The organism is Halovulum sp. GXIMD14794, assembly GCF_054457455.1.
In genome coordinates this window covers 335,784-391,106 of record NZ_JBTLNF010000005.1, presented here as the reverse complement: position 1 = coordinate 391,106, position 55,323 = coordinate 335,784, and the positions used below count along the sequence as shown (strand labels likewise).

Below are 55,323 nucleotides of genomic sequence, written 5' to 3'. Positions count from 1 at the left end.
GAGCACAAGGCCCGATCAGATGGGTTCCATCGCCTCCACTGCAGGCGTCTGCGCCCGATCTTCCGAGCGGGCACGCGCGGCTTCGACCAGTGCCCGAAAGATCCGCCGCTGCCGGCGCGCATAGACCAGATGCTCCGGGTGCCACTGGACGCCGAGATAGAAGACCTCGCCGGTGCACTCCACCGCCTGCACCACGCCCGAGGGCTCGCAGGCGGCGATCCGCAACCCGTCCCCAAGCCGGTCGACCGACTGCGTGTGCAGCGCGTTCACCCGCATGGTCTCGTGGCCCGATATGCGCGACAGCCGCGAGGCCTCGACGATACGGACGGTCTTGCGTGGCAGTACGGTCCAGTGACGCTGGGCGTCCGCGTAGACTTCGTAGATATCCTGGTGCAGCGAGCCGCCGAGCGCCACGTTCATCATCTGCGCGCCGCGGCAGATGCCCAGAACCGGGCGACGGTGTTCGCGGGCGTCCTCGACCAGGCGGCGTTCCAATGCGTCCCGCTCGGGATCTACCCGGGCCTCGGGCATCAGCCTGCCGCCGTAAAGGTCGGCGGAAATGTCGTCGCCGCCGCCGACGATCAGCCCGTCGACGTCGCGGATGTCGGCGGGGCGGCCCACGCGCCACCATACCGCGCGCCCGCCCGCCAGCAGAACCGACGTGGCGATGGCCGGGAAGATCCGCCAGCCACTACGGGCCGAGGTGGTCACGCCGATCAGCGGACGGTTTCGGCCGCGATCCGTCCCTCCGTTCACAGTCCGGCCTCCTCCAGGCGCTGCGCCACGCTTGGCGCCCAGTCGCCGCGCAGCGTGGTCCAGCTGTGACGGTGGTGGCGCCAGTCGGCGGCCAACTGCTCCAGAAGGGCCTCGTCCTCGGCGACGCGCTCGACCAGCACCCAGCGGTTCCAGTCCTGAGCCATTGTCCAGCCAGGCTCGTCCAGGCGGCAGTCAGGCAGACGGAAATGGAAGGTGGGGCGCGGGTTGACCTTCTGGTCCGGGCCAAGCGCGCGATCCAGCTGTCCGCGGTGCTCCATCGCAAGGATCACGGTCATGTCGAGCGCCCTGTTGCGCGTCGGGTTGTACGCCAGGTAGAGCCGGGCTAGCGCTGCGCCGTCCACGGGCACCTCTCCTTCGGCCAGCGCGTCGACGAAGGCGCGGGGGTAGGGGTCCACGAACGGCAGGGCGCGGCGGCTGAAGTCGATGCCGGAGCCCTCGCGGAGGTAGTCTTCCAGGTAGGCGAATGCGCTCATCACCCGCCACAGGTACTCCGGTTCCAGCGAGACGCAGGAGATGTTGTAGTGCATCCCGTAGGCGTAAAGCGCGGATGCCTTTGTACCCTCGGCACCCGCGTCGGCCAATGCCCGCGCGAGCGCGTCGATCCGGTGCAGGTCCTCGACTTCGACGGGCGGGCAGACCAGTTCCACAGGGATAACCGGGCGGGCCATGCTGCGGCCAAGTTTCTCCAGATCGCTGCCGTCGGCCTTGAGCGCGGTGTCGAGTTCGATCTTGAAGGTGCCCAGCCCGGTGTCCGTCACCTCGTACAGATCCGGTCCGTCCGGCATCGGCTGCCCCCCCAGCACCTCGGCCACCACTTGTGCCGCCTGGGCGGGCGGCAGCCCGCCGAACTCCAGTTCGGCGCCCACGGTTCTTGGCCGGCCCTTGTCGTCCAAGGGCCGGGGCAGAGGCGTGAAGGGTTCAAGTCCCGTCATATTTTCCGAACGCGCAACTGGGTCAGACGGTTCCGTTCCCGCGAGACGACCTGGAAGCGGAAACCGTGGAAGGTGAAGCTCTGGCCTTCGGTCGGGATCGTCTGCGCTTCGTGGATCACCAGCCCGGCGACGGTGTTGGCCTCCTCGTCGGGCAGCGACCAGTCGCAGGCGCGATTGAGATCGCGGATCGTCATCCCGCCGTCGATCAGCACCGAGCCGTCACTCTCGGGCGTCAGGGTCTGTTCTTCTTCGTCGTGCTCGTCCGAAATCTCGCCGACGATTTCCTCGAGAATGTCCTCGAGCGTGATCAGACCGCGCAGCGCGCCGTATTCGTCGACCACCAGCGCGAAGTGCGTCCGGCGGCGCAGAAACTCGCGCATCTGGTCGTCGAGCGTCGTCGTCTCGGGGACGAAATAGGGCTCCATCGCCACGTCCATGACGTCGAAGTTCTCGAGCATCTCCAGCCCGCCCTCGCCGGTGTTGAGGATCGCGTTGACCGCGCGCAGCAGGTCCTTGGCGTGTATCACCCCGACGATGTTCTCGGGCTCGTCCTTGTAGACGGGCAGGCGGGTGTAGGTGGACTCGAGGCATTTCGCCAGGATGTCCTTGGGTGGCGCATCGGCGTCGATCATCTCGATCGACTGGCGATGCAGCATGATCTCCTCGACCTCGCGCTGGCCGAGGTCGAGTGCGCCCAGCAGGCGGTCGCGATCCTCGCGCTCCACCGCGCCTTCCGAGTGGTGAAGGGCAATGGCACCGGCGATCTCCTCCTGCGCGGCAAGCACGCTGGCGCCGGGATCGGTCTTGACGCCCATCAGGCCGAGGATCGCGCGGACCAGCCAGCGGACCGCGTTCACGATCGGCGAGAACACCCGCACCACGACACTGATGATCGGGGCGACCCGCGTGGCGGCGGTTTCGGCGTTCGTGATCGCATAGGTCTTGGGCATGACTTCGGCAAAGATCAGCACTAGCGCGGTCATAACCAGTGTCGCCACCGCGACGCCACTTTCCCCGAACAGCACCGTCAGGGCCGAAGTCGCGAGCGAGGTCGCGAGGATGTTGACCATGTTGTTGCCCAGCAGGACCGAGCCGATCAGCCGCTCGTTATCCTCGGTCAGCTTCAGAGCCCGGATCGCGCCCCGGTGGCCCTTGTCCGCCATGCCGTGCAGCTTGCCGCGCGAGGCGGCGGTCAGCGCGGTCTCGGAGCCCGAGAAGAAGGCCGAGAGCATCAGCAGGGCCAGCACCGCCGCCACCGTCAGCCACAGCGCGGCATCCCAGCCCGCGGCAGCGGTTTCGGTCACGATCTCGGTATCCATCAGGGCAGCCCTTGCGAAGTTAATGTCTGACCGTAGTTATGGGGGCGCGTGGCTCACTTGCAAGAAGGCGCTTACGTGATGGACACCATCCGCGACATCGGTGCGCTATCCGGTGAGGTGCTGATCTTCGGCGGCCCCTACTCCAATCTGCAGGCGACTGAGGCGCTGATTGCGTGCGCAGATGCCCTTGGGATACCGCCCGAGCGGATGGTCTGCACTGGCGATGTCGTGGCTTATGCCGCCGATCCCGAAGCGGTGGTCGCGCGGATCCGGGCACTCGGCTGCCTGGTGGTCGCGGGCAATTGCGAGGTGCAGCTTGGTGCCGGGCAGAGCGATTGCGGCTGCGGTTTCGACGATGGCTCGGCCTGTGATCTGCTGTCGCGGGGCTGGTACGCGCATGCGGATGCCGCGCTCTCGGAGGAGAACCGCGACTGGATGCGCGGTTTGCCGGATGTGCTGGTCTTCCACCATGCCGGGCGTCGCTGCGCTGTGGTGCACGGCGGCGGGACCGCGAACAACCGGTTCCTGTGGCCCACGACCCCGGACGTCGAGCTTGCCGACGAATGGGCGGCGGTCGAGGCCATTGCCGGGCCGGTCGACCGGGTGATTTCCGGGCACAGCGGCGTGCCCTTCGTGCGGGAAGTCGGGGCGGGGGATCGGATCAACGCGGGGGTGATCGGGATGCCGCCGCATGATGGCGCGCCCGAGACGCGGTTCGCTTTGATCGACACCAAGGGCCGTGTAGAGGTGCGGAAGCTCTCCTACGATCATTCCGCTGCCCGCGCCGCGATGGAGGCGGCGGGCCTCATGCAGGGCTATCACGCCGCGCTGACAGAGGGCTGGTGGCCCTCCGAGGACGTCCTGCCGCCCGATCTGCGCCGCTAGGGTTTCGCCAGCGGGTGGGTCTCGAGCACGATCTGTTTCAGCCGCTCTTCGAGGACGTGGGTGTAGATCTCGGTCGTCGCGACGTCCGCATGACCCAGCAGCGCCTGGATCGACCGCAGGTCTGCGCCATTCGCAAGCAGGTGCGTTGCGAAGGCATGGCGCAGCGTGTGCGGCGAGACAGAGTCCTGTGCGATTCCCGCTGTCGCGGCAAACTGTTTGACCAGCAGAAAGAACTGGGTGCGGGTCATGTGCCCGGCCTTGGAGCGAGACGGGAACAGGAAGGCCGAGGCGGGGCGGCCCTTCTGTGCGGCCTCGTCCTCGGCGGCGTCGCGCGCCCTCAGCCAGTCCGCCAGTGCCTGCCGGGCCGGATCCGACAGCGGTACCATGCGCTCGCGCCCGCCTTTGCCGCGCACCAGCAGCATGCGCGGATCCCCCCGCGCGGCGGCAACCGGCAGCGAGACCAACTCGCTTACCCGCAGGCCGGTGGCGTAGAGTAGCTCCATCAGGCAGCGGTTGCGGATGCGGTCATCCTCGGTGCGCCCGGTTTGAGCGGCTGCGTCGAGCAGCGAGTCCACGTCATCTTCGGAGAGCGTGCCGGGCAGTTTCCTGCCCTGACGGGGACCGGGGATCAGCGCGGCGGGATCGTCGTTGCGAAAGCCCTCGGTGAAGGCAAACCGGTAGAAACCCTTGAGCGCCGAAAGCCTACGGGCGCGTGTGCTGGCGGCGCGGCCGTCGAGTTCCAGCGCGGTCAGATAGTCTTCGATCTGGCTGCGGCTGGCGCTGTCGACGGTGCCGCCGGCGCGCTCGATATGCCCGGCAAAGTCGTGCAGGTCGCGGGCATAGTTTTCGAGTGTCGCGCGCGCCGCGTTCCGCTCGACCTGAAGCGCCTCGAGGAATGGGCCGGTCCAGGGGTGCGTGCTCATGCCTGCGGCAGCAGCAGCAGCGTTTCGGCGGCGACCTGCCGGGCGACATCCTCCAGCCCCATCGCGCGCAGCAGGTAGAGCGCGGCGGTCAGGTCGCCCGGGTCAATCTCGGGGCCGGGCTCCAGCAGCGCGAGGGCGCGCAAGAGGCCCTCGCCGATGAATCCACGGTCGATCAGGCGGCTGATCTGGAGCGCATCTTCGGTCGGCGGCTCGGTCGCGGTCAGTCCGCTTGAGACCGCGGCCTTGAGCGGCGCCAGCGCCGGGGTGTCGGGCAGGTCGGTCACGCCGCTGGCCAGCGCAAGCAAGTAGCGGCTGGTGATATCGTTGCTGTCGGGGAACCAAGGCCCTGCCGCGGCGTGCTCGCCGGCCAGCATCAGCAATGCTCCGACCTCTACGCGCAGTGCCGCGCCGTAGTCGGCGGGCTGCTGCGCCTTCAACTGCCGCGCATAGGTTCTGGCAAGGGCCGGGCGCAGGCCCACGTCAGAGAGCATCAGGTCGGCCTCGGCCAGCGCGGGCGCGATTTCGGCCGGGTCGCCCAGTGCAAAGGCGCGGTCGAGCGTCTGGACGGCCTTGGCACGCTCCCAGACGCCGCCCGAGGCGGCGGGGGTTCCGGCGCGATAGGCCTCGAACAGCCGGGCAGGGGCCATGGCGCCCTCGCGGGTCAGGCGCTCACGGGCGGTGATCCGCATCTTCAGCGGGCTGTCGTCCGAGGCATCCGGCACGATGAACGCCAGCGGCAGCGCGTGGCTGGGGCGGGGCAGGGCGACCGCCTCCCGCACGACATAGTCGAGCGTCGTCAGCGGCTCGGGCGCTGCCGGGGGCGGGCTGCCCTCGAATGCAGGAGGGTCGAGGAACCAGGCCAGGGCCATTTCCTGCTCCGGCGAGATCCCGCCGACTTCGCGCGCAAGGCTCAGTGTCAGCGCGGCTGCGGACCAGTCACCCAGCCGCGCGAGGCAGTAGACGCGCGCCGGAAGCGTCGGCGACAGCGCCGGCGAGTCGCGAAGCCGTTCGCAGTCATCGTCCACCTGGCCGGTCAGCAGGCCGATGTCGAAGGCACGGCGAAACAGCTCGGGGTCGGTGACACCCGCAGCGTCGACCAGTTGTTGCGCCTCGTCGAGGCGCCCCGCAGCCATCAGCGCGTCGATCCGCGCAAGCAGAACGCGCGTGTCGCTGCCCGAACCTGCAGGCGGCTCGCTTTCGACCAGCAGGAGCGCGTGGCCGAGGTTGCGTGCGGCGGGCACGCCGCCGGGCACGTAATCCGAGATCAGTCGACGCACGCGTTGCGCCGAGGCACCGCCCCAGAGGTCGCGCGGAAGGCCAGCGGTCTCGGGCGCCAGTACGCCGATACCGTTGCGGGGAAGGTCGTCGAGCGCGTGCACCTCGATCTCGCCGGGATCGAACGGGCGGACCGTGGGCAGGCCCGGGCGGCCCGGCAGATCGGGCAGGCCCGCGTCCGAGCCGGTGTTGATCACGTCGGAAAGCCAAGGGATCGCGCTGCGCGGATCGGCCTGCTGTGCGAGAGCGGGGCCGGCGGCGGCCAACCCGAGAACAAGGACCGCTGCAAGAGGACGTTGCATGTCTACTCCGCCGGCGGGCTCACGGGGACGACCACCCGCTCCACCGGGGCGGGCGGGGGCGCAAGCTGGGCATAGGCGACAAGGACGATCGCGCCCAGGGCCACCAGGTAGGCGAGATACTTGAAGACGCGTTTCATCGTTTCGCTGCCTGCCTCTTTGGATTTCCGGACGTCTGACACGCCTCGTTTCGCTATGGAATCTACCCCGCCCTTCGGGTTACATCAATCGCCGACCGACAGGAAAGATGCGCCCGTTGACCGCCACGACAGACCGCCAGATCACCGTCACGCTGAACCGGCCGATCGTGCTGGTCGGATTGATGGGGGCGGGCAAGACCAGCGTGGGCAAGCGGTTGGCGACGATGCTCGGCGTGCCGTTCCGCGATTCCGACCACGAGATCGAGGCCGCCGCCGGTCTCGAGGTCCGCGAGATCTTCGAGAAATTCGGCGAACCCTATTTCCGCGAGGGCGAGGCCCGCGTCATAAGCCGTCTGTTGGGCAGCGATCCCGGTGTGCTTGCCACCGGCGGTGGCGCGTTCATGTCCGAGAAGCTGCGCCGCGAGATCGCCGAGCGGGCTGTCTCGGTCTGGCTCGACGCCGATCTCGAGACGCTCTGGCAGCGGGTCAAGGACCGGCCCACGCGACCGCTCCTGCAGCAGCCCGAGCCGCGCAAGGTGCTTTCGGATCTGCTGGACAAGCGCGGCCCTGTCTACGCGCTGGCCGACGTCCGGGTGCAGTCGAAGTCCGGCGTCACCCATGAACAGATGGCCCGGCGGATCCTCGAGGGGATCCGGGCCCATGACCTCTCACATCCCGATGCGCCCCCGGTGCTGGAGAAAGGCCCCTCCTGATGACCGTCAGAACCGTGAACGTGGACCTGCCCGGACGGGCCTACCCGATCCGCATCGGCGGCGGCCTGATCGATAGCGCGGGGGCCGAGATCTCTCCGTATCTGAACCGAAAGCGGGTGTTCGTGCTGACCGATGAGACGGTGGCGGCGAAGCACCTCGACCGGTTCCGCACTGCCTGTGCCGCGGAAGGGATCCTTGTCGAGTCGCTGGCCCTGCCGCCGGGCGAGGCGACCAAAGGCTGGCGTCAGTTGGAGCGCGCGGTCGAGTGGCTGCTGGAAAGCAAGGCGGAGCGACGCGATCTTGTGGTGGCGCTTGGCGGCGGGGTGATCGGCGACCTTGCCGGGTTCGCCGCCGCGATCCTGCGCCGGGGCGTGGACTTCGTTCAGGTTCCGACGTCGCTGCTTGCGCAGGTCGACAGCTCGGTTGGGGGCAAGACCGGGATCAACGCACCGCAGGGCAAGAACCTGATCGGTGCGTTCCACCAGCCGAAGCTGGTGCTGGCCGATATCGGCGTGCTCGAGACGCTGCCCGAACGCGATTTCCTCGCCGGCTATGGTGAAGTGGTGAAGTATGGCCTGCTGGGCGATGCGCATTTCTTCGAATGGCTGGAAGGCGCGGGGCCCGCTCTGAAGGCCGGCGACGCCGAGGCGCGCCTGCGGGCGGTCGAGCATTCCTGCAAGATGAAGGCCGAGATCGTGCTGCGCGACGAGACCGAGCAGGGCGACAGGGCGCTGCTGAACCTCGGGCACACGTTCTGCCACGCGCTGGAGGCTGCGACCGGGTATTCGGACCGGCTGCTGCACGGCGAGGGCGTCGCAGTTGGCTGCGCGCTGGCCTTCGAGGTCTCGGCGCGAATGGGACTATGCAGTCAGGAGGACCCGTCGCGGGTCCGCGCGCACCTGAGGGCGATGGGAATGAAGACCGATCTTGCGGACATTCCGGGCGACCTGCCGGGAGCGGAGGCGCTGCTGGCGCTGATGGGCCAGGACAAGAAGGTGCAGGACGGACGCCTGACCTTCATCCTCGCGCGCGGTATCGGCGCGGCCTATGTCGAGCGGAACGCGGATCTGGGCCTCGTGCGCGCCGTGCTGAACGACGCGCTGCAGTCGCGGACGGCGGCCTGAGCCGGAAGGCTCAGCCGCTGCAGCTTGCGCCGCCCAGAACGCAGAACTTGGCGCAATGAGGATGGTTTAGCTGCACCGGGCCCTCGGCCTCGGCAAGCGTGGCGCCAAGCTCGAATTCGGGACTATAGGGCAGCAGGGTGCACGCCAGCACTGCCGGTGTCTCGGCACCCTTGCGTTTGACCACCATCCGCGACGAGGCGCACATCATCGCATCCGGGCTTTTGTCGAGAATGCCCCAGCAAGCAGTGGTGATCTCGGGCACGTCAACGCGTTCGTCCATTTCGGGGAAAAGCACGGTCTGCGCAGGGTTGAACGGATCGATGTCGAAGCATTCGCGGGCGAAGAGTTCCGCGAACCCGGCGCGGGCGTCGGCCTCGGGCTCGCCCCAGAGGGTGCGGGCGGCCACAGCCATTCTGATCTGCGTATCGCGTAGCCAGCGCATGCCTTTGAGGCTGCGTTCGAACGCGCCCTTGCCCCGGATCTCGTCATGCATCGCCGGGTCATGGTGATCCAGCGAGATGCGTAGCGTCAGCCGGTCGCCGTGGGCGATGCGCAACTGCTCGAGCCCCTCGCGGATGCGGGGGCGCATCATCGGCTGCATCGCGTTCGTCAGGACTAGGACCTCGAACCCCGCTTCGAGCGAGCGTCGCAGGATCTCGATGATCTGCGGGTTCATGAACGGCTCGCCGCCGGTGAAGCCGATCTCGCGCACCGGCCACTTGCGGTCGTCGATCTGGCGCAGATAGTCCCAGACCTCGTCGGCGGTGATGTACTCCAGTCGGTCGTTGGTCGGCGAGCTTTCGATGTAGCAGTTCGTGCACGTGATGTTGCACAGCGTCCCGGTGTTGAACCACAGGGTCTGGGGGTCGGTCAGCGCCACCGAGGCGCGCTGCTGTCCGTCCGCCGTGAAAAGCGGGTTCTGGAACTTGCCAGGTGCAAGCGGCGGAACGGGAATGTTGGACTGATCGTTCATGGGACATGATCTTGTCCGCAGCGGCGAAATGGTCAAGGCAGGCGCGGTTGACGCGGTGCAACAAGTTCGTGAACCAGTGAAACGCGGCCGCCGCTGCGTCGCGGTCGCTGGACAATGCCCGGACCCGGACCCAATATGAACCGGACGAGGAGAGGAGACGGATGCGCAAGTCCGCACGAGCGACTCGCGAGATCAGCTACGCCCATTCAGCCCAGACAAAGGCGGGGCGGGGACTGATCCGCCTGACCGAGAACCTGACCGGACGGATCAGCCTGATCCGCATGGCGCGCGGCTACGAGCACGAGGTCGGGGCCGGCGCGGACTTCTGGCAGGTTATGGTGCGCCGTTACGGGCTCGGCCTGGATGTGCGCGGTGGCTCGCTGGACAACATCCCGAAGACCGGTCCGCTGGTGGTGATCTCGAACCACCCGTACGGCATTCTCGACGGCCTGATGCTGGGGTACATCCTGTCCACAACCCGTGGAGACTTCCGCATTCTCGCCCATCAGGTATTCCGGAAGGCCACCGAGCTGGAAAAAGTCATCCTGCCGATCAGCTTCGACGAAACGAAAGAGGCGATGCAGGTCAATCTCGAGACCCGCAAGACCGCCATTTCCTACCTGGCCGAGGGCGGCTGCGTCGGGATCTTTCCGGGCGGGACGGTTTCGACCGCGCTCAAGCCCTTTGGGCGGCCGATGGACCCCAGTTGGCGGCGCTTTACCGCCAAGCTGATCGCGAAATCCGGGGCGCAGGTGGTGCCGGTCTATTTCGATGGGCACAACAGCCGCATGTTCCAGATCGCGAGCCATGTTCATTTCACGCTGCGCATGGCGCTGCTGATCAACCAGTTCAAATCCCGCGTCGGGGAAAAGGTTCCGGTGGTCATCGGCAAGCCGCTGCCTGCGGAAGAGCTGTCGAAATACGCAAGCGATCCCAAGGGGATGATGGATTACCTTCGCATGAAGACCTATGGGTTGAGCCCCGAGCCACTCAAGGACTACGGCTACGGTTTCGAGTTTCCCTGATCCATGCCGATCGGAGTTTTCGACAGCGGCCTCGGCGGTCTTACCATCCTCGGCCGACTCCAGGCCGCGCTGCCGGGGCAGTCCTTCGTCTATCTGGGCGACAACGCCAACGCGCCCTACGGCGTGCGCCCCCCGGGTGAGATTTTCGATTTGACTGTAAAGGCTTGTGCGACCCTGTTCGACGAGGGCTGCAAGCTGGTCATCCTGGCCTGCAATACCGCCTCGGCGGTCGCGCTGCGGCAGATGCAGGAGTTCTGGGTACCCGCCGACCGCCGCGTGCTGGGGGTGTTCGTGCCGATGATCGAGTCGGTGATCGCGCGGCCCTGGGCGCTGCGCGGCCCGGCGATCCCGTCGCCGGTCAGGGATATCGCGCTTTTTGCCACCCCCGCCACGGTCCAGAGCGGCGCTTTCACCCGCGAACTGGTCCTGCGCGCCCACGGTGCCCGCGTTCTTGAGGTGCCGTGTCCGGGCCTTGTCGACGCGCTCGAGGCCGGTGACGCGGATGGGGCCGAAGCGGTCGTCACCCGCGCTGTCGAATGGCTGCTGGCGGGGATGTCTGCCCCCCAGGTCGTGGGGCTGGGCTGCACGCATTACCCGCTGGCCCGGGACGCGTTTGCCAAGGCTCTGCCGCCGGGCACGCGGATCCTTAGCCAGGGTGACCTCGTGGCGGCCAGCCTGGGCGATTACCTCGGTCGTCACCCGCAATTCGCGTCGGCGGGTGGTAGCAGGTACCTGACAACGGGTGATCCGCTGGCTGTCTCGTCGGCGGCGAAACGGCTATTGGGCCGCGACCTTCCGTTCCAGCGCGCGTGAATTGCGCAAGACGCCGGAAAGGACTATCTGAAGTCGGCGTAACACACGGAGTTCAGGCATGGAAAAGGCGCGGATCGCGATCCTCGGGGCAAGCGGCTACACGGGGGCGGAGCTTGTCCGCCTGATCGCGACGCATCCCGGCATGCGTATCACCGCCATGACCGCCGAGCGCCGCGCGGGTGAGGAGATGTCCGCCGTCTTCCCGCACCTGCGTCACCTGGATCTGCCCAGGCTGGTCAAGATCGATGAGGTCGATCCCGCGGACGTGGACCTCTATTTCTGCGCGCTGCCGCACGCGACAACGCAGGAGGTCATCTCGGCCCTGCCGCGCAACAAGAAGATCGTGGACCTGTCCGCCGACTTCCGGCTGGACGATCCCGAGGCCTACAAGGAATGGTACGGCCACGACCACCTTGCGCTCGATCTGCAGGAAGAAGCCGTCTACGGCCTTACCGAGTTCTACCGCGAGGACATCAAGGCCGCGCGGCTGGTCGCGGGCACCGGCTGCAACGCGATTACCGGCCAGTTGGCGGTGACGCCGCTGCTGAAGGCGGGCGTGATCGACCCGGACGAAATCATCATCAACCTCGCCACCGGTGTCTCGGGCGCGGGCCGGGCGCCCAAGGAAGGCACGCTGCACGCCGAGGTCTCGGAGGGTATGCACGCCTACAACATCGCGCGGCACCGGCACATCGCCGAGTTCGAGCAGGAGTTCTCAAAGGCCGCCGGGCGTCCTGTCAGCCCGACGTTCGTGCCGCACCTGCTGCCGCAGAACCGGGGCATCCTAGCGACGGTCTACGTGAAGGGCGCCCCGCAGGAGATCCACGCCGCCCATTCCGTGGCCTATGCGAACGAGCCCTTCGTCACGGTGCTGCCCTTCGGCGAGGCACCGGCGACGCGGCACGTGCGCGGCTCGAACCACGCGCACATCGGCGTGGTGGCCGACCGCCGTCCCGGTCGGGCGATCGTGTTCTCGACGCTCGACAACCTGGTGAAAGGCGCGTCGGGGCAGGCGATCCAGAACGCCAACCTGATGCTGGGCCTTCCCGAAACCCTGGGGCTGGAGGCAGCCCCGCTGTTCCCGTGAGTGCGCCATGGCTGGTCTGAAGAAAAAGCGCCGCGTCCGCCTGATCCTCGTCGGTGCGGCATTGCTCGCCGCCGCCAGCGCCTTGGTGATCTATGCCGGGCGCGATGCGTTCGAGTTCTTCCGCTCGCCGTCCGACATCGCCACCGAGCCGCCCCGACCGGGCGAGCGTTTCCGTCTTGGCGGTCTGGTCAAGGAAGGCAGCTGGGAACGGGGACAGGTGCACCGTTTCCTCGTAACCGACCTCAACGCCGACTACCCGGTGGAGTTCACCGGCATCATGCCTGACCTCTTCGAGGAGGGGCAGGGCACCGTCGTGACCGGCACCATCGAGAACGGCGTCTTCGTCGCGACCGAGGTGCTGGCCAAGCATGACGAGACCTACATGCCGCGCGAGGTGGTCGATAGCCTGAAGGAACAGGGTGTTTATCGCGATCCGGCTGAACAGCCGGACGGCAGCTGAGCCTTAACGAAACCTGAACCCCGGCCTGTTAATCTGTTGGCGATTTTCCTGAAATCGTCATCATGAGGAGCTGGCCGATGCAGAGCGTCGATGCCATCGCGCGTGCGATCGTTGCGCGTGAAGGTGGCTATGTGAACGACCCCGATGATCCGGGCGGGGCGACGAAATACGGGGTCACGGTGCACACGATGCGCCGCCTTGGCCTGGACCTGGACCGCGACGGCGACGTGGACGCCGCCGATGTGCAGCGGCTGACCGTCGATCAGGCGGTTGCCATCTTCAAGACCCACTATTTCGAGAAACCCGGCATCTCGCGCCTGCCGAGCGCGCTGCAGGCGACGGTGTTCGACATGTATGTCAACGCCGGGGCCAATGCGGTGAAGATGCTGCAGCGCCTGCTGGCCGAATTCGGCGAACCGGTCGCCGTCGACGGTGCATTGGGGCCGATGACCGCCGCCGCCACCGCGCGGGCCTGGGCCAAGGCGGGCGACTACCTGATTGACGCTTACGGGATCGCGCGTCGGAACTATTACTATTCGCTGGCCGACAACCGCCCAGCATCGCGCAAGTACGCGCGGCGCCGCGACGGCGGAAAGGGCGGCTGGATCGCGCGGGCCGAGGAGTTCATCTCCTCCCGGTTCCACCTGAGCGACGCGCAGCACCGCGCGCGGGTGGCGGCATGGGGCTGATTCAGATGCTGGGCCTGGTTCCCGCGCTGAAGGACACCGCCGAGGTCTTCGTCGCCAATCGCACCGAGCGCGCCCGGCAGGAGCACGCCGAGCATGTTGCGAGCCTCGAGCAATTGGGAACCGAGTTCTCCAGCCCGCGTGACGGCTTCTTCGACGGGCTGGTGGATGCACTCAACCGCCTGCCGCGACCGGCGATGGCGCTGGGGACGCTGGGCCTTTTCGCCTTCGCCATGGCCGACCCGGTGGCCTTCGGCGTGCGGATGCAGGGGCTGGCGCTGGTGCCCGAGCCGCTCTGGTGGCTGCTGGGCGCGATCGTCAGCTTCTACTTCGGCGCACGGGAGTTGCATCACTATCGGGGCAACCGCGCGACGACCGACCCGGCGGCGGTGACACGCACGGTGGATGCAATGGCGCAGTTGCGGAGCCTGTCGGAAGAAGCTCCGGCCCAGGCGCCGGAGCCGAATCCGGCGTTGGCCGAGTGGCGCGCGCGCCAGTGACAAATGGCGGCCCGCGTGAGGCGGGCCGCTGACGCGCGCGTGAGCGCGACAAATGCGACTTTGAACCTTTCGCCGCGCTCAAATATCCTGCTCCCGAAAGGGGAGCCCATGAACGCGGAACTCGGACATCTCGCTGTCATCCTGGCCTTCATGGTCGCCATCGTGCAGATGGCGGTGCCGATGACAGGCGCACTTAAGGGCTGGCGGAACTGGATGGCGGTCGCCGTCCCGGCTGCGCTGCTGCAGGCGGCGCTGGTCAGTCTCAGCTTCGCGTGCCTCACCTGGGCCTTCGTTACCTCGGATTTCTCGGTCGCGCTGGTGGCGAACAACTCTCATTCCGCCAAGCCGATGATCTACAAGATCTCGGGAACCTGGGGGAACCACGAGGGCTCGCTGCTGCTCTGGGTGCTGATCCTGACGCTGTTCGGCGGCGCGGTGGCGCTGTGGGGTAGGGCGCTGCCCGACCGGCTCAAGGCGCTGGTGCTGTCGGTGCAGGCCAGCATCGCGGTCGCCTTCCTGGCCTTCCTGCTGTTCACCTCGAACCCGTTCGAGCGGCTGGCCTTCCCGCCTTTCGACGGAAACGACCTGAACCCGCTGCTGCAGGACCCGGGCCTCGCCTTCCATCCGCCGTTCCTCTACCTCGGCTATGTGGGCCTTTCGATGGCGTTCTCCTTCGCCATTGCCGCACTGATCGACGGGCGGGTCGATCCGGCCTGGGCACGCTGGGTGCGGCCGTGGACGCTGGCGGCCTGGGTGTTCCTGACCATCGGCATCGGGCTCGGCTCGTGGTGGGCCTATTACGAGCTTGGCTGGGGCGGCTGGTGGTTCTGGGATCCGGTCGAGAACGCCAGCTTCATGCCCTGGCTGATCGGCGCGGCGCTGCTGCATTCGGCCATCGTGGTCGAGAAGCGCAACACGCTGAAAAGCTGGACCATCCTGCTGGCGATTCTTGCCTTCAGCTTCTCGCTGATCGGCACGTTCATCGTGCGCTCTGGCGTCATCACCTCGGTCCATGCTTTTGCCAACGACCCGACGCGCGGCGTGTTCATTTTGCTGATCCTCGCCTTTTTCATCGGCGGCGCGCTGACGCTTTACGCCTTCAGGGCCAACTCGCTGCGATCCGACTCGGTGTTCTCGCTAGTCAGCCGTGAAAGCGCGCTGGTGATGAACAATCTGCTGCTGGTGGTAGCGACGCTGGTGGTTTTCGTCGGCACGATCTGGCCGCTGGTTGCCGAGATGATCAACGGCCGCAAGCTCTCGGTCGGGCCGCCGTTCTTCAACATCTCGTTCACGCCGTTCATGGTTGCGCTGGCGATGATCCTGCCGCTGGGCGCGCTGCTGCCCTGGAAACGCGCGAAGCTGGACAAGGCGATGAAACCGCTCTGGGGGCCACTGGCGCTGAGCGTCGCGCTTGGCGCGCTGGTCTGGTCGCTGCAGACGGGCGGGCGGATGCTCGCGCCCATCGGTGCGGTGCTGGCCGCCTGGATCTTCCTGGGCGCGCTCGCCGACCTCGGCCAGCGCGCGCGCTTCGGCAAGGCCGGTCTGGGCGAGGTTCTGCGCCGCCTCGGCAACCTTCCGCGCGCGGATTGGGGCAAGGCGGTCGCGCATGTGGGCCTGGGCGTGCTGGTCTTCGCCGCCGCCGCCATCACCGCCTGGGAGCAGGAGGATATCCGCGTCGTCCAGCCCGGCGAGAGCTTCGCCTTCGCGGGCTACGACCTGACGCTGGAGAGCGTCGAGCGGATCGAGGGGCCGAACTACACCTCGGACATGGCCTTCATCGGACTTGCTCAAGACGGACGGCAACTCGCCACGCTGACGCCCGAGAAGCGCTTCTACCCGGTCCAGCGCTTCCCGACGACCGAGGCGGGGATCGACCTCGGCTTCACCCGCGACGTCTATGTGGTGATCGGCGAGCAGCAGGCAGACGGCGGCTGGGTGGTGCGTACCTTCATCAAGCCCTTCGCGAACTGGATCTGGGCGGCGGTCGCGATCATGTCGCTCGGCGGCCTCTTGAGCCTGTCCGACCGCCGCTACCGTCTTGGTGCGGCGGTGCGTCCATCGGCCAAGGCGGTGCCTGCGGAATGAGACTGGTCCTGACCCTATGCCTGATGCTGATGGCGCTGCCCGCGCAAGCGGTGCAGCCCGACGAGGTGCTGGCCGACCCAGCGCTCGAGGCCCGCGCCCGGGAACTCAGCAAGGAAATCCGCTGCCTCGTCTGCCGCAACGAGAGCATCGACGAGTCGAACGCCGACCTCGCGCGCGATCTGCGTATCCTGGTGCGCGAGCGACTGGTGGAAGGCGACAGCGACGACGAGGTGCTGTCCTTCCTCGTCGACCGGTACGGCGAATATGTCCTGCTGAAGCCACGCTTCACCGCCGGGAACGCCGCGCTCTGGCTGGCGGGACCGGCGCTACTGCTGCTCGGCGGCGGCGTGGCCGTGGCTTTCGTCCGACGCCGTGCCAGGCCTTCGGACGTGCCGGAAGGCAGCCGCCCGGACCGGCCGCTCAGCCCTGACGAGCAGGCGCGGCTCGACGCGCTGCTCAAGGACGGAGAATAGACCCGGCGGCACCCTGACGCCACGTTTCGCCTTCCCATCGCGCGCGCGGCCCGGCTAGGGTCGCGGCAACAATTCGGAGGGCCGGGCGTGAGCGACTACAAGACCATTTTCTTCGACGTGGCCGACGGCGTCGCCACCATCACCTTCAACCGGCCGCAGGTGAAGAACGGCCTCAACCCGCAGATGCGGGCCGAGATTCTGCACGCCGTCCGTCACGCCCCCGAACAGGCCCGTGCGCTGGTGCTGACCGGTACGGGAGACGCCTTCTGCTCGGGACAGGACCTTGGCGACCAGCGCAGCATGGCGGACCTCGATATCGAGCGTACGCTGCGCGAGGAATACGAGCCGATGCTCAAGGCGATCTATAACTGCCCGATCCCGGTGATCTCGGCGGTCAACGGCGCGGCGGCGGGGGCAGGGGCCAACCTCGCGCTGGCGGCTGATGTGGTGATCGCCAAAAAGTCGGCGGTTTTCATCCAGGCCTTCGCGCGCATCGGCCTCATCCCGGACGCGGGCGGAACCTACTGGCTGCCGCGCCAGGTAGGCTTTGCACGGGCCATGGGGGCCGCGCTGTTTGCCGATCGCATCTCCGCCGAGAAGGCCGAGGCGTGGGGTATGATCTGGGAAGCCGTCGACGATGACGCCTTCGACGCCACGATCCGTGCCCGCGCGGCGCAACTGGCCCAAGGCCCGACCGAGACGCTCCGGCGTATCAAGCAGGCGATCCGCGAAAGCTATGGCAACACGCTCGACCAGCAGTTGGACCTCGAGGCGCATCTGCAGGGCGAGGCGGGCAAGACCCGCGACTTCATCGAAGGCGTACTGGCCTTCGTCGAGAAACGCGCGCCGAAGTTCGAAGGCCGCTGAGCGGGTGCGCCATGCGGCGCACGAATTCTGGTGGTTCGGGCTGAAGCAGGCCTGGGCCTGCCTGTTCGGCGGGCTGATGCTGGCGCTCATTCTCGGCACGAAGTTTCTGTACCCAAGCGATGCCTGGTTGCCGCGCTACGACTTCCTGTTCCTCGCCGCGCTCGCCATCCAGGGCGGGCTGCTGGCGCTGCGGCTGGAAACCTGGGCCGAGGCGCGCGTCATCCTGCTGTTTCACGTCGTCGGCACGATCATGGAGCTGTTCAAGACCCATGTCGGCAGCTGGATCTACCCCGAAGAGGCGTTCTTCCGCATCGCAGGCGTGCCGCTCTTCTCGGGGTTCATGTATTCCTGCGTCGGCAGCTACCTCGCGCGGGTCTGGCGCATCTTCGACTTCCGCTTCACTCGATATCCTCCGATGGTCGCGACCACGGCCATCGCGGCGCTGTCCTACCTTAACTTCTTCACGCATCACTTTACGGTCGACCTGCGCGTGCCTCTGATCCTGGCGACGCTGGCGCTCTATTCCCGGACCTGGGTGCATTACACGCCCGATGCGATGCGCCTCAGGATGCCGCTGTGGCTGGGCTTCGGGCTGGTCGCCCTGTTCATCTGGTTCGCCGAGAACATCGGCACCTTCGGCGGGGCCTGGGTCTATCCGGATCAGTCGAACGGCTGGAAGATGGTCGGCTTCTCCAAGCTGGGCGCGTGGTACCTGCTGATGATCCTCAGCTTCGTCATGGTCAGCTGGGTGCAAACCCCCGAGGAGGAGCGCGCACGCTCTTGACCGCGCCCGGCGCTCGGGGAACGGTGCGGCCATGAGCTTCGCATCCTCCGTCACCCGCGCCCCCATTCCCTACGACCCCGAAAAGGGGGCCGAGGCCGCCGCCTACGTCGCCGGCACCGGCAAGGCCTTCGAGGCCCTCGTTGCCGGGGCCGCCGGCTGCGCTCCGCATCTGGCCCGGCTGGTCGAGGCCGAGGCCGACTGGCTTGTAGAGGCCGCGCACGGCACGCCCGAGGATGCGCTGGAACAGGCGCTGGCCGAGGCGCGCGGCGGCGAGTTGCACGACCTCGCCTCGCGCCTGCGCCGGGCCAAGCGGCGCGTAGGCCTGCTGACCGCGTTGGCCGATCTGGGTGGCGTCTGGGGTCTGGACGAAGTGACCGGCGCGCTCTCACGCCTCGCCGACGAGGGCCTTCAGACCTGCTCCGAGCTTCTGGTCGCCGAAGCACAGGAGGCTGGCCGCCTGCCGAAGGTCGAGGCCGACTGCGGCGGGCTGGTGATCCTGTCCATGGGCAAGCTTGGCGCGCAAGAGCTGAACTACAGTTCCGACATCGACCTGATCGCGCTCTTCGACGAAAGCAACTACCCGCCCGACGACTACGCGACCATTCGCAAGCACTTCATCCGCATCGTGCAGCGGATGATGAAACTGATGTCCGAAGAGACCGGCGAGGGTTATGTCTTCCGCACTGACCTGCGCCTGCGGCCAGACCCCTCGGTCACACCCGTCTGCATCGGCATGGGCGCGGCGGAATATTACTACGAAAGCCAGGGCCGGACGTGGGAGCGGGCGGCCTTCATCCGCGCCCGCGTCTCGGCAGGGGATCAGAAGGCCGGGCAGCGGTTCCTGACCGACCTCACCCCGTTCATCTGGCGGAGGCACCTGGATTTCGCCGCCATCGAGGACGCCCACGACATGCGGCGGCGCATCCGCGAGCACAAGGGCCTGACCGGCGCGTTCCAGCTTCCAGGGCATAACGTGAAACTGGGCCGGGGCGGCATCCGCGAGATCGAGTTCTTCGTCCAGACCAACCAGCTGATCTGCGGCGGTCGCGACCCGTCCTTGCGCAAGTCGCGCACCCGTCCCGCGATGGCGGCGCTTGCGAAGGCCGGCTGGGTTCCGCAGGACCTGGCCGATGAACTGGCGCAGGCCTATGTCGATCACCGCAAGCTCGAGCACCGGATCCAGATGATCGAGGATGCGCAGACGCACCTCTACCCGAACACTTCGGAGGCCCGCGACCGCATGGCCGCCTTCTGCGGCGCCACCGATCGCGACGCGTTCGAGGCAGAACTCACCGGACGCTTCCAGCGCGTGCACCAGTTGGCAGAGGATTTCTTTGCGCCGGACGAGCCCGACGGTGACGGCGGTGACGGCTGGGCGGCATTCCCGGACCCCGAGCGGACCCGCGAAGTGGTCGAGAGCTGGGGCGATCTGCCAGCGCTTCGCACCGAACGGGCGCAGCGCATCTTCGACCGGCTGAAACCGCAGGCGGCCGCGCGGTTGTCGGGCGCGTCACAGCCGGACAAGGCGCTCGAATCCTTTGACCGTTTCCTGCGCGGCCTGCCCGCCGGGGTGCAGGTCTTCTCGCTCTTCGACGCCAACCCGCAAATTCTCGACCTGCTGCTCGACGTCTGCGCCACCGCGCCCCGTTTGGCGGATTACCTCGGCCGTCACGCCAAGGTGCTGGACGCGGTGCTCAGCGGCAGGTTCTTCGACCCGCTCGAGCCGGTACCGGGCCTCGAGGCGGAGCTGACCGACCTGCTGGACCGCGCCGACGGCTACGAGGCGGTGCTGGACGCCGCCCGCGTCTGGGCGCGCGAACAGCGCTTCCGCGTCGGCGTGCAGTTGCTGCGCCGGATCGCGTCGCCCGACGAGGCCGGCGAGGCGTTCTCGGCTGTGGCCGAGGCGGTGCTTCGTGCGATCCTGCCGTATGTCATCGCCGAACACGCCCGCAAGCACGGTGCGCCGCCGGGTGGGGGCGTGGCGGTTCTGGCACTCGGCAAGCTCGGCTCGCGCGAGATGACGGCGGCCTCGGACCTCGACCTGATCATGGTCTACGACGCGACGCCGGACATGAACTCCGAGGGCAAGCGCCCGCTGGCCGCGCCGCAGTATTATGCGCGGCTGACGCAGGCGCTGGTCTCGGCGCTCAGCGCGCCAACCGCCGAGGGCGAGCTTTACGAGGTCGACATGCGCCTGCGCCCTTCGGGGCGGCAGGGGCCGGTCGCGACTTCGCTTTCCGGCTTCATCGCCTACCACGAGGAACGCGCATGGACCTGGGAACATCTGGCCCTGACGCGCGGCCGCGTCGTCGCCGGGTCCGAGGATCTGTGCAGCCGTCTGACGCAGGCCATGCACGACATCCTCGACCGGCCGCAGGACCGCGAGAAGGTGCTGGCCGACGTCCGCGAGATGCGCGCGCGCATCGCCGAAACCCGTCAGACCGACGACCCCTGGGCGATGAAGGAGCGCCCGGGCCGTCTGCGCGACATCGAGCTTGCCTTGCAGACCGGCAAGCTGCTGACGCCCGGGATCACCGCCTGCGCGCCCCGGCACATGATCGCGCCGCTCGCCGATGCCGGTTTCCTCACCGTGGACGAGGCCGAGCACCTGACCCATGCCGTCGCCCGGCTGATGGCGCTTCAGCACTACGCCCGGCTGGCGCTGTTCAAGGACTTCGACGTCGAAAGCGGCGGGCCTGGCCTCAATGCTTTGGTCGCCGAGGCCGGCGGCGCCGAGACCATCGACGAGTTGCGCGTGATGCTTGCCGAGGACGCCGAACGTTCGGAGCAGATCGTTACCCGGGTGCTGGAGGGCTGAGGGTGCTGCCCATTGTATGGCACCCGGACTACATCGCGCCTCTCAAGCCGGGGCACCGGTTCCCGATGTCGAAGTACGGCTACCTGAGGCGCGCTCTGGTCGCGCGGGGCTTGCTGCCGGAGGCCGGGGGTTACATTGCCCCGGCGCCCGCGTCCTTCGCGCATATCGCCGCCGTTCATGCGCCCGGTTATGTCGACCGGGTGCTGACCTCCACGACCACCCCCGACGAAGTCCGCCGCATAGGCCTGCCCGCGACCGAGGCCGTCGCCCGCCGTGCGCAGCTTTCGGCCGCCGGTACCACGCTTGCCGCGCGACTGGCGCTTGAGCATGGGCTGGCCTGCAATGCCGCGGGCGGCTCGCACCATGCCGGGCCCGAGGGCGGGGCGGGCTATTGCGTCTTCAACGACGTCGGTGTCGCCGCGCGGGCGCTTCTGGACGCGGGGCAGGTGGCGCGCGTTCTGGTGGTGGATCTCGACGTGCACCAGGGCGACGGAACCGCGCGGATTTTCGAGCACGAACCGGCTGTCTTTACCCTCTCGGTCCACGCAGCGCGGAACTATCCGGCGCGCAAGGCGCAATCCCGCCTCGACGTGGGGCTGGAGGACGGGGTCGGGGATGTCGCCTACCTCGACCGTCTGGGCACAGTTCTGGACGAGGTGCTGGCGCAGCAGCGGCCCGACATAGCCTTCTACAACGCCGGGGTGGATCCCCACGCAGAGGACCGCCTGGGCCGCCTGTCCCTGAGCGATGCGGGTCTGCGCGCGCGCGACCGGCTGGTGATCTCACGCCTTCGCGCGGACGGTGTGCCCGTCACCGGGGTGCTGGGTGGCGGTTACGACAACGATATCGAGGCGCTGGCCGCTCGGCACGCAATCCTCTTCGAAGAGGCCTCGGCGGCGCTGGCGGCGTGATCCATGTCGCTTTCCGCGCAGATCGCTGTACCGTCGCAGTATCTGCTGAGGCGGACAGGGCAGGGGAGCGCGATGAAGGGCGGCCTCGACATAGACCCGCGGGGCCTTCTGTTCGAGGCCTACCGGATCGAGGGCATCGGCGCCGCCGACTGCCGCACGATCTTCTTTGACTGGGCGTTGGGTCTGCCTGTCGAGGTGGATGCGGGAGAAGCCGTGCGGCAGGCTCACGAGCACTATGCGCCGCAGTTCCCGGGACACCCGATGACGGAGGTTCTCGCCGAAGGGCTGGCTACTCCGAAGAAGCGCCGGGGAAGACGACGTCGCGCGGAGTAGCCATGCTACCGGAGTGTCAGCCCCGGCTCGCGCCCAACTCAGGGGTGGGCGCGAGCCATTGGTCCAATAACCGGGCGGGGAACGTCACCGCTCGCTGATCGCCCCGATCACCCGCACCCACGACCGGATGCCCTTGTGGAAGCTGGTCAGCGAGTATTTCTCGTTCGGCGAGTGGATCCCGTCGTCGTCGAGCCCGAATCCAATCAGGATGCTGTCGACGTTCAGGATCTCGCGGAAGCGCCCGACGATGGGGATCGAGCCGCCGCTGCCTGCGAATACTGCCTCATTGGGCCACTCGTCGCTCAACACCTCGCGGGCGCGGGCGAACTCGGGGCGCTCGGTGGGCATCACGGTTGCGGGGGCGCCGTCGCGGGACCAGAACTCCAGTTCGTAATCCTCGGGCAGCCGCTCTTCCAGCCAGGCTTTGAACGCATCGCGGATCGCGATTGGATCCTGCGTGCCGACCAGTCGGAAACTGACCTTGGCGGTGGATTTCGCGGGCAGCACGGTCTTGAAGCCGGTCCCGGTATAGCCGCCCCACATGCCGTTAATCTCGGCCGTGGGCCGGGCCCAGATCTGCTCCAGCACCGAAAAGCCCTGCTCGCCGGCGGGCACCTTCAGCCCGACCTCTGCCAGGAAGGCCTCGCCGTCGAAGGTCAGCGCGCGCCAGCTTTCGGCGACATCCTCGGGCACCGGCTCGACGCCATCGTAGAAACCCGGCACCGTCACCCGGCCCTGGTCGTCGTGGAGCTGCGAGAGTACATCCGCCATCACTCGGTTCGGGTTCATCGCCGGGCCGCCGTACATGCCCGAATGCAGGTCCCGGCTTGGGCCTTTCAGCGAGAACTCGACCGCCAGCAGCCCGCGCAGCATGGTGCAGATCGACGGCGTGTCCTGGTCCAGCATGCCGGTGTCGCAGACGAAGGCGATATCCGCCGACAGCTCGTCCTTGTGGGCCTCGAGGAACGGGATCAGCGAGGGTGAGCCGGATTCCTCTTCGCCCTCGAACAGCAGCACGAGGTTGCCGGGCAGCGAACCTGTCGCGTCCTTCCAGGCGCGCATCGCCTCCACGAAGGTCATCAGTTGGCCCTTGTCGTCCGACGAGCCGCGGGCCCGGATCACCTTGCCTGCGGGCGTGTCCTCGATCGCCGGATCGAAGGGCTCGCGGTCCCAGAGATCCAGCGGGTCCACGGGCTGCACGTCGTAGTGGCCGTAGAACAGCATCTTCGGCCCCGGCCCCTCGTGGCGGGCGACGACCATCGGCTTGCCCGGCGTGTCCCGGCGCGAGGCGTCGAAGCCGAGCGCGCTCAACTCGGCCACCAGCCAGTCGGCGGCGGCAACGCAGTCGTCGTGATACTCGGGGTCGGTGGAAATGCTGGGGATGCGCAGCAGCTGGAACAGCCGGTCGAGCGAGGCGTCGATGCCGTCGTCGGCGGCTTTCAGGGCGGCGTCCAAAGTCATGCTATGCTCCTGTGGTCGGCCAATCGCGCGGACCATGCCTGCGCGCCCGCCCGAGGTCCAGTTGATTTGCGTCAAGGCGCCGTGAGGCTCGTCCGGGTCAGATCGACACAAGGAAACAGATGGCGGAGGGAACCCCATGTACAACCATATCCTGGTCCCTGTGGACCTGGCCCACGAAGACGTCGCGCAGCGGATCCTGGCGCTTGCCGGCCGCCTGCTGAGCCCGGGTGGCAAGATCACCGCGCTGCACGTGGTGCCGGACATTCCCGCCTTCGCCGAAGCCTACGTGCCGAAGGACGTCCGGCAGGTTCGCGACCGCGACCTGCACACCGCGCTCGAAGGGCTGATCTCCGGCGCCGGGCTGGAGAATACGCAACCTCTTCTGGAGCGGGGCGGGGCCTATGTCCGCATCCTCGAGGTGATCGACCGCGCCGCGCCCGACCTGGTGATCATCGGATCGCACCAGCCGGGGTTCTCGGACATCTTCCTCGGTTCCACGGCGGCCAAGGTCGTGCGCCACGCGCCGTGCTCAGTGCTGGTCGACCGGCATGCGGTCAAGGAAGCTGAAGGCTGATAGCCAAGCCATGAATGCAGACGGGCCGCCAAAAGGCGGCCCGTTTCTCGTTTCCGACCTTGGATATCAGTCCCGCGTGATCCAGCCGCCGCCCAGCACTCTGCTGCCCTCGGGGGCGTAGAACACGCAGGCCTGCCCGGGGGCGACGCCTTCCTCGGGCGCCAGCAACTCGACCTCGGCCGAAGTCGGGCCGGTCGGGCGAACCCGCGCCGGTTTCGGCGGACGGGTCGAGCGGACTTTCACGCCGACTTCCCAGCCGCCTTCGGGGGCGTCTTGGAAATCACCGTCGCCCAGCCAGTTGACTTCCTTCACCGGCACTCGTGCGGTCGCCAGCGCCTCGCGCGGGCCGACGACGACGCGGTGGGCATCGGCATCCAGCTTCACGACATAAAGCGGCTCGCCGCCGCCGATGCCGAGGCCCCGGCGCTGACCGATCGTGTAGTGGATCACGCCTTCATGCGTGCCCAGCACACGGCCGTCCATATGGACGATCTCGCCAGGCTCCACCGCGCCGGGGCGCAGCTTCTCGATGACCGCGGCGTAGGAGCCGTTCGGCACGAAGCAGATGTCCTGGCTGTCCGGCTTGTCGGCGACCTCCAGCCCGAACTCGCGCGCCAGCGCCCGAGTTTCGGCCTTGGACTTCAGGTGCCCCAGCGGGAACCGCAGGTAATCCAGCTGCTCCTGCTTGGTCGAGAACAGGAAGTAGCTCTGGTCCCGGTCGGGGTCGGCGGCGCGGTGCAGCTCGGCCTTTTCGGGGCCCTGAAAGCGCTGGATGTAGTGGCCGGTCGCCATGCAGTCGGCCTCGAGATCCTTGGCGGTCTCGAGCAGGTCGCGGAACTTCACCCGCTCGTTGCAGCGAATGCAGGGCACCGGCGTCGCGCCGGCAAGATAGGCGTCGGCGAACTCGTCGATGACGCTTTCGCGGAACCGGTTCTCGTAGTCCAGAACGTAATGCGGAAAGCCCATCTCGTCGGCGACCCGGCGGGCGTCGTGGATGTCGCGCCCGGCGCAGCACGCGCCTTTTTTTGCCAGCGCCGCGCCGTGATCGTAAAGCTGCAGCGTGATGCCGACGACGTCATAGCCCTCGCGCTTCAGCATCGCGGCGACGACCGAGCTGTCGACGCCGCCCGACATGGCGACCAGCACGCGCGTGTCCTCGGGACGCTTCGGCAGGCCGAGCGAGTTCAGGGGCGTGGAACGGGGCGCGCTATCGGCGTGCCGCAGCGTGGTCTGGGTCATGGCGGATCTCCGGAATTCCGCGGGAATATAGTAAAACCTTCGACATATTCAAAGGCCGGGTTCAGAGCCGATTAAGGCTCGCTGACTATCCCGGACCCGTGGGTGAACGCAAATCACGGGTGAGGGAGATGTATATCAGAAGAGACAAGGGGCCGGTCTATGTGACGCTGGCCGATGGCAGCCGGCTGACACGCTCGGATCTGCCGGACCGTGGCACGCGACGCTGGGTGGCGCGGCGCAAGGCGGTCGTGGTGCAGGCAGTAAACGGCGGCCTGCTGACCGAGGAAGAGGCTTGCCAGATGTACGGGCTGTCGACCGAGGAACTGCACAGCTGGCGAATCGCGATGGAAACGCATGGCGCGCGTGCGCTTCGGGCGACGGCGTTGCAGAAATATCGACAAGTTTAACGAGTATTTGACTCGCCCTATGCGTGTAGTAATCTCCGGTTAACCATTGGTACCTAATCGTTCTTGGAAAGATTAACGGCTATTGCAGGTCCGGAGGCACCCTCATGCGCATACTTCTGGTGGAAGACGACCCTACTACCTCGCGCAGCGTCGAGCTGATGCTGAACAACGCGAATCTCAACGTCTATGCCACGGACCTGGGCGAAGAGGGCATCGACCTCGCCCGGCTCTACGACTACGACCTGATCCTTCTGGATCTGAACCTGCCCGACATGACCGGGCACGAGGTATTGCGCCAGCTGCGCATGTCTAAGATCGAAACGCCGATCCTGATCCTGTCGGGGATGGATGACACCGACAGCAAGATTAAGGGTTTCGGGTTCGGGGCCGATGACTACATGACCAAACCCTTCCACCGGGAGGAGCTGATCGCCCGGATCCACGCCATCGTGCGTCGCTCCAAGGGCCATGCGCAGTCGATCATCACCACCGGACCTGTCGAGGTGAACCTCGACACCAAGACGGTGGAGGTTTCGGGCCAGCCCGTGCACCTGACCGGTAAGGAATACCAGATGCTGGAGCTGCTGAGCTTGCGCAAGGGCACCACGCTGACGAAGGAAATGTTCCTGAACCATCTCTACGGCGGTATGGACGAGCCAGAGCTAAAAATCATCGACGTCTTCATCTGCAAGCTGCGCAAGAAGATCTCGGAAGCGACGGGCGGCGACAATTTCATCGAGACGGTCTGGGGCCGTGGCTACGTGCTGCGCGACCCGGCCCCGAGTGCCGGAGCGGGGTCGCACCGCTTGGCGATGGGTGCCTGAACGGCACCCGGCGGGCGGTCCTTGGGCCGCTCGCGCCTACGGGACGCCAGGACGGCGGACCGGCCCCTGACACGGATCGCGCTCCGGCGCTGGCATTGCCGGGCAGGGGGCGCTAAATCTGCCTCGCCGGAAGACGCGGGGAGAAGGTGGCATGGCCAGCGACGCAAGCCGAAAGGCCGTGGAAGAACTGACCGAGGACGAGGCCCGGGGCGAGCTAGAACGGCTCGCCGCGGCTATTGCCGAAGCCGACATCGCCTACCACCAGCAGGACGCGCCCGATATTTCGGACGCGGACTATGACGCGCTTAAGCGCCGCAACGCCGCCATCGAGGCTCGGTTCCCCGACCTGAAGCGTGCCGACAGCCCCTCGGAGCGGGTCGGCGCGGCCCCCGCGCAGGGCTTCGGCAAGGTTGTTCACGCGGTCCGGATGCTTTCGCTCGGCAACGCCTTCTCTGATGAGGACGTACAAGAGTTCGACGGCCGCATCCGCCGCTATCTGAACCTCGATGTCGAAGCGCCGCTGACCTTTACCGCCGAGCCGAAGATCGACGGCCTTTCGCTGTCGCTGCGTTACGAGGGCGGCAAATTGGTGCAGGCCGCGACCCGAGGCGATGGCACCGAGGGTGAGAATGTCACCGCCAACGCGCTGACGATAGACGACATCCCTGAAACCCTGACCGGTACGCCCGAGGTGCTCGAGGTCCGCGGAGAGGTCTACATGGCCCATGAGGATTTCGAGGCGCTCAACGCCCGACAGGAAGCGAAGGGCGCGAAGACCTTCGCCAACCCACGCAACGCTGCCGCCGGATCGCTGCGCCAGCTCGATGCGAGGATCACCGCCGAACGCCCGCTGCGCTTCTTCGCCTATGCCTGGGGCGAGATCTCCGAGCCGCTGGCGGCCACCCAGTCGGGTGCGCTGAAACGCCTCGAAACCCTGGGGTTCACGATCAACCCGCTGACAAAGACGGTCGCGCATCCCGATGAAATGCTTGAGCATTATCACCACATCGAGGAGAACCGCGCGACGCTGGGCTATGACATTGACGGCGTCGTCTACAAGGTGGACGACCTCGACCTGCAGCGCCGCCTCGGTTTCCGATCGACCACGCCCCGCTGGGCCATCGCGCACAAGTTCCCGGCCGAGATTGCCATCACGCAGTTGGAAAAGATCGAGATCCAGGTGGGCCGCACCGGTGCCCTGTCCCCGGTCGCCCGGCTGACCCCGGTCACTGTGGGCGGCGTCGTCGTCTCGAACGCCACGCTGCACAACGCCGACTACATCGCCGGGCGCGACAGCCAGGGCAACCCGATCCGCGAGGGTCGCGACCTGCGCGAGGGCGACTGGGTCACCATCTACCGCGCTGGTGACGTAATCCCCAAGGTAAAGGACGTGGACCTCTCGCGCCGCCCCAAGGATGCACAACCCTATGAATTCCCGACGAAATGCCCCCGCTGCGGCTCGGACGTCATCCGCGAGGAGGGTGAGGCAGTTGCCTACTGTACAGGAAACCTGATCTGCCCCGCGCAAGCCGTTGAAAAACTGAAGCATTTCGTTTCTCGCTCGGCCTTCGACATCGAGGGTCTGGGCGCAAAACAGGTCGAGGCGTTCTTCGACGAAGGCTGGATCGCCGAGCCCGCCGACATCTTCACCCTGTCCCGGACCCACGGGCCGGACAGCGACGCGCCGCTGGAAAAGCGCGAGGGTTGGGGCCCGAAATCCGCAACCAACCTCTTCGCCGCAATCGACGAGCGCCGCCGCATCCCGCTCGCCCGGCTGATCTTCGGCCTCGGTATCCGCCACGTGGGCGAAACATCGGCCGCGCTGCTGGCGCGAAGCTACGGCAGCTGGACCGCCTTCCGCGACGCCATGCAGGCGGCCCGCGATCACGAGGGTCCGGAATGGGAGGCGCTGAACGCCATCGACGGTGTCGGCCAAGTGATGGCGGGCGCGGTCGTGGATTTCTTCCACGAGGAAAGTGCCCGCGCCGCCGTCGACCGCCTGCTGGAACACCTCGACGTGCAGGACGCCGAGGCGCCCAAGACCGAGGGCTCGCCCGTTGTCGGCAAGACCGTCGTCTTCACCGGCACACTGGAAACCATGACCCGCGCCGAGGCCAAGGCCACGGCGGAATCGCTCGGCGCCAAGGTCTCGGGCTCGGTCTCGGCCAAGACCGATATCGTGGTAGCGGGGCCGGGCGCCGGCTCGAAGCTCAAGAAGGCCGAAGAGCTTGGCGTCGAGGTCATGACCGAAGAGGAATGGCGCGCCCTGATCGGGTGAGCCGGCAGCCATGGCCCACCAGCGCCCCGAGGTCCTGTTCCCGCTATTCTCGGCCCTGACCGATCTGCCCGGCATTGGCCCCAAGACGGCGGGGTTGCTGGGAAAGATCGAGATAACAAAGCCAAGGGACATGGTGTTCACGCTGCCAGCGAGCGGCGTGGACCGCCGGCGGCGCGAGACAGTCCTCGGCGCACCGCTGCCCGGCGTGGTCACCGTCGAAGTAACGGTGGGCGCACACGTCCCTCCGCGCAGCCGGAACCGACCGTACCGGGTATTCGTCGAGGACGCCAAGACCGAGTTTGAACTGGTCTTCTTCCACGCCCATGCCGAGTGGTTGCAAAAGACCCTGCCAAGTGGCCAGCGCCGCCTGGTTTCGGGTAAAGCCGAGCTCTTTGATGGCCGCGCGCAGATGGCGCATCCCGACTACATCCTCCGCCCGGACGAGGCAGACGACTTGCCACTGTTCGAGCCAGTCTATCCGCTGACCCAGGGGGTCACGCAGAAGGCCATGCACAAGGCCGCTGCCGGGGGCGTGGCGCTGGCGCCGGAGCTGCCCGACTGGATTGATCCGCACCTGAAGACCCAGCGCGGCTGGCCCGATTGGCATGCTGCCATCGCCGCCGCCCATGCGCCGGACACCGGCGCCGACCTTGCGCCCGAAGCACCTGCACGGCAGCGCCTCGCCTATGACGAGCTGTTCGTGCACCAGCTGACCCTTGCCCTGGCCCGTGCCAAGGCGCGCAAGCGCACCGGGCGCAGCACGAAGGGCACCGGAAAGCTGGCCGACAAGGTGCTGGCATCGCTGCCGTTTTCGCCGACGGCAGCACAGCGCCGCGCGGTGTCCGAGATCCTCGGAGACATGGCTTCGAGCTTTCGCATGAACCGACTGCTGCAGGGCGACGTGGGCTCGGGCAAGACGCTGGTCGCGCTGCTCTCGATGCTGGCGGCGGTTGAGGCGGGCGGGCAGGCGGCGCTGATGGCCCCGACCGAGATCCTCGCCCGGCAGCATATGGAAGGGCTGGCGCCGCTGGCCGCAGCGGCGGGCGTCCGGCTGGAGCTGCTGACCGGCCGCGACAAGGGGGCCGAGCGCACCGCCAAGTTGACGGATCTGGCCGAAGGGCGGATCGACCTGCTGGTCGGCACGCATGCGCTGTTCCAGTCCGATGTCGCCTTCCGCGACCTGCGGCTGGCCATCGTCGACGAGCAGCACCGCTTCGGCGTGCGCCAACGCATGGACCTGAGCGAGAAGGGGCAGGCGGCGGATATCCTGGTGATGACCGCGACCCCGATCCCGCGCAGCCTGGCGCTCTCGCAATATGGCGACATGGACTTGTCGGTGCTGGGCGAGAAGCCGCCCGGACGGCAGCCGATCGACACCGCGCTGGTGTCTGCCGACCGGCTGGACCAGGTCGTCACCCGCCTGCGCGCCGCCGTGGCCGAGGGGCGGCGGGCCTATTGGGTCTGCCCGCTGGTCGCCGAATCCGAGGTGGTCGAGGCCACCGCGGCCGAGGCACGGTTCGACCACCTGCGCACCGCGCTGGGAGAAGGCGCCGTCGGGCTGGTCCACGGCCAGATGCCGCCCGCGCAGAAAGACGCCGCGATGTCGGATTTCGTCGCCGGGCGCACGCAGGTGCTGGTCGCGACCACGGTGATCGAGGTCGGCGTCAACGTTCCCGAGGCGACGATCATGGTGATCGAGGGCGCCGAGGGCTTCGGCCTGGCGCAACTGCACCAGTTGCGCGGCCGGGTCGGGCGCGGCAGCGGCAAGTCCACCTGCTTGCTGATGTACTCCGGTCCGCTCAGCGAAAGCGCCAAGGCGCGGCTGGCGATCATGCGCGAGACCGAGGACGGCTTCCGCATCGCCGAGGAAGACCTGCGCCTGCGCGGCGCGGGCGACCTGCTGGGCGTTGCGCAATCCGGCCTGCCACGCTTCCGCATCGCCGACCTCGAACGGCAGGGAGAGCTGATGGCCACCGCCCAGACCGACGCTCGCCGGATACTGGCGGACGATCCGGACCTGACCTCGGAGCGGGGTCAGGCTGTGCGCACGGCGCTTTACCTCTATGAGGCAGACCGCGCGATTCGAATGCTCTCGGTCGGCTGAGAGGGTCGGCAAGCCGTTGATATCACGGCATATCTCGTTTTGTTCTCAAATGTTCCCTAAAAGTTCTTGACGGTAAGCCGGAAAATAGAGAACATTCCGTTAACACGCAGCCGAGAGGACAAGCCGATGCGCCGACCGACCGACAACGAGTTTTCCGCGAACAAGGCCCTTCTTGGGGATGCGATCGGCCTTGCCGCGATCTGTTTCATGGTTCTCGTCGGGCTGGCGTTGCCCGGCCTGTCCTGAGGCTGCGTGTTCCAGTTGCCTGCGGATCGTCCCAGCCTGTCACCCCGTCCTGCCTGAAGGGGTCCGGCCATCGCCTCCCATGCTGCCCATGGAACCGATGCCAGTGATGAGACGCCACTTGCCGCCGCGATAGTCTCGCGGCGGCTTTTTCTTTTTTGTCACATGGTTAGAGCTTGATCGTGCGGTCGTTCCAGCAGCGCAGCAGCGCATCGAGGTCCTCGGCCACAAGCCGGTGTTCCGCCTCGATGCCGTACCAGGCGAAGACGCCCGGAATGCCCCGCCGGAAACAGAACTCGATCCCGTCCACGCCGGCGTGACCGACGACGAGGTCTCCACGCTCAGCCACCACATAGGCGCGGTCCGCGGGCAGGATCAGGTGCAAATGATTGAATGTGTCGTAGACACCGTCGGCGTAGCACTCGAAATAGCAGTCGCTCGCCGGGGACCACGGCGCCGCTTCGGCGCGGGTCACCATGTCAGGCGGCGACTTCCAGCGCCTTGTCGAATGCGTCCAGCGTCGCCTCGAGCGTCAGCATGATCGAGGCATGGCGGTTCTTGTAGTCCCGTGCCGGCTCCAGCACCTCGTAACCGTCGAAAGGCGCATCGGGCACCGGGCCGCCGGATTTCAGCATCGCCTTCAGCTGGTCGCGGGCCTTTTCCACCTCGTCCCGGCTCCGCCCGACGATGACCTTGCCCGATACCGCCGAAGATGCCTGTCCAAGTGCGCAGGCTTTCACGTCCTGCGCATAGTCGGCGATGCGCCCGTCCTTCAGCGTCAGGTCCACCGTCACCGTCGAGCCGCACAGCGGAGAGCGGCGCGTCGCCGTCGCTTGCGGGGCGTCCAGCCGCGTGGTGTGCGGAATCTCTGCCGACAGCGCCAGGATGCGCTGCGAGTAGAGCTTGATCAAATCCGCGTCGCCGCTCATGGCGCTCTCCGCTTTCAAAATTCGTCCGTCCCCCATATCTAGGCGCAAACAGCCGCCCGGGAAAGTGGAGCCGATGACAATGACGCGATTTGACCCTGACAGCCTGCGCTGGACCGATGCCGGCCTGATCCCCGCCATCGCTCAGGACCACCAGTCGGGCGAGGTGCTGATGATGGCCTGGATGAACCGCGAGAGCCTGGCCGAGACGATCAAGACCGGGGACGTGACCTACTGGTCGCGGTCGCGCGGCGCGTTCTGGCGCAAGGGCGCGACATCGGGGCATGTGCAGAAACTGGTGCGGCTGAGCGTGGATTGCGACCGCGATACGCTGCTGATGCAGGTCGACCAGACCGGGGCGGCCTGCCACACGGGGCGGCGCAGCTGTTTCTATACCGATGTCGAGAACGGAACCGAGCGGATCACCTCGGACCCGCTGCCGGAGTAGGGGCTAGCCCCACCATCTCGCGAATATCCGAGGGGGTTGCCCCCTCGGCCCGGTATTTCGCAATGGCCCGCGCGTCGTCGCGCTTGGCCAGCCGCTTTCCCGCCTCGTCCCGGATCAGCCGGTGGTGGTGATAGACCGGTACCCGCAGACCCAGCAGGCGTTGCAGCAGCACGTGGATCGCGGTCGCCTCGAAAAGATCGCGCCCCCGCGTCACATGCGTCACCTGCTGGTGCGCATCGTCCAGCACCACCGCCAGGTGATAGGACGTGCCCCAGCCGCGCCGTGCCAGCACAACGTCGCCGATCTCGCGGACCATGCGCTCGGGCGAAAGGTCGATCTCGCCACTCTCGCCATTCGGCCCATGGCCTTTTTCAAGAAACCGCGTTGCTCCGACGCGCTCGGCCGCGCGGGCCATGTCCAGCCGCAGCGCCGCGTCTTCGGGTGGTGGCCCGCCGTCGTAGCGATGCGCCCGGCAGGTGCCGGGATAGATCAGCCCGTCCGGCCCGTGTAGCGGGGCGCCCTCCTGTGGGGCCGAGAGCGCAGCCTCGACCTCCCGCCGTGTGCAGGTGCAGGCGAACAGCATGCCGTCGGCCCAGAGCTGCTCGATCACCATGCGATAGCTGCGCATCCGCTCGGATTGCCGCATCACCGGCTCGGGCCACGTCAGCCCCAGCCATTTCAGGTCGTCGTAGATCTGCGCCTCCCACTCGGCGCGCGCGCGGCTCCGGTCGATATCCTCGATCCTGAGCAGGAACTGCCCGCCCGCCGCCTGCGCACGCTCATAGGCCGTCAGTGCCGAGAACGCATGTCCCAGGTGCAGCGGACCGGTGGGCGAGGGCGCAAACCGCTCGGTGTGCAAGCGTCAGGCCTTCCTCAGCACGAACACGGTCGATTCCATGCCGATGCCCGGCAAATGCTCGCCGTGCTCGCGGAAGAGAAGCTGCGCCGCGCCGCAGTCGAGCTGGTTGTTGATGCGCCCGGGATAGTCCGTCGACGCAAGCCCGTGGTCGTTGAGCGAGAACACGAAAAGCCCGCCCGAGGGCAGCTTGGCCATCACCTCGTCGATGGTCGAGGCAGGCGCATGGCCGGGCGTCAGCACGCCGATCGCTGCGATCATCGGATAGGTGCCGTCCTCGAAGGGAAGCGGGTCGGAAAGATCGATCTGCGTCAGGTCCCGGTAGACGCCCTTGGCGCGGGCCTGCGTGAGCATCTCGGCCGAGAAATCGGTGCCGTCGATGGTGGTGAAACCGGCGTCGTGAAACTGCTTGCCAGCCAGCCCGGTACCGCAGCCGATGTCCAGCAGCGGCGCGGTCTTGTCCTTGGCATGCTCGGCCAGCGCGGCGGCGGCGCGGGCCGGGGTGACATAGCCTTGTCCGGCGACTTCGTCGTCATAGCTGCCGGACCATTCGTCGTAAAAGCCGCGCGTCTGCTCTCCGGACTCGAGGTCGTAGACCCGGTCCAGATATGTCTTGTCAGAATCCATGAATACCTCCGGCCCTCATTCTAAGGGCCGTGGTTCGAGTGTCTAGGCGAGGGCCGGGGTCGCGTCGAGCCAGCCTCGCAGATCCGCTTTCGCCCGGTCGGTATAGGCCTTGTAACGTACCTGCCGGCCCTTGCGCCCGCCGCGCACGTCGTCCACCGGCGGGAACAGCCCGAAGTTCACGTTCATTGGCTGGAAGGTCTTGGCATCCGCCCCGCCCGAGATATGCGTCAGCAGCGCACCCATCGCGGTCGTCGCGGGGGGCGGCGTCAGCGGCCGCTCCAGCCGTTCTGCTGCGGCCAGTCGCCCGGCAACCAGCCCCATCGCGGCGCTTTCGACATAGCCCTCGACCCCGGTGATCTGCCCGGCGAAGCGAAGCCGCGGCTGCGATTTCAGCCGCATCTGGCCGTCGAGCAGCCGCGGAGAGTTCAGGAACGTGTTCCGGTGGATCCCGCCAAGTCGCGCGAACCGCGCCTCTTCGAGCCCCGGAATCATCCGCAAAACATCGGCTTGCGCGCCGTACTTCATCTTCGTCTGGAAGCCGACGATGTTATAGAGCGTGCCCAGCGCATTGTCCCGGCGCAACTGCACCACCGCGTGCGCCTTGACGTCCGGCTGGTGCGGGTTGGTCAGCCCGCGCGGCTTCATCGGTCCGTGGCGCAGCGTCTCGCGGCCACGCGCGGCCATGACCTCGATCGGCAGGCAGCCGTCAAAATATCTGGCGTCGGCCTCCCAATCCTTGAACTCGGTCTGGTCCGACTCGAGGATCGCGTCGATGAATGCCTCGTATTGGTCCTTGTCCATCGGGCAGTTCAGATAGGCGGTGCGCTCTTCCTCGGTCTCGCCCTTGTCATAGCGCGACTGGAACCAGGCCTTGTCCAGGTCGATGCTGTCGAAATGCACGATCGGTGCGATGGCGTCGAAGAAGGCCAGCGAATCCTCGCCCGTTTCGGCGCGGATCGACTGCGCCAGCGCGTCCGAGGTCAGCGGGCCGGTCGCGATGATGACGCTGTCCCAGTCCTCCGGGGGCAGGCCCGGCACTTCGCGCCGGTCGATGGTCACCAGCGGATGCGCCTCAAGCGCGGCAGTCACGCCCTGGCTGAACCCGTGCCGGTCCACCGCAAGCGCGCCGCCCGCGGGCAGTTGGTGCTTGTCGCCCATCTGCATGATCAGACCATTCGCCGCGCGCATCTCCCAATGCAGAAGGCCGACGGCGTTCTGCTCGTCATCGTCCGAGCGGAACGAGTTCGAGCACACCATCTCGGCCAGTTCGCCGGTCTGGTGCGCGAAGGTGCCGCGCTCGGGGCGCATTTCGTGCAGGATGACGGGAACGCCGGCCTGGGCGGCCTGCCAGGCGGCCTCGGACCCGGCCATGCCGCCGCCGATGATGTGAATGGGGGCTGGTGTGCTCATGCGCGGGATTTAAGGACAGTGCGCGCAAAAGGAAAGGGGGCCGCGCGGGCCCCCTTGGGAAACGTCGAAGCCGGAAAGCTCAGGCCGGGACGGCGACGCCCGCCTTGCTGCGGTTGTCCACCGACAGCGGGCCGGCGCCGAAGGCCACCAGCGCCAGGAAGCCGCCAGCGATGCTCAGGTTCTTGTTGAACATGATCATCTGCATCATCTGCGCCATGCCCTCGGCGCTTTGCGCGGGGACATAGTGGAACAGCACGCCCGCCACGACCGAGAAGCCGGCCAGCAGGAAGGCGGTGATGCGGGTCTGGAAGCCCACCAGGATGAAGATGCCGCCCACCAGTTCCAGGGCGATGGTCGGCCAGACGAGGATGCCGGGCAGGCCGCCCGACTCGATGTACGCGGCGGTGCCCGCCGGATCGCCCAGCTTGCCCCAGCCGGAAACGATGAACATGAAGGCCAGCAGGATCCGTGCCAGGGGCGCGGCGAATTTGAGTGCTTCGGTCATTGGTCTATCCCGTTTGCGCCCCGGATCCGTGCCGGGGTGTGTTGCGATGCGGGGATAGATACAGCGTCGCCCGATCTGGACAATCCGGAAACGCATCCACAGATTGTCCACGATCGGGCGACGATAAGCGTTTACTCTTCGGGCGCCTCGGTGCCCTCGGCGGGGCCTGCGTCGTCCTCGCCGTTCTCGCCATTGCCATTCTCGGCGATCCACGCGACCGAGACGACCTCTTCGCCCTTGGCGGTGTTGAACACCTTGACGCCGCCAGCCCCGCGCGAGCGGAACGAGATGTCTCCGACCGGGCAGCGGATCGACTGGCCGGTATTGGTCACCAGCATGATCTGGTCGCCCGGATCGACCGGGAACGACGCCACCAGCGGACCGCCGCGCATGCCTTTGTCGATGGCCTGCACGCCCTGGCCGCCACGCCCGCGCACCGGGTAGTCGTGGCTGGAGCTGAGCTTGCCCAGGCCGCGCTTGGTGATCGTCAGGATCAGGTCCTCGGCCGCCGACATCGCGACATAGCGTTCCTGGCTCAGCGCCACGTCCGCCACGGGCTCGTCATCGGCATCCGCGCCTTCGTCATCGGCCCCGGCAACAGCGCGGCGCATCTTGAGATAGGCGGCACGCTCTTCCGAGCTGGCCTCGAAATGCCGGATCACGGCCATCGAGACGACCTCGTCGCCCTCGGCCAGACGGATGCCCCGCACCCCGGTGGAATCGCGGCCCTTGAACACGCGCACGGCGGTGGTCGGGAAGCGGATCGCCTTGCCTAGCGCGGTTACCAGCATCATGTCGTCGGTTTCCGACGCGATGCGGGCGTTCACGAGGCTCACGTCCTCGGGCAGTTTCATCGCGATCTTGCCGTTCGACTTCACGTTGGTGAAATCGCTGAGCGCGTTGCGCCGCACGTCGCCGGAACTGGTGGCGAAGACGATCTGCAGATCGGTCCAGTCCTCTTCGTCCCGGTCGACGGGCATGATCGCGGCAATCGAGGTGCCCTGCGGGATCGGCAGGATGTTGACGATCGCCTTGCCGCGCGCATTGCGCCCGCCTTGGGGAAGGCGCCAGGTCTTCAGCTTGTAGACCATCCCGTCGGTGGTGAAGAACAGCAGAGGCGTGTGGGTGTTGGCGACGAAGAGGGTCGTGACGACGTCCTCGTCCTTCATCGCCATGCCCGCGAGCCCCTTGCCACCGCGCTTCTGCTCCCGGTACTCGGTCAGCGCGGTGCGCTTGATATAGCCCGACATGGTCACCGTCACGACCATGTCCTCGGGCTCGATCAGGTCTTCGTCGTCGAAATCGGCGGCATAGTCGACGATCTCGGTGCGGCGGGGCACGGCGAACAGCTCGCGCACTTCGCGCAACTCGTCGCTGATGATGCCCATGATCCGCTCGCGCGAGCGCAGGATGTCGAGATACTCGGTGATCTTGCCGGCCAGTTCTTCCAGCTCGTCCGTCACTTCCTTGACACCCAGCTGGGTCAGACGCTGCAGCCGCAACTCGAGGATGGCGCGGGCCTGCGTTTCCGACAGGTTGTAGGTGCCGTCCTCGTTCATCTTGTGGCTGGGATCGTCGATCAGCTGGATGTAGGGCGCGATGTCCGAGGCCGGCCAGCGCCGCGTCATCAGCTTCTCGCGCGCCTCCGCCGCATCGGCCGAGGCACGGATCGTGGCAACCACCTCGTCGACGTTGGACACGGCAACGGCCAGACCGCAGAGCACATGCGCCCGCTCGCGCGCCTTGTTCAGGTCATGCGCGGTGCGCCGGGCGACGACTTCCTCGCGGAAGGCGACGAAGGCCGTCAGGAAACCGCGCAGGGTCAGCTGTTCCGGCTTGCCGCCGTTGAGCGCCAGCATGTTGCACGCGAACGAGGTCTGCAGCGGCGTGAACCGGTAGAGCTGGTTCAGCACCACCTCGGCGGTCGCATCGCGCTTCAGTTCGATCACAACGCGCACGCCGAACCGGTCGGATTCGTCCTGAACGTGGGCAATACCTTCGATCTTCTTGTCGCGGGCCAGTTCGGCGATCTTCTCGATCATCGTCGCCTTGTTCACCTGGTAGGGGATCTCGGTGACAACGATCGCGTAGCGGTCCTTGCGGATTTCCTCGATGGTCGAGCGGGCCCGGAGCAGGACCGAGCCGCGGCCCTCGAGATAGGCCTTCTTCGCGCCCGAACGGCCCAGCATGACGCCCCCGGTGGGGAAGTCGGGGCCGGGAACATACTCCATCAACTGTTCCGAGGTCAGGTCCGGCGTCTCGATCAGCGCCAGCGTCGCGTCGACGACCTCGCCCAGGTTGTGGGGCGGAATGTTGGTGGCCATGCCGACGGCGATGCCGCCCGCGCCGTTGACCAGCATGTTCGGGAACCGCGCCGGCAGCACCGTCGGTTCCTGCTGCTTGCCGTCGTAGTTGTCCTGGTAGTCGACGGTGTCTTTCTCGATGTCCGCCAGCAGGTAGTTCGCCGGCTTGTCCATGCGGACCTCGGTGTAGCGCATGGCCGCCGGGGCATCGCCGTCCATCGAGCCGAAGTTGCCCTGGCCGTCGAGCAACGGCAGCGACATCGAGAAGTCCTGCGCCATGCGGACCAGCGCGTCATAGATCGCGCTGTCGCCATGCGGGTGGTACTGACCCATGACGTCGCCAACCGGCCGTGCCGACTTGCGGTAGGCCTTGTCGAACGTGTTCCCGGTCTCGTGCATTGCATAGAGGATGCGCCGGTGCACGGGTTTCAGCCCGTCGCGCAGATCGGGGATCGCGCGGGAAATGATGACGCTCATCGCGTAATCGAGGAAGGATGTCTCCATCTCATCTTCGATGGCGATGGTGGGTCCGGAATGTACCGGACGCTCGGGCGGCTCTTCGCCGTCCTGCGGGGGGATCGGATCGTCGGTCACGGGGCGGTTGCCTGCTCTTCTTGTCCCGGTATCTTGTGTGCGGGACTATAGACCACGACGATATCGGGTAAAAGCTCAATGTGGCGCGGGCCGGTATCGGCGCGTGCGGCGGTTCCGGGGCAGGGGCCCCGAAACCGGGAGTTGGGCGGGGTCAGAACGGGATGTCGTCGTCCATGCCACCCGAGGGCGGGCCCGACGGGGCCGGTGCGCCGCCGCCATAGTCGTCGCCGCGGCTGTAGCCGCCACCGCCGCCCTGGCCACCGCCATAGCCGCCACCGCCGCCACCACCCTGGCCGCCGGGGCTGTCGAGGAAGGTCATTTCGCCCTTGTAGGGGCGCAGCACGACCTCGGTGCTATACCGGTCCTGGCCCGACTGGTCTTGCCATTTCCGGGTTTCCAGCTGGCCTTCCAGGTACACTTTCGACCCTTTGCGCAGGTACTGCTGCGCCAGGTCCGCCAGCCGTTCGTTGAAGATGGCCACGCTGTGCCACTCGGTCCGCTCGCGGTTCTCGCCCGTATTGCGGTCGCGCCAGCGCTCGGACGTCGCGACGCGCAGGTTGCAGACCTTGCCGCCGTTCTGGAACGTCCGCACCTCGGGGTCCGCCCCGAGATTGCCGACCAGGATTACCTTGTTCACGCTTCCGGCCATTGCCGTCTGCCCTCCACTCGAATCTGTAGTTCGCGCGACCCTATCCACTTTGCGTGGGCCGCGCCACGCCCGACCTTGCCCCGATCCGACACGGGGCAGGGTTAACACCGGGTTTAGGCGCCGCGTCGGGCGGTGTCACGCCGCGAAACCTCTGTTGAACCGCCAAGGGGTGCGCCGCGCGATATCCTCTGCTAATGAGGCCGCGGACGAATTGAGGATTACGGGCGAGGAACGATGGACAACGCGATGCGAGCGGTGGTCGCAAGCGCTTTGTGCGCGTTTGGGATTTTTTCGGCGGGCAGCGCGCCCGCACAGGGTCTTCTGGGGGGCGGCTCGGCGCTTTCGGCCTATGACCGCGACCTGATCCGCCTGCCCGAGAAGGGCAGCCGCAGGAACGCGCCGCGGATCCATTCCGCCGCCCGCGAAGAGGAAGAGCCGATGGGCATCTCCATCGACGCCTACAAGCCCGGCGATCCGTTCCTCAGCGCCGGCCGTGCGCCCGACAGCCCCTATGCGATCCACGCCCGCGCCGCCGCGCAGCGCTACGGCGTGCCGACCGATCTGTTCTACAAGCTGGTCACGCAGGAAAGCGGCTGGAATCCCCGGGCCGTCAGCCACAAGGGCGCCATCGGGCTGGCGCAGCTGATGCCCTTTACCGCGCGCAAGCTGGGCGTCGATCCGCACGATCCCAAGCAGAACCTCGACGGCGGCGCACGCTACCTGGCGGAACAGTACCGTCGGTTCCGCGACTGGCGGCTGGCGCTGGCAGCCTACAACGCCGGCCCCGAGGCGGTTCAGCGCTACAACGGCATCCCTCCGTATCGCGAGACGAAGAACTACGTCGCGGTCATCATGGGCGACTGACCGCCGCCCTCGGGTCGATGTCAGTAGACCCGAATGCCGGGTCTTGTAAATGTTCCGTTAATGTTCCAGTTTGCCGGGGTGGGATTCCCCGCTCCGTGCCTTACATAGGTCCGGGCGCAGGAGGGGCTTATGGCTGAACTCAAGAACATCGAGATCCGCGGCGCGCGGGAACACAACCTCAAGTCGGTGGATGTGGACATTCCGCGCGACCAGCTGGTGGTGATCACCGGCCTGTCGGGCTCGGGCAAATCGTCGCTGGCCTTCGACACGATCTATGCCGAGGGGCAGCGCCGCTATGTCGAATCGCTGTCGGCCTATGCCCGCCAGTTCCTCGACATGATGCAGAAGCCGGACGTGGATCACATATCGGGCCTCAGCCCGGCGATCTCGATTGAGCAGAAGACCACCTCGAAGAACCCGCGCTCGACCGTCGGCACGGTGACCGAGATCTACGACTACATGCGGCTTCTGTTCGCCCGCGTCGGCACGCCCTACAGCCCGGCCACCGGCCTGCCGATCGAGGCGCAGCAGGTGCAGGACATGGTCGACCGCACCATGGCGATGGAGGAGGGGACCCGCGGCTACCTGCTGGCGCCCATCGTGCGCGACCGCAAGGGCGAGTACCGTAAGGAATTCGCCGAACTGGCCAAGCAGGGCTTTCAGCGCGTCAAGGTGAACGGCGAGTTTCACGAACTCGACAGCCCGCCGACGCTGGACAAGAAATATCGCCACAACATCGACGTGGTCGTGGACCGCATCGTCGTGAAAGAGGGGATCGAGACCCGGCTGGCGGATTCGTTCCGCACCGCGCTCGACCTCGCCGATGGCATCGCGATCTTCGAGACCGCCCCCCGCGAGGGCGATCCGGTCCGCACGACCTTCAGCGAAAATTTCGCCTGCCCGGATTCCGGCTTCACCATCCCCGAGATCGAACCGCGCCTGTTCTCGTTCAACGCGCCCTTCGGCGCCTGTCCGGTCTGCGACGGGCTGGGCAAGGAACTGTTCTTCGACGAACGCCTCGTGGTTCCCGACGAAGGCATCAGCCTGCTCGGCGGGGCCATCGCGCCCTGGGCCAAGTCCAAGTCGCCCTATTTCCGGCAGACCGTCGAGGCGATCGCCAAACATTACGAGTTCGATCCTCGCACGCCGTGGCGCGACCTGCCGAAGAAGGTACAGCAGGTCATGCTGCGCGGCAGCGAGGGCACCAAGATCAAGTTCCGCTATGACGAGGGCGGCCGCGTCTACGAGGTCTCGCGCCCGTTCGAAGGCGTGATTCCCAATATGGAGCGCCGCTACCGCGAGACCGACTCCAGCTGGGTCCGCGAGGAGTTCGAGCGCTACCAGAACGATCGCCCATGCGGTGCCTGCGAAGGCTATCGTCTGCGCCCCGAGGCACTGGCCGTGAAGATCGGCCCCGCCAGCGATAAGGACAAGCTCCTGCATGTCGGCCAGGTGGTCGAGATGTCGATCAAGGAGGCCCACGCCTGGTGCGAGTCGGTCCCCCAGAACCTGACCGCCCAGAAGAACGAGATCGCCCGCGCGATCCTCAAGGAAATCCGCGAGCGTCTGGGCTTCCTGAACAACGTCGGCCTCGACTACCTGACGCTGTCGCGCTCGGCCGGGACGCTGTCGGGCGGCGAAAGCCAGCGGATCCGGCTTGCCAGCCAGATCGGCTCGGGCCTGACCGGCGTGCTCTACGTGCTGGACGAGCCGTCCATCGGCCTGCACCAGCGCGACAACGACCGGCTGCTTGGCACGCTCAAGAACCTGCGCGATCAGGGCAATTCGGTGATCGTCGTCGAGCATGACGAGGAAGCCATCCGAGAGGCCGACTACGTGCTGGACATCGGTCCCGGGGCAGGGGTCCACGGCGGCCAGATCATCGCCGCCGGCACGCCCGCCGAGATCGCGGCGACGCCCGACTCCGTAACCGGCGACTACCTTGCCGGGCGGCGCGAGATCGCCGTCCCCGCCGAGCGACGCGAGGGCAATGGCAAGTCCATCGTCGTCGAGGGCGCAACCGGCAACAATCTGCAGGACGTCACGGCGGAATTCCCGCTGGGCAAGTTCGTCTGCGTGACCGGCGTCTCGGGCGGCGGCAAGTCCACGTTGACCATCGAGACCCTTTTCAAGACCGCCTCCATGCGCCTCAACGGCGCCCGGCAGACGCCCGCGCCATGCTCGACGATCAAGGGGCTGGAGCATCTGGACAAGGTCATCGACATCGACCAGCGGCCTATCGGGCGCACGCCGCGCTCGAACCCCGCGACCTACACCGGGGCGTTCACCCCGATCCGCGACTGGTTCGCCGGCCTGCCCGAAGCCAAGGCACGCGGCTACAAGCCGGGCCGGTTCAGTTTCAACGTGAAAGGCGGCCGCTGCGAGGCATGCCAGGGCGACGGCGTCATCAAGATCGAGATGCACTTCCTGCCCGACGTCTACGTCACCTGCGAGACCTGCGGCGGCAAGCGCTACAACCGCGAGACGCTCGAGATCCAGTTCAAGGGCAAGTCCATTGCCGATGTGCTCGACATGACCGTCGAGGACGCCGAGCAGTTCTTCTCGGCGGTGCCCTCGATTCGCGAGAAGATGACCGCGCTGATGCGGGTCGGTCTCGGATACATCAAGGTCGGCCAGCAGGCGACGACGCTCTCGGGCGGCGAGGCGCAGCGGGTGAAGCTCAGCAAGGAATTAAGCAAACGTTCAACAGGACGCACTTTGTACATCCTGGACGAGCCGACGACCGGGCTGCATTTCGAAGATGTTAAGAAATTGCTGGAAGTCTTGCACGAGTTGGTCGCGCAGGGAAATTCCGTGATCGTCATCGAGCACAACCTCGATGTCATCAAGACTGCCGACCACATCATCGACATCGGCCCAGAAGGGGGCGACGGCGGTGGCAGGATTGTGGCGACCGGCACTCCCGAGGAGGTCGCGCTCGTGACAGAAAGTCATACAGGGCAGTATCTTAAGCCTATGCTGAAGGCCCGAAGGATAGCCGCGGAATAGCTGACGAATTTCCGCCTGAGCGCCCCATTCCTGCCCTAACCCATGGTTAACACTACAACCAACGGTGGTTCTAAACGGTAGGAAGGAACAAGAGCAATGTCGGGCATTCGCAAGGAACGCAAGCAGGATGCCGGCGAGAAGTTTACCGCGATTTTCTTTGTGTTGTGTGCGTTTGCTGCGGTGTTCGTCGGATTCCACAAGGACGCCTTACTCGAGGGACGGATCGTCGAAGTGGTCCTCTCTTACGTGCACGATAGCTGAGATCGAAGCTGACCCACGCCCGCTCGGGCAGGGGCGTGTACTGGGGCTGCTGCCGGATCGGCGCAGCCCCTTTTTCGTGGCGAGTTAGCGCGGTGGAACCGCCTTCGGCTCAGTCCGCCGGTTCGACCGCCGGAAAGGTCCAGTCCCCGGAGAGAATCGCCGACGACGGGCGGTACATCCGCACGACGTAGTTCCATCCGTCCATGATCGGCAGGCAGTTGACCCGGTCGTCCTCGCAGTCGCCGAAGTGCACCGTCATCGATCCGTCCTCGTTCCGCGTTCCGCTGACCGAGTTGACGTTGTAGGCGTCGCGCGCGTTCTTCTCGAAGAAGCCCCGAGCATTGTAGAGGCTGATGGACCAGAACGCCTCGACGGGCACATCTGACGGAACCTCGACCTTGTAGGCGCCCTGCGGAAGGCCCGGCTCCACGTTCAGATAGTAGGCCTGGGTCTCGGGCAGGCCGCCCCAGCCGAAGGCCGCCCCAAGGAAATACTTGATCGGCAGGACCTCGTCGGGAGAGCCGAAGGTCCGGCTGCTGTCGTCATTGTAGCGCGCAAGTTCGAGCGCCGCGTTCAGAACGCCGTCGAAGCTTTCCTCGTCATAGTTCGGCAGGATGAACGGTTTCGACGAGCCGGTCTCGAGCGTGATCTGGTCCTGCAGCGCGTTTACTTCCGCGACGTCCTCGGGGTCCGAGGCATCGACAAGCGTCCGGATGATCGCCACGACATAGGGCGTGTCGAACGTGTCCAGATCCAGAAGGTAACGACCGCCCCCCAGGAACACGTCGTTCATGTAGTGGTCCTGGTTCACGATCTGCGCCGAGATGTATCGCTCGCCCGTTTCGGGCAGAGTCAGCGTCGCGCCCTCGCTGATGTCGATCACCGCCATGCTGTAGAGCGTGTCGCGGTTCATCCGGATGGTTGGCTGAAGGTCGACCGATGTGGGCTCGCGGGCGTGGAACAGCGTGTTCACACCGCCGGCGAGCGCAAGGTACTTCCCGAACTCGATATCCGTCGCGGCGCGCACGAAGTTCTCGACCGTGACGGGTATTTCCCGGGTTTCGAACAGGGCACGCAGGTTGTCAGACGAACTTTCGGCCCGGGCGCCGCCCGGCAGCAGGGCCGCCAGGGCGGCAGCCGCGCACAGGGCGCTTTTCGATGGTGTCTTCATGATCTCCCCCTCTGCCTATGCCGAGGCTCAGGGCCTCGATCTCTGCAGGCAAGAGGATCGGGGGGCGTGCGGAAAGCCGCGTTGATCTGCGTCAAGACCGACCGGGCAGCGCCCTAGTCGGTCCGGTCGCGTCCCGCCAGCCACGGCAACATGGCCGAGAAATCCCGCCCGCGCCCTTCGCTCTCCAGCAACGCCTGGTAGAGCCGCGCGGCATGCGCCCCCAGTGGCGTGTCCGCATGGGCCTGCGCGGCCGCCTCCTGCGCCAGCTTCAGGTCCTTGAGCATCAACTCCGAGGCGAACCCGGGCTTGTAGCCACGATCGGCGGGACTTTCGGGCCCGACGCCGGGCACCGGGCAGTAGGTGTTGACCGACCAGCAGGACCCGGACGAGGTCGAGACAACGTCGAACATCTTCTGCGGATCCAACTCCAGTTTCTGCGCCAGCGCGAAGGCCTCGCAGACGCCGATCATGGTGACGCCCAGGATCATGTTGTTGCAGATCTTCGCGGCCTGTCCCGCGCCCGAGGCGCCGCAATGCACCGATTTCTGGCCCATGATCTCGAAGAGCGGCACCACCGCCGCATAGGCCTCGTCGCTGCCGCCTGCCATGAAGGTCAACGTGCCGCTCTCGGCGCCGCCGATTCCGCCTGATACCGGCGCATCCACCGCGCGCAGCCCGGCCTGTTCCGCCTGTTCGGCCACGGCCCGGGCGCTGGCGACGTCCACCGTCGAGCAGTCCAGGAACACCGCCTCTGAGTCCATGAAAGGGATGATCTCGTCCGCGACCCGGCGAAGGATTTCGCCATCGGGCAGCATGGTGATGACCACGGATCGGCCCGAGGCGGCGTCGGCGGCGGTGGTAGCCGGGTGAACGCCCTCGACCTTCACGCCGGTCACGTCGAACCCGTGGACCCGGTGGCCGGCCTTCGCGAGGTTCCGCGCCATCGGCGCACCCATGTTGCCCAGCCCAATGAACCCGATTTCCATCTGCCTCTCCCTATGGTCAGTCCGTAAATTCCGGTGCGTCCGCGACCGGCGCCAGCATCGCCGAGACATCCGCCTCGTGCACCGCGGCCAGCGAATCCAGCCGCCAGTGCGGCTGCCGGTCCTTGTCGATGATCGCGGCCCGGATGCCTTCGATGAAATCCCCGTCCGAGGCCGCACGCGAGGTGAACCGGTACTCCATCGCCAGCGCCTCGGGCACGCCCGAGAGGTGCCGCACCGTGTGGATCAGCGCCAGCGTGCAGGCCACCGACAGCGGCGAGTTGTCGTGGAGCGGGCCGATCACCTCGGTCCAGCCCTCAGCGCTGACAGCCTCGGCGATCCCGGCGGCGGTCTCGAGCCCGAACAGCCGGTCGATCCGCGGTCGCGTATCCAGCAAGGGCGACGGTCCCGGCGCCCGCGCGGCCTCGGCCAGGCAGGCCGGATCGCCGCTCAGCGTCATTTCCTCGATCAACGCGGGCCAGGCCGCGCGGGGCACGAATAGGTCCGCGAACCCGCAGCCGATGGCGTCGCCGGGCCCCATGCGTGCGCCGGTCATGCCGAGGTATTCGCCCAGCCGTCCCGGCGCCTGCGAAAGCAGCCAACTGCCCCCCACGTCGGGCACCAGCCCGACCGCGCACTCCGGCATCGCGATCTTCGTGCCCTCGCAGACGACCCGGTGCGAGCCGTGGCAGGACACGCCCACGCCGCCGCCCATCACGTAGCCCTGCATCAGCGCGACATAGGGCTTGGAATAGGCGTCGATCCGTGCGTTCAGCCGGTATTCCTCGGCCCAGAACCGGCGGCCGAAATCGAAATCCCCGGCCTTCGCCGTGTGATACATCTCGGCAAGGTCGCCGCCCGCGCAGAACGCCTTGTCGCCCTCGGCGTCGATGATGACCAGCGCGACTGCCGGGTCATCTTCCCAGCCCGCGAGCGCGGCGTCGATGGCGCGGATCATCTCCCACGTCAGCGCGTTCAACGCCTTGGGGCGGGTGAGGGTGATCCGCCCGGCGCGGCCCTCGATGCGGATGTCGATCTCGCTCATGTGTCGCGCTCGGCCAGCAGGGCGCGGGCCACGATCAGCCGCATGATCTCGTTCGAGCCCTCCAGGATCTGGTGAACGCGCAGGTCGCGCACCAGCTTCTCGATCCCATAGTCGGCGAGGTAGCCGTAGCCGCCGTGGATCTGCAGCGCCTCGTTGGCGACCCGGAAGGCCGCGTCGGTGACGAAGCGCTTGGCCATCGCGCAGCGCTTGGTGGCGTCCGGCGCGCCCCGATCCAGCGCCCAGGCCGCCTGCCGAAGGAAGACACGGGCGGCTTCGAGTTCGGTCTCCATGTCGGCCAGCTTGAACTGGATCGTCTGCAGACGGTCGAGCGCCGCGCCGAATGCCTTCCGCTCTCCGGCATAGCGCAGCGCGGCGTCGAGCGCCGTCTGCGCACCGCCCAGGGCGCAGGCGGCGATACTCAAGCGGCCCCCGTCGAGCCCCTGCATGGCGTAGGTAAAGCCGCGACCCTCGTCGCCCAGCAGGTTGCTGCGCGGGATCGGGCAGCCGTCCAACTGCACCTGCGCCGTGGGCTGCGCCCGCCAGCCCATCTTGCGCTCGTTCGCGCCGAAGCTCAGCCCTGCGCTGTCCGAGGGCAACAGCAGCGCGCTGATCCCCGACGGGCCCGGGCCGCCGGTGCGGCACATCACGACGTAAAGGTCCGCGAACCCGCCGCCCGAAATGAATGCCTTGGTCCCGGTCACCCGCCAGCCGCCACCGTCGGGCTCGGCCCGCGTACTCAACGCCGCCGCGTCGGAGCCCGAGCCGGGCTCGGTCAGGCAATAGGCCGCGACGGTCTCGAAGCTCAGCAGCCCCGGCAGCCAGCGTGCCTGCGCGGTTTCGGTGGCCAGCGTCGCGACCATGTTCGTGCACATGTTGTGGATCGAGACAAAGGCCGCGACCGTGGGGCAGGCCATGCCAAGCGCCTCGAAGATCAGCGTGGAATCGAGCCTGCTCAGCCCCGAGCCGCCGTGGTCCTCGGGCACGTAGATCGAGGCCAGTCCAAGCTCGCCAACAGCGCGCAGAAAATCGCGGGGGATCGTCCCGGCGTCTTCCCAGGCCTGGGCGTTCGGGGCGATGCGCTCCTGCCCGAAGGCATGCGCCATGTCGAACACGGCGCGGCTGTCCTCGTTCAGGCTGAAATCCATGTCCCCTCCCGCATGCGTTTTCGACAACGCTAGGGCGCGGGGTGGGCGCAGGCAAGACCGCTCAGTAGCGCGGGAAGTTCAGGTCGAAGCCGGGCCGGGAATAGGCGCGCCGGTTCTTCGGCGGCCGCATGCGCGGCGGGCTCGGCAGAGGGGCGACCACCGGCGGATAATAGGCCGGCGCTCCGCACACGATCTTCCACTTGCTGCCGCGCGTGGCGAAACCGCCGGGCTCGCCCTTGTGCCGGCGCGGCACGCGCACACAGCCGGGATAGACCCCGGCATAGCCGTTGTAGACGCCCACGTAGCTGTCGGAATACGGATCGACGCGGAACCCGCCGGGCGTGTCGTCCTTTTCCTTCGGCCGGTGCCGGTTCGTCTCGCGCGCGTCACGGATGTCCTGCCAGGCCTGATCGCGCTCCTCGGCCTGTCGGGCGAAGAATTCCTCGCGCTCGGCGCTTTCGCCGAAGACTGGGAAACGGCCGGACTCGGTCACCCTTTCCTGCGCGGACAGGGGTGCAGCGAGCGTAAGTGCCAGTCCCAGAAGGGCGGCGCGGCGGAAATGGATCATGCGCGTCATGGCCCGATCATACCGCAAGGCGCGGCGTATATCACGCGCCGTGAAAACGAAGCGGCGGGGCAGGGACCCCGCCGCAACAGTCCTCAGTCCATGGCCTTGAAGTGGAACTCGCCGCCTTCCTTGATCCCCGAGGGCCAGCGTGCGGTAACGGTCTTGGTCCGGGTGTAGAAGCGGAACGCGTCCGGCCCGTGCTGGTTCAGATCGCCGAAGCCGGATTTCTTCCAGCCGCCGAAGGTGTGGTAGGCCAGCGGCACCGGGATCGGCACGTTGATGCCCACCATGCCGATGTTGATCCGGGCGGCGAAATCGCGGGCGGTGTCGCCGTCGCGGGTGAAGATCGCGGTGCCGTTGCCGTACTCGTGATCCATCGCGTAGCCCAGAGCTTCCTCGTAGGTCTCGGCGCGGACGGTGGACAGGACCGGGCCGAAGATCTCGGTCTTGTAGATGTCCATGTCCTTGGTCACGTTGTCGAACAGGCACGCGCCGACGAAGAAGCCGTCCTCGTAGCCCTGCATCGAGAAGTTCCGGCCGTCCACGACCAGCTTCGCGCCTTCCTCGACGCCCCGGTCCACCAGGCCCAGCACGCGCTTCTTGGCCTCGGCGGTGACCAGCGGGCCGAAGTCCACGTCATTGCCTGCGGTGTACGGCCCGATCTTCAGCGCCTCGACCCGCGGGGCCAGCTTCTCCACCAGCCGGTCGGCGGTTTCCTGACCGACGGGAACGGCGACCGAAATCGCCATGCACCGCTCGCCCGCTGCGCCGTAGCCCGCGCCGACCAGCGCATCGACAGCCTGGTCCATGTCCGCGTCGGGCATGATGATCATGTGGTTCTTCGCGCCCCCGAAGCACTGCACCCGCTTGCCGTTGGCGCAGCCGCGGCCATAGATGTACTCGGCGATCGGGGTCGAGCCGACGAAGCCCACGGCGCCGATGTCCTCGTGGTCGAGGATCGCGTCCACCGCTTCCTTGTCGCCATTGACCACCTGCAGGATGCCGTCGGGCAGACCCGCTTCCTGCATCAGCTCGGCCAGCATCAGCGGCACCGACGGGTCTCGCTCAGACGGCTTCAGGATGAAGGCGTTGCCCGCGGCGATGGCCGGGCAGAACTTCCACATCGGGATCATCGCGGGGAAGTTGAATGGGGTGATGCCCGCGGCGATGCCGACCGGCTGGCGCAGCGAGTACATGTCGATGCCGGGGCCGGCGCCGTCGGTGAACTCGCCCTTCATCAGATGCGGCGCGCCGATGCAGAACTCGGCAACTTCCAGCCCGCGCATCACGTCGCCCTTGGCGTCGGGAATGGTCTTTCCGTGCTCGCGGCTCAGCGCCTCGGCCAGCTTGTCCATGTCGCGGTTCAGCAGGCCGACGAATTTCATCAGCACGCGGGCACGGCGTTGCGGGTTGGTGGCAGCCCAGGCGGGCTGCACGGCCTTGGCGCCTTCGACAGCCGCGGCCAGTTCGGCGCCCGAGGCCAGCGGCACCTTGGCCTGAACCTCGCCGGTGGCGGGGTTGTAGACATCCGCGAACCGGCCCGAGGTACCCTTGACGCGCTTGCCGTCGATGAAGTGGCAGAGTTCTTCCATCAGACTTCCTCCTGATCTGCTTTGCGCGCAGGTTAGTCTTGCGGAAATGCAGATAACAGGGGCAATGTCCCAAAAGCGTTTTGCAAAAATAGGGGTGCGTAATGGCGGAGCCGAACTGGGACGACCTGCGCATCTTCCTTGCCGTCGCCCGCGCCGAAAGCCTGACCGGCGCAGCCAAGGCGCTGCGGCTGGACCCTGCGACAGTTGGCCGGCGCGTCGCTCGGCTGGAAGAGGCGCTGTCCGCCGCGCTCTTCGTGAAATCGCCGCAGGGCTACGTGCTGACCGAACCGGGCCAGCACCTGCACGACCATGCCCAGTCCGTCGAGGAGGCGATGCGCGGTGCGCTGTCTCCGGGGCTCGACACGTCGGACCGGCTGACAGGGACCGTACGTATCGGTGCACCCGACGGCTGCGCGACCTACCTGCTGCCGCAGGTCTGCGCCGAGATCTGTGCCGAGCATCCGGGGCTCGAGGTCCAGATCGTCGCGCTGCCCCGGGTCTTCAATCTCTCGAAACGCGAGGCCGACATGGCCATTGCCGTCTCGCGCCCGGCCGCCGGGCGGCTGACCGTGCAGCGGCTGGCAGACTACAAGCTGCACCTGACGGCGGCGAAGCGCTATCTCGACCGGGCCGCGCCGATCCGCACCCGCGCCGATCTCACAGGGCATCCGGTGGTGGGCTACATCCCCGACATGATCTTCGACCGCGAACTCGACTATCTGGCCGAGCTGGGCGTCACGCGCCCGACGCTGGCCTCGAACTCGGTCGCCGTGCAGCTTTCTTTCGTGCGCGAAGGGGCGGGGCTCGGCATCGTGCACGACTTCACGCTGCCCTTCGCGCCTGGCGTGGTCCGCGTCCTGCCCGAGGAACTCTCGCTCTCGCGCAGCTTCTACCTGATCCGCCATGCGGACGACCGTCGCGTGGCGCGGCTCAACCGGTTCGCCGACGCGCTTGCCGCCCGCTTCCGCGCCGAGGTCGCCCGGCTCGAAACCGCCGCCTGACGTGCGCGGACGCACGCCGCGCGCAGCGCGTTCTTGACAGGACGGGATGGCGGTAGGACGCTTGCCGAAGAAACAAAGACAGCGGGAGGCTTTCATGACAGTGCGCCAGATTCTCAAGTCGAAGGCGATCGACAAGGTCCTGACGATCGCGCCGGACGCGAAGGTGCACGAGGCGGCGAAGATCCTTTCGGAGAAGCGGATCGGCGCGCTGATCGTGTCGAAGGACGGCGTCAGCCTCGACGGCATGCTCTCCGAGCGCGACATCGTGCGCGAACTGGGCAAGCGCGGCACCGAGGTGATGGACAACGACGTCTCGGCGCTGATGACGGCCAAGGTGATCACCGCCGCACCGGGCGACACTGCCGTGCAGGTGCTGGAAAAGATGACCAAGGGCCGGTTCCGTCACCTGCCGGTGCTCGAGGACAGCAAGATGATCGGCGTCATCTCGATCGGCGACGCGGTCAAGCACCGCATCGAGGAGATAGAGGCCGAGAACACCGCGCTCACCGACATGATCGTCGGCCACGGCTGACCGCAACCCGGGCGGGCAAGCCCCGCCCACGCAACTCTCCGCGACCCCAAGGGGCTTGACGCGCGGCCCCGTATCGGGTGCTTTGCGCCGCAACGGGTCAGACCGGACAGGCTGGTCGAAAACGGCGCAGGGACAGGTACATGCGGACAGGACTCTACCCCGGCACCTTTGACCCGGTGACGGTCGGCCATCTCGACATCATCGAGCGCGCCTGCACCCTGGTCGACCGGCTTGTGATCGGCGTCGCGATCAACCGGGACAAGGGGCCGCTCTTCACGCTCGAGGAACGGGTCGCCATGATCGAGGCCGAGGTCGCCCCGATCGCCGAGCGCACCGGCGTTCAGATCGTCGCGCACCCGTTCGAGAACCTGCTGATCGACTGCGCCCGCCAGGTCGGCGCGAACGTCATCATCCGTGGCCTGCGGGCGGTCAGCGACTTCGAATACGAGTTCCAGATGGTCGGCATGAACCGGGCCCTCGACGACACGATCGAGACCGTGTTCCTCATGGCCGACGCCCACCACCAGGCCGTGGCATCGCGGCTGGTGAAGGAAATCGCACGGCTGGGCGGCGATATCCGCCCATTCGTCACCGACCCCGTCGCGAAGGCGCTCAAGGCCAAGTTCGGCTAAGCCCGCGACCCATCAGAAGGAGGCTCCCTTGGCCGACATCAAGGATCCCGAGAACACGATCATCATCACGCTAAAGGACGGCGAGGTTGTGCTCGAACTGCTGCCCGACGTGGCGCCCAAGCATGTCGATCGCATCAAGGAACTGGCCCGGGGCGGCCAGTACGACAACGTCGCCTTCCACCGCGTCATCGATGGCTTCATGGCCCAGACCGGCGACGTGGCGAATGCCAACATGGAAAAGGACTACAACCCGCGCCGCGCGGGCACCGGCGGCTCCTCGCTGCCCGACCTGCCGGCCGAGTTCTCGAAGATCCCGTTCGATCGCGGCGCGCTCGGCATGGCCCGCTCGCAGAACCCGAACTCGGCGAACTCTCAGTTTTTCATCATGTTCCAGGATGGCCACTTCCTGAACGGCCAGTACACGGTCTTCGGCCGCGTGATCTCGGGGATGGAGCATGTCGACAACATTACCCGCGGCGAGCCGCCCGCGAACCCCGACCGCATGATCACCGTGCGCGTCGCAGCGGATGTCGCGGCATGATCCGGCGCAGCTTCCTGGGGGCGGCCGCCGCGGCGCTGGCCGCGTTCGCCGCCCCCGTCCTCGCGCAGGATCCCGAGAACACGCTGCTGATCGACGTCGCAGGCGAGGCCAACGGCACGGTCACCATCGAGCTGCTGCCCGACGTCGCGCCTCAGCACGTCGAGCGGATCAAGACGCTCGCTCGTTCGGGCGCCTATGACGACGTCGCCTTCCACCGGGTGATCGAAGGCTTCATGGCGCAGACCGGCGATGTCGAGTTCGCCACGCGCGAGAAGTTCGCCGACGGCCGCGCCGGGACCGGCGGCTCGGACCTGCCGGACCTGCCCGCCGAGTTCTCGGACGTGCCCTTCGACCGCGGCGTCGTCGGCATGGCCCGCGCGCAGAACCCGAACTCGGCCAACTCGCAGTTCTTCATCATGTTCGACGAGGGCTACTTCCTCAACGGCCAGTACACCGTCGTCGGCCGCGTGACCGAAGGCATGGAGATCGTCGACCAGATCCGCCGCGGCCGCGGCCAGTCCGGCGCGGTGACCGAGCCCGACTACATGACCGACGTCCGCATCGCCGCAGATCAGTAAGGCGTTCGGTCGCTCGCGCGATCTCAAACCCGGGTGAGGGCCGCTTCCGGCCCCGCCCATCCCGGCGCACACTTTCCCGGAAAAGAACCGGAGGAGATGATGCGCCGCCGTACATTGTTGATCACTGCCGCCGCCGCCCTGGCCCTGCCTGCCGCCGCGCAGACGAATTTCCTGAACCAGCAATGGCCCAACACGGATTTCACGCGCGCCGCTGTGCCGCTGGACGAGATCCGCTCGGGCGGCGTGCCCCGCGACGGCATCCCGGCGCTCGACATCGCACGATTCGGCCCCGCGACCCGCCTCGATCCGCGTGAGCCTGTCATCACCGTCGCCCTCGACGGCCAGCCCGAGCGCGCGTACCCCGTCCGCTACCTGATGTGGCACGAGATCGTGAACGACGAAATCGGCGGCGTGCCGGTCGCCGTCACCTATTGCCCGCTCTGCAACTCGGCGCTGGTTTTCGACCGCCGCGCGGCAGGCACCACGCTCAGCTTCGGCGTCTCGGGCCTTCTGCGCCATTCGGACATGGTCATGTACGACCGGCAGACCGAAAGCTGGTGGCAGCAGTTCACCGGAGAGGCCATCGTCGGCCGCCTCACCGGCACCACGCTCACCCAGCTACTCAGCTGGATGGAGCCGGTTTCCGCCTTCACCGCGCGCAACACCGGCAACGTCATGCAGCAACCGCGCGCCGCGCGGCGCTACGGCACCAACCCCTACACCGGCTATGACGGCGCGGCGAAACCCTTCCTCTATTCCGGAGAGAACCCGCCCCACGGCATCCCGCCACTCGCCCGCGTGGTCCGAGTCGGCCCTCGCGCCTGGCCACTCTCCCGCTTCGAGGCGACCCCGGTGATCGAGGAGGCCGGCCTGCGCCTGGAATGGCGTTCCGGCATGGCCTCGGCGCTCGACACGGCGACAATCGGGCAGGGCAGGGACGTCGGCTCGATCCGCGTCTTCGACGCCGCCGGACGCCCGGTCCCGCACGAGGTCGTCTTCGCCTTCGCCTTCCACGCCTTCACCCCGAACGGGCGGTGGATGCTGGACTAGGCGCACAGTCCGCGCGGAACGGGCGACACCCCTTTATAGTGACATTGCATTGTCGGCTGTCTGGCGAAGCTATCCCTAATTAGCCAAGAAAGTGAGCCTGTAGGGCATGAACTTTTCCGCCGGGTGGCTCCGATATTCTTGCGACGCCTGCCGGGTGTAAGATGCGATATTTCCCCAGAAGGGTGTCGCGCCGCCCCAATGACAATACCAAATGGTCCCATTTCAGACGAGTTTCGCTTCCCCGAGATCAGCGAATGCTGGCATCCGCAAGCCGGAGGCGCCGATTGCAGTTATCAATCGGTCGGAGAAAAACATGAAGTTTGGCAATCGCGGATCACGCCAGATATCGACGCCCTTACACACTGTCGCCGCATTGAGCGCTACCACGAAGTTTTCCCCTGGATCGAGACGCCACTCCTGGGTTCCATCAAATGTACTTCGGCTCGGCCCGCGAAAGTATCTGGCCTGTTCGGGCACGAAGGCGGACTTTCGGGCAAGTACGTGCAACATGCCCCAGCGACCGGGTATCGGCTTGTCGCGATCCGGCCTCAGATCCGGCGCTCGGTCACCGTATGGGCTTATGTTCTTCTGATCGAAGAATGGCAGCTCGATCATCTGGCTCGGCCCGAGATTGAACTGTGAGAGCAGGTCAATAAGAGCGCCCGAAACGAAGAGGGCAGCACCATTCATCACGGCGAGAT

The 55,323-nt window shown here is 66.9% G+C and carries 55 protein-coding genes (1 of these 55 cut by a window edge); 31 read left to right on the top strand and 24 right to left on the bottom strand.

Annotated features, from left to right (window positions below; genetic code table 11):
* Positions 1-15: 15 nt before the first annotated feature.
* Genes ACW9UR_RS13665 through ACW9UR_RS13655 form a run of 3 tightly spaced genes read right to left on the bottom strand, consistent with a single transcriptional unit; the run spans position 16 to position 3,028 of the window.
* A complete protein-coding gene (locus tag ACW9UR_RS13665; RefSeq protein WP_458917549.1) occupies positions 16-756 on the bottom strand; it encodes a gamma-glutamyl-gamma-aminobutyrate hydrolase family protein in 741 nt (246 codons plus the stop codon).
* Positions 753-1,709, bottom strand: a complete 957-nt coding sequence (locus ACW9UR_RS13660; RefSeq protein ID WP_458917548.1) for an amidoligase family protein — start codon at positions 1,707-1,709, stop codon at positions 753-755. The genes ACW9UR_RS13665 and ACW9UR_RS13660 overlap by 4 nt, the downstream gene beginning before the upstream one ends.
* Positions 1,706-3,028 (bottom strand): HlyC/CorC family transporter, encoded by a 1,323-nt coding sequence (locus ACW9UR_RS13655; protein ID WP_458917547.1) that lies wholly within the window; start codon positions 3,026-3,028, stop codon positions 1,706-1,708. Before ACW9UR_RS13655 ends, ACW9UR_RS13660 begins: the two co-directional genes overlap by 4 nt.
* A gap of 78 nt (positions 3,029-3,106) precedes the next feature.
* Between ACW9UR_RS13655 and ACW9UR_RS13650 the strand changes: the two genes are divergently transcribed.
* Entirely contained in the window at positions 3,107-3,913 is an 807-nt protein-coding gene (locus tag ACW9UR_RS13650; RefSeq protein WP_458917792.1) for a metallophosphoesterase family protein, read from the top strand.
* Here the strand turns inward: ACW9UR_RS13650 and ACW9UR_RS13645 are convergent.
* The 3 genes from ACW9UR_RS13645 to ACW9UR_RS13635 are packed head-to-tail and all read right to left on the bottom strand — an operon-like array spanning position 3,910 to position 6,592.
* Complete coding sequence (locus ACW9UR_RS13645) at positions 3,910-4,836, bottom strand: site-specific tyrosine recombinase XerD (RefSeq protein ID WP_458917546.1); 927 nt, start codon at positions 4,834-4,836, stop codon at positions 3,910-3,912. The two genes, ACW9UR_RS13650 and ACW9UR_RS13645, sit on opposite strands and share 4 nt — an antisense overlap.
* On the bottom strand, positions 4,833-6,413 hold the full coding sequence (locus ACW9UR_RS13640; RefSeq protein WP_458917545.1) for a hypothetical protein: 1,581 nt from the start codon (positions 6,411-6,413) through the stop codon (positions 4,833-4,835). The genes ACW9UR_RS13645 and ACW9UR_RS13640 overlap by 4 nt, the downstream gene beginning before the upstream one ends.
* A 2-nt stretch (positions 6,414-6,415) precedes the next feature.
* Positions 6,416-6,592 (bottom strand): hypothetical protein, encoded by a 177-nt coding sequence (locus ACW9UR_RS13635; RefSeq protein ID WP_458917544.1) that lies wholly within the window; start codon positions 6,590-6,592, stop codon positions 6,416-6,418.
* A gap of 65 nt (positions 6,593-6,657) precedes the next feature.
* Between ACW9UR_RS13635 and ACW9UR_RS13630 the strand changes: the two genes are divergently transcribed.
* Both ACW9UR_RS13630 and aroB read left to right on the top strand, forming a co-directional pair.
* Positions 6,658-7,263 (top strand): shikimate kinase, encoded by a 606-nt coding sequence (locus tag ACW9UR_RS13630; RefSeq protein ID WP_458917543.1) that lies wholly within the window; start codon positions 6,658-6,660, stop codon positions 7,261-7,263.
* On the top strand, positions 7,263-8,387 hold the full coding sequence (aroB, locus tag ACW9UR_RS13625; RefSeq protein ID WP_458917542.1) for a 3-dehydroquinate synthase: 1,125 nt from the start codon (positions 7,263-7,265) through the stop codon (positions 8,385-8,387). The genes ACW9UR_RS13630 and aroB overlap by 1 nt, the downstream gene beginning before the upstream one ends.
* A gap of 10 nt (positions 8,388-8,397) precedes the next feature.
* Here the strand turns inward: aroB and ACW9UR_RS13620 are convergent, their stop codons facing one another.
* Complete coding sequence (locus ACW9UR_RS13620; RefSeq protein ID WP_458917541.1) at positions 8,398-9,360, bottom strand: radical SAM protein; 963 nt, start codon at positions 9,358-9,360, stop codon at positions 8,398-8,400.
* Between the two features lie 161 nt (positions 9,361-9,521).
* On the opposite strand from ACW9UR_RS13620, the gene ACW9UR_RS13615 reads away from it, so the two are divergent.
* The 13 genes from ACW9UR_RS13615 (at position 9,522) to ACW9UR_RS13555 (ending at position 22,202) form a co-directional block, all read left to right on the top strand.
* Entirely contained in the window at positions 9,522-10,385 is an 864-nt protein-coding gene (locus ACW9UR_RS13615; protein ID WP_458917540.1) for a lysophospholipid acyltransferase family protein, read from the top strand.
* A 3-nt stretch (positions 10,386-10,388) separates the two neighbouring features.
* The gene (locus ACW9UR_RS13610; protein WP_458917539.1) at positions 10,389-11,198 is read left to right on the top strand and encodes a glutamate racemase; all 810 of its coding nucleotides are present in this window, start codon (positions 10,389-10,391) and stop codon (positions 11,196-11,198) included.
* Between the two features lie 58 nt (positions 11,199-11,256).
* Positions 11,257-12,285, top strand: coding sequence for an N-acetyl-gamma-glutamyl-phosphate reductase (gene argC / locus ACW9UR_RS13605; RefSeq protein ID WP_458917538.1), 1,029 nt, complete (start codon positions 11,257-11,259; stop codon positions 12,283-12,285).
* Positions 12,286-12,292: 7 nt separating this feature from the next.
* Positions 12,293-12,745: a cytochrome c maturation protein CcmE gene (gene ccmE / locus ACW9UR_RS13600; protein ID WP_458917537.1), complete on the top strand. Its 453-nt coding sequence runs from the start codon at positions 12,293-12,295 to the stop codon at positions 12,743-12,745.
* A gap of 77 nt (positions 12,746-12,822) precedes the next feature.
* Positions 12,823-13,434, top strand: a complete 612-nt coding sequence (locus ACW9UR_RS13595) for a holin-associated N-acetylmuramidase (RefSeq protein ID WP_458917536.1) — start codon at positions 12,823-12,825, stop codon at positions 13,432-13,434.
* On the top strand, positions 13,425-13,931 hold the full coding sequence (locus ACW9UR_RS13590; protein WP_458917535.1) for a holin family protein: 507 nt from the start codon (positions 13,425-13,427) through the stop codon (positions 13,929-13,931). Before ACW9UR_RS13595 ends, ACW9UR_RS13590 begins: the two co-directional genes overlap by 10 nt.
* A gap of 108 nt (positions 13,932-14,039) precedes the next feature.
* Positions 14,040-16,016 (top strand): heme lyase CcmF/NrfE family subunit, encoded by a 1,977-nt coding sequence (locus ACW9UR_RS13585; protein WP_458917534.1) that lies wholly within the window; start codon positions 14,040-14,042, stop codon positions 16,014-16,016.
* Entirely contained in the window at positions 16,013-16,489 is a 477-nt protein-coding gene (locus ACW9UR_RS13580; RefSeq protein ID WP_458917533.1) for a cytochrome c-type biogenesis protein, read from the top strand. The genes ACW9UR_RS13585 and ACW9UR_RS13580 overlap by 4 nt, the downstream gene beginning before the upstream one ends.
* A gap of 87 nt (positions 16,490-16,576) precedes the next feature.
* Positions 16,577-17,356, top strand: a complete 780-nt coding sequence (locus ACW9UR_RS13575) for an enoyl-CoA hydratase-related protein (protein WP_458917532.1) — start codon at positions 16,577-16,579, stop codon at positions 17,354-17,356.
* Positions 17,357-17,360: 4 nt separating this feature from the next.
* The gene (locus ACW9UR_RS13570) at positions 17,361-18,140 is read left to right on the top strand and encodes a DUF817 domain-containing protein (protein ID WP_458917531.1); all 780 of its coding nucleotides are present in this window, start codon (positions 17,361-17,363) and stop codon (positions 18,138-18,140) included.
* A 31-nt stretch (positions 18,141-18,171) separates the two neighbouring features.
* Complete coding sequence (locus tag ACW9UR_RS13565) at positions 18,172-20,958, top strand: bifunctional [glutamine synthetase] adenylyltransferase/[glutamine synthetase]-adenylyl-L-tyrosine phosphorylase (protein WP_458917530.1); 2,787 nt, start codon at positions 18,172-18,174, stop codon at positions 20,956-20,958.
* A 2-nt stretch (positions 20,959-20,960) separates the two neighbouring features.
* Entirely contained in the window at positions 20,961-21,869 is a 909-nt protein-coding gene (locus ACW9UR_RS13560) for a histone deacetylase family protein (RefSeq protein WP_458917529.1), read from the top strand.
* 72 nt (positions 21,870-21,941) lie between these two features.
* Complete coding sequence (locus ACW9UR_RS13555; protein WP_458917528.1) at positions 21,942-22,202, top strand: hypothetical protein; 261 nt, start codon at positions 21,942-21,944, stop codon at positions 22,200-22,202.
* 84 nt (positions 22,203-22,286) lie between these two features.
* On the opposite strand, the gene ACW9UR_RS13550 is transcribed toward ACW9UR_RS13555, so the two are convergent.
* A complete protein-coding gene (locus ACW9UR_RS13550) occupies positions 22,287-23,663 on the bottom strand; it encodes a dipeptidase (protein WP_458917527.1) in 1,377 nt (458 codons plus the stop codon).
* Between the two features lie 136 nt (positions 23,664-23,799).
* Here ACW9UR_RS13550 and ACW9UR_RS13545 point away from each other — a divergent pair, with 136 nt between their 5' ends.
* Positions 23,800-24,237: a universal stress protein gene (locus tag ACW9UR_RS13545; protein ID WP_458917526.1), complete on the top strand. Its 438-nt coding sequence runs from the start codon at positions 23,800-23,802 to the stop codon at positions 24,235-24,237.
* 66 nt (positions 24,238-24,303) lie between these two features.
* Here the strand turns inward: ACW9UR_RS13545 and mnmA are convergent, their stop codons facing one another.
* The gene (gene mnmA / locus ACW9UR_RS13540; RefSeq protein ID WP_458917525.1) at positions 24,304-25,476 is read right to left on the bottom strand and encodes a tRNA 2-thiouridine(34) synthase MnmA; all 1,173 of its coding nucleotides are present in this window, start codon (positions 25,474-25,476) and stop codon (positions 24,304-24,306) included.
* 128 nt (positions 25,477-25,604) lie between these two features.
* Here mnmA and sciP point away from each other — a divergent pair, with 128 nt between their 5' ends.
* The 4 genes from sciP (at position 25,605) to recG (ending at position 31,089) form a co-directional block, all read left to right on the top strand.
* Positions 25,605-25,883 (top strand): CtrA inhibitor SciP, encoded by a 279-nt coding sequence (gene sciP, locus ACW9UR_RS13535; protein ID WP_458917524.1) that lies wholly within the window; start codon positions 25,605-25,607, stop codon positions 25,881-25,883.
* Positions 25,884-25,987: 104 nt separating this feature from the next.
* A complete protein-coding gene (ctrA, locus tag ACW9UR_RS13530; protein ID WP_458917523.1) occupies positions 25,988-26,707 on the top strand; it encodes a response regulator transcription factor CtrA in 720 nt (239 codons plus the stop codon).
* A 151-nt stretch (positions 26,708-26,858) separates the two neighbouring features.
* Positions 26,859-28,985 (top strand): NAD-dependent DNA ligase LigA, encoded by a 2,127-nt coding sequence (ligA, locus tag ACW9UR_RS13525; protein WP_458917522.1) that lies wholly within the window; start codon positions 26,859-26,861, stop codon positions 28,983-28,985.
* A gap of 10 nt (positions 28,986-28,995) precedes the next feature.
* Positions 28,996-31,089: an ATP-dependent DNA helicase RecG gene (recG, locus tag ACW9UR_RS13520; protein ID WP_458917521.1), complete on the top strand. Its 2,094-nt coding sequence runs from the start codon at positions 28,996-28,998 to the stop codon at positions 31,087-31,089.
* Between the two features lie 412 nt (positions 31,090-31,501).
* On the opposite strand, the gene ACW9UR_RS13515 is transcribed toward recG, so the two are convergent.
* Both ACW9UR_RS13515 and ACW9UR_RS13510 read right to left on the bottom strand, forming a co-directional pair.
* Positions 31,502-31,810, bottom strand: a complete 309-nt coding sequence (locus ACW9UR_RS13515) for a hypothetical protein (protein WP_458917520.1) — start codon at positions 31,808-31,810, stop codon at positions 31,502-31,504.
* 1 nt (position 31,811) lies between these two features.
* Positions 31,812-32,261, bottom strand: a complete 450-nt coding sequence (locus ACW9UR_RS13510) for an iron-sulfur cluster assembly scaffold protein (RefSeq protein WP_458917519.1) — start codon at positions 32,259-32,261, stop codon at positions 31,812-31,814.
* A 79-nt stretch (positions 32,262-32,340) separates the two neighbouring features.
* Between ACW9UR_RS13510 and hisI the strand changes: the two genes are divergently transcribed.
* Positions 32,341-32,706, top strand: a complete 366-nt coding sequence (gene hisI / locus ACW9UR_RS13505; protein ID WP_458917518.1) for a phosphoribosyl-AMP cyclohydrolase — start codon at positions 32,341-32,343, stop codon at positions 32,704-32,706.
* On the opposite strand, the gene gluQRS is transcribed toward hisI, so the two are convergent.
* The 6 genes from gluQRS to ssb form a co-directional block, all read right to left on the bottom strand.
* Positions 32,681-33,565: a tRNA glutamyl-Q(34) synthetase GluQRS gene (gene gluQRS / locus ACW9UR_RS13500; protein ID WP_458917517.1), complete on the bottom strand. Its 885-nt coding sequence runs from the start codon at positions 33,563-33,565 to the stop codon at positions 32,681-32,683. The genes hisI and gluQRS overlap by 26 nt on opposite strands.
* A 3-nt stretch (positions 33,566-33,568) precedes the next feature.
* Entirely contained in the window at positions 33,569-34,189 is a 621-nt protein-coding gene (locus tag ACW9UR_RS13495; protein WP_458917516.1) for a class I SAM-dependent DNA methyltransferase, read from the bottom strand.
* Between the two features lie 42 nt (positions 34,190-34,231).
* Complete coding sequence (trmFO, locus tag ACW9UR_RS13490) at positions 34,232-35,599, bottom strand: methylenetetrahydrofolate--tRNA-(uracil(54)-C(5))-methyltransferase (FADH(2)-oxidizing) TrmFO (protein ID WP_458917515.1); 1,368 nt, start codon at positions 35,597-35,599, stop codon at positions 34,232-34,234.
* Between the two features lie 79 nt (positions 35,600-35,678).
* A complete protein-coding gene (locus ACW9UR_RS13485; protein WP_458917514.1) occupies positions 35,679-36,104 on the bottom strand; it encodes a DoxX family protein in 426 nt (141 codons plus the stop codon).
* Between the two features lie 131 nt (positions 36,105-36,235).
* On the bottom strand, positions 36,236-39,001 hold the full coding sequence (gene gyrA, locus ACW9UR_RS13480) for a DNA gyrase subunit A (RefSeq protein ID WP_458917513.1): 2,766 nt from the start codon (positions 38,999-39,001) through the stop codon (positions 36,236-36,238).
* Positions 39,002-39,152: 151 nt separating this feature from the next.
* A complete protein-coding gene (ssb, locus tag ACW9UR_RS13475) occupies positions 39,153-39,650 on the bottom strand; it encodes a single-stranded DNA-binding protein (RefSeq protein WP_458917512.1) in 498 nt (165 codons plus the stop codon).
* A gap of 234 nt (positions 39,651-39,884) precedes the next feature.
* On the opposite strand from ssb, the gene ACW9UR_RS13470 reads away from it, so the two are divergent.
* From ACW9UR_RS13470 to ACW9UR_RS13460, 3 genes are all read left to right on the top strand, one after another.
* Positions 39,885-40,514 carry a lytic transglycosylase domain-containing protein gene (locus ACW9UR_RS13470; protein WP_458917511.1) on the top strand — a complete coding sequence of 210 codons (630 nt, stop codon included), beginning with the start codon at positions 39,885-39,887 and terminating at the stop codon, positions 40,512-40,514.
* 129 nt (positions 40,515-40,643) lie between these two features.
* Positions 40,644-43,523: an excinuclease ABC subunit UvrA gene (gene uvrA / locus ACW9UR_RS13465; RefSeq protein WP_458917510.1), complete on the top strand. Its 2,880-nt coding sequence runs from the start codon at positions 40,644-40,646 to the stop codon at positions 43,521-43,523.
* Positions 43,524-43,619: 96 nt separating this feature from the next.
* Complete coding sequence (locus ACW9UR_RS13460) at positions 43,620-43,784, top strand: hypothetical protein (RefSeq protein ID WP_458917509.1); 165 nt, start codon at positions 43,620-43,622, stop codon at positions 43,782-43,784.
* Between the two features lie 109 nt (positions 43,785-43,893).
* Here ACW9UR_RS13460 and ACW9UR_RS13455 read toward each other — a convergent pair whose 3' ends face one another.
* The 6 genes from ACW9UR_RS13455 to ACW9UR_RS13430 all read right to left on the bottom strand — a co-directional run bounded on the left by ACW9UR_RS13455 (position 43,894) and on the right by ACW9UR_RS13430 (position 50,288).
* On the bottom strand, positions 43,894-44,955 hold the full coding sequence (locus ACW9UR_RS13455) for a DUF1214 domain-containing protein (RefSeq protein WP_458917508.1): 1,062 nt from the start codon (positions 44,953-44,955) through the stop codon (positions 43,894-43,896).
* A gap of 113 nt (positions 44,956-45,068) precedes the next feature.
* Positions 45,069-45,941, bottom strand: a complete 873-nt coding sequence (mmsB, locus tag ACW9UR_RS13450; RefSeq protein WP_458917507.1) for a 3-hydroxyisobutyrate dehydrogenase — start codon at positions 45,939-45,941, stop codon at positions 45,069-45,071.
* A gap of 16 nt (positions 45,942-45,957) precedes the next feature.
* Entirely contained in the window at positions 45,958-46,983 is a 1,026-nt protein-coding gene (locus tag ACW9UR_RS13445; RefSeq protein ID WP_458917506.1) for an enoyl-CoA hydratase/isomerase family protein, read from the bottom strand.
* Positions 46,980-48,128, bottom strand: a complete 1,149-nt coding sequence (locus ACW9UR_RS13440; protein WP_458917505.1) for an acyl-CoA dehydrogenase family protein — start codon at positions 48,126-48,128, stop codon at positions 46,980-46,982. The genes ACW9UR_RS13445 and ACW9UR_RS13440 overlap by 4 nt, the downstream gene beginning before the upstream one ends.
* Positions 48,129-48,189: 61 nt before the next feature.
* Positions 48,190-48,705, bottom strand: a complete 516-nt coding sequence (locus ACW9UR_RS13435) for a hypothetical protein (protein ID WP_458917504.1) — start codon at positions 48,703-48,705, stop codon at positions 48,190-48,192.
* An 83-nt stretch (positions 48,706-48,788) separates the two neighbouring features.
* Positions 48,789-50,288 (bottom strand): CoA-acylating methylmalonate-semialdehyde dehydrogenase, encoded by a 1,500-nt coding sequence (locus tag ACW9UR_RS13430; protein WP_458917503.1) that lies wholly within the window; start codon positions 50,286-50,288, stop codon positions 48,789-48,791.
* A 101-nt stretch (positions 50,289-50,389) separates the two neighbouring features.
* Here ACW9UR_RS13430 and ACW9UR_RS13425 point away from each other — a divergent pair, with 101 nt between their 5' ends.
* The 6 genes from ACW9UR_RS13425 (at position 50,390) to ACW9UR_RS13400 (ending at position 54,622) form a co-directional block, all read left to right on the top strand.
* A complete protein-coding gene (locus tag ACW9UR_RS13425) occupies positions 50,390-51,289 on the top strand; it encodes a LysR family transcriptional regulator (RefSeq protein WP_458917502.1) in 900 nt (299 codons plus the stop codon).
* Between the two features lie 94 nt (positions 51,290-51,383).
* Positions 51,384-51,821 carry a CBS domain-containing protein gene (locus tag ACW9UR_RS13420; protein WP_458917501.1) on the top strand — a complete coding sequence of 146 codons (438 nt, stop codon included), beginning with the start codon at positions 51,384-51,386 and terminating at the stop codon, positions 51,819-51,821.
* A gap of 140 nt (positions 51,822-51,961) precedes the next feature.
* Positions 51,962-52,453 carry a pantetheine-phosphate adenylyltransferase gene (gene coaD, locus ACW9UR_RS13415; RefSeq protein ID WP_458917500.1) on the top strand — a complete coding sequence of 164 codons (492 nt, stop codon included), beginning with the start codon at positions 51,962-51,964 and terminating at the stop codon, positions 52,451-52,453.
* 28 nt (positions 52,454-52,481) lie between these two features.
* Positions 52,482-52,994: a peptidylprolyl isomerase gene (locus ACW9UR_RS13410; RefSeq protein ID WP_458917499.1), complete on the top strand. Its 513-nt coding sequence runs from the start codon at positions 52,482-52,484 to the stop codon at positions 52,992-52,994.
* Entirely contained in the window at positions 52,991-53,572 is a 582-nt protein-coding gene (locus tag ACW9UR_RS13405; protein WP_458917498.1) for a peptidylprolyl isomerase, read from the top strand. The genes ACW9UR_RS13410 and ACW9UR_RS13405 overlap by 4 nt, the downstream gene beginning before the upstream one ends.
* 96 nt (positions 53,573-53,668) lie before the next feature.
* Positions 53,669-54,622 carry a DUF3179 domain-containing protein gene (locus ACW9UR_RS13400; protein ID WP_458917497.1) on the top strand — a complete coding sequence of 318 codons (954 nt, stop codon included), beginning with the start codon at positions 53,669-53,671 and terminating at the stop codon, positions 54,620-54,622.
* Positions 54,623-54,844: 222 nt separating this feature from the next.
* Here the strand turns inward: ACW9UR_RS13400 and ACW9UR_RS13395 are convergent, their stop codons facing one another.
* Positions 54,845-55,323, bottom strand: the 3' portion of a protein-coding gene (locus tag ACW9UR_RS13395) for a hypothetical protein (RefSeq protein WP_458917496.1). The gene runs 268 nt beyond the window's last position; 479 of the gene's 747 nt are visible here — the last part of the coding sequence; the start codon falls outside the window, past its right edge; it ends in the stop codon at positions 54,845-54,847.

Bases quoted from the DNA above. Each gene is read 5' to 3' on its own strand.
- ACW9UR_RS13660 (WP_458917548.1), bottom strand. From the start codon at position 1,709: ATGACGGGACTTGAACCCTTCACGCCTCTGCCCCGGCCCTTGGACGAC.
- ACW9UR_RS13655 (WP_458917547.1), bottom strand. From the start codon at position 3,028: ATGGATACCGAGATCGTGACCGAAACCGCTGCCGCGGGCTGGGATGCC.
- ACW9UR_RS13650 (WP_458917792.1), top strand. From the start codon at position 3,107: ATGGACACCATCCGCGACATCGGTGCGCTATCCGGTGAGGTGCTGATC.
- ACW9UR_RS13645 (WP_458917546.1), bottom strand. From the start codon at position 4,836: ATGAGCACGCACCCCTGGACCGGCCCATTCCTCGAGGCGCTTCAGGTC.
- ACW9UR_RS13640 (WP_458917545.1), bottom strand. From the start codon at position 6,413: ATGCAACGTCCTCTTGCAGCGGTCCTTGTTCTCGGGTTGGCCGCCGCC.
- ACW9UR_RS13630 (WP_458917543.1), top strand. From the start codon at position 6,658: ATGCGCCCGTTGACCGCCACGACAGACCGCCAGATCACCGTCACGCTG.
- aroB (WP_458917542.1), top strand. From the start codon at position 7,263: ATGACCGTCAGAACCGTGAACGTGGACCTGCCCGGACGGGCCTACCCG.
- ACW9UR_RS13620 (WP_458917541.1), bottom strand. From the start codon at position 9,360: ATGAACGATCAGTCCAACATTCCCGTTCCGCCGCTTGCACCTGGCAAG.
- ACW9UR_RS13615 (WP_458917540.1), top strand. From the start codon at position 9,522: ATGCGCAAGTCCGCACGAGCGACTCGCGAGATCAGCTACGCCCATTCA.
- ACW9UR_RS13610 (WP_458917539.1), top strand. From the start codon at position 10,389: ATGCCGATCGGAGTTTTCGACAGCGGCCTCGGCGGTCTTACCATCCTC.
- argC (WP_458917538.1), top strand. From the start codon at position 11,257: ATGGAAAAGGCGCGGATCGCGATCCTCGGGGCAAGCGGCTACACGGGG.
- ccmE (WP_458917537.1), top strand. From the start codon at position 12,293: ATGGCTGGTCTGAAGAAAAAGCGCCGCGTCCGCCTGATCCTCGTCGGT.
- ACW9UR_RS13595 (WP_458917536.1), top strand. From the start codon at position 12,823: ATGCAGAGCGTCGATGCCATCGCGCGTGCGATCGTTGCGCGTGAAGGT.
- ACW9UR_RS13590 (WP_458917535.1), top strand. From the start codon at position 13,425: ATGGGGCTGATTCAGATGCTGGGCCTGGTTCCCGCGCTGAAGGACACC.
- ACW9UR_RS13585 (WP_458917534.1), top strand. From the start codon at position 14,040: ATGAACGCGGAACTCGGACATCTCGCTGTCATCCTGGCCTTCATGGTC.
- ACW9UR_RS13580 (WP_458917533.1), top strand. From the start codon at position 16,013: ATGAGACTGGTCCTGACCCTATGCCTGATGCTGATGGCGCTGCCCGCG.
- ACW9UR_RS13565 (WP_458917530.1), top strand. From the start codon at position 18,172: ATGAGCTTCGCATCCTCCGTCACCCGCGCCCCCATTCCCTACGACCCC.
- ACW9UR_RS13555 (WP_458917528.1), top strand. From the start codon at position 21,942: ATGAAGGGCGGCCTCGACATAGACCCGCGGGGCCTTCTGTTCGAGGCC.
- ACW9UR_RS13550 (WP_458917527.1), bottom strand. From the start codon at position 23,663: ATGACTTTGGACGCCGCCCTGAAAGCCGCCGACGACGGCATCGACGCC.
- ACW9UR_RS13545 (WP_458917526.1), top strand. From the start codon at position 23,800: ATGTACAACCATATCCTGGTCCCTGTGGACCTGGCCCACGAAGACGTC.
- mnmA (WP_458917525.1), bottom strand. From the start codon at position 25,476: ATGACCCAGACCACGCTGCGGCACGCCGATAGCGCGCCCCGTTCCACG.
- sciP (WP_458917524.1), top strand. From the start codon at position 25,605: ATGTATATCAGAAGAGACAAGGGGCCGGTCTATGTGACGCTGGCCGAT.
- ctrA (WP_458917523.1), top strand. From the start codon at position 25,988: ATGCGCATACTTCTGGTGGAAGACGACCCTACTACCTCGCGCAGCGTC.
- ligA (WP_458917522.1), top strand. From the start codon at position 26,859: ATGGCCAGCGACGCAAGCCGAAAGGCCGTGGAAGAACTGACCGAGGAC.
- recG (WP_458917521.1), top strand. From the start codon at position 28,996: ATGGCCCACCAGCGCCCCGAGGTCCTGTTCCCGCTATTCTCGGCCCTG.
- ACW9UR_RS13515 (WP_458917520.1), bottom strand. From the start codon at position 31,810: ATGGTGACCCGCGCCGAAGCGGCGCCGTGGTCCCCGGCGAGCGACTGC.
- ACW9UR_RS13510 (WP_458917519.1), bottom strand. From the start codon at position 32,261: ATGAGCGGCGACGCGGATTTGATCAAGCTCTACTCGCAGCGCATCCTG.
- hisI (WP_458917518.1), top strand. From the start codon at position 32,341: ATGACGCGATTTGACCCTGACAGCCTGCGCTGGACCGATGCCGGCCTG.
- ACW9UR_RS13495 (WP_458917516.1), bottom strand. From the start codon at position 34,189: ATGGATTCTGACAAGACATATCTGGACCGGGTCTACGACCTCGAGTCC.
- trmFO (WP_458917515.1), bottom strand. From the start codon at position 35,599: ATGAGCACACCAGCCCCCATTCACATCATCGGCGGCGGCATGGCCGGG.
- ACW9UR_RS13485 (WP_458917514.1), bottom strand. From the start codon at position 36,104: ATGACCGAAGCACTCAAATTCGCCGCGCCCCTGGCACGGATCCTGCTG.
- ssb (WP_458917512.1), bottom strand. From the start codon at position 39,650: ATGGCCGGAAGCGTGAACAAGGTAATCCTGGTCGGCAATCTCGGGGCG.
- ACW9UR_RS13470 (WP_458917511.1), top strand. From the start codon at position 39,885: ATGGACAACGCGATGCGAGCGGTGGTCGCAAGCGCTTTGTGCGCGTTT.
- uvrA (WP_458917510.1), top strand. From the start codon at position 40,644: ATGGCTGAACTCAAGAACATCGAGATCCGCGGCGCGCGGGAACACAAC.
- ACW9UR_RS13460 (WP_458917509.1), top strand. From the start codon at position 43,620: ATGTCGGGCATTCGCAAGGAACGCAAGCAGGATGCCGGCGAGAAGTTT.
- ACW9UR_RS13455 (WP_458917508.1), bottom strand. From the start codon at position 44,955: ATGAAGACACCATCGAAAAGCGCCCTGTGCGCGGCTGCCGCCCTGGCG.
- mmsB (WP_458917507.1), bottom strand. From the start codon at position 45,941: ATGGAAATCGGGTTCATTGGGCTGGGCAACATGGGTGCGCCGATGGCG.
- ACW9UR_RS13445 (WP_458917506.1), bottom strand. From the start codon at position 46,983: ATGAGCGAGATCGACATCCGCATCGAGGGCCGCGCCGGGCGGATCACC.
- ACW9UR_RS13440 (WP_458917505.1), bottom strand. From the start codon at position 48,128: ATGGATTTCAGCCTGAACGAGGACAGCCGCGCCGTGTTCGACATGGCG.
- ACW9UR_RS13435 (WP_458917504.1), bottom strand. From the start codon at position 48,705: ATGACGCGCATGATCCATTTCCGCCGCGCCGCCCTTCTGGGACTGGCA.
- ACW9UR_RS13430 (WP_458917503.1), bottom strand. From the start codon at position 50,288: ATGGAAGAACTCTGCCACTTCATCGACGGCAAGCGCGTCAAGGGTACC.
- ACW9UR_RS13425 (WP_458917502.1), top strand. From the start codon at position 50,390: ATGGCGGAGCCGAACTGGGACGACCTGCGCATCTTCCTTGCCGTCGCC.
- ACW9UR_RS13420 (WP_458917501.1), top strand. From the start codon at position 51,384: ATGACAGTGCGCCAGATTCTCAAGTCGAAGGCGATCGACAAGGTCCTG.
- coaD (WP_458917500.1), top strand. From the start codon at position 51,962: ATGCGGACAGGACTCTACCCCGGCACCTTTGACCCGGTGACGGTCGGC.
- ACW9UR_RS13405 (WP_458917498.1), top strand. From the start codon at position 52,991: ATGATCCGGCGCAGCTTCCTGGGGGCGGCCGCCGCGGCGCTGGCCGCG.
- ACW9UR_RS13400 (WP_458917497.1), top strand. From the start codon at position 53,669: ATGATGCGCCGCCGTACATTGTTGATCACTGCCGCCGCCGCCCTGGCC.